At 40.4% G+C, this 57,671-nt stretch carries 46 protein-coding genes (1 of these 46 running past the window's edge); 20 read left to right on the plus strand and 26 right to left on the minus strand.

What is annotated here, in order from left to right:
• Positions 1–44: 44 nt before the first annotated feature.
• Positions 45–1,874 (minus strand): translational GTPase TypA, encoded by a 1,830-nt coding sequence (gene typA / locus A6E04_RS16225; RefSeq protein WP_065611944.1) that lies wholly within the window; start codon positions 1,872–1,874, stop codon positions 45–47.
• Between the two features lie 557 nt (positions 1,875–2,431).
• On the opposite strand from typA, the gene glnA reads away from it, so the two are divergent.
• From glnA to A6E04_RS16260, 7 genes are all read left to right on the plus strand, one after another.
• Complete coding sequence (gene glnA, locus A6E04_RS16230) at positions 2,432–3,841, plus strand: glutamate--ammonia ligase (protein WP_012551354.1); 1,410 nt, start codon at positions 2,432–2,434, stop codon at positions 3,839–3,841.
• A gap of 219 nt (positions 3,842–4,060) precedes the next feature.
• The gene (locus tag A6E04_RS16235) at positions 4,061–4,600 is read left to right on the plus strand and encodes a DUF4124 domain-containing protein (protein WP_065611895.1); all 540 of its coding nucleotides are present in this window, start codon (positions 4,061–4,063) and stop codon (positions 4,598–4,600) included.
• A gap of 122 nt (positions 4,601–4,722) precedes the next feature.
• A complete protein-coding gene (glnL, locus tag A6E04_RS16240) occupies positions 4,723–5,766 on the plus strand; it encodes a nitrogen regulation protein NR(II) (protein WP_065611896.1) in 1,044 nt (347 codons plus the stop codon).
• A 43-nt stretch (positions 5,767–5,809) separates the two neighbouring features.
• Positions 5,810–7,213 carry a nitrogen regulation protein NR(I) gene (glnG, locus tag A6E04_RS16245; protein WP_065611897.1) on the plus strand — a complete coding sequence of 468 codons (1,404 nt, stop codon included), beginning with the start codon at positions 5,810–5,812 and terminating at the stop codon, positions 7,211–7,213.
• 99 nt (positions 7,214–7,312) lie between these two features.
• Positions 7,313–9,856 (plus strand): phosphodiesterase GepA, encoded by a 2,544-nt coding sequence (gepA, locus tag A6E04_RS16250; RefSeq protein ID WP_065611898.1) that lies wholly within the window; start codon positions 7,313–7,315, stop codon positions 9,854–9,856.
• Positions 9,857–9,990: 134 nt separating this feature from the next.
• Positions 9,991–10,992, plus strand: a complete 1,002-nt coding sequence (gene add, locus A6E04_RS16255; RefSeq protein ID WP_065611899.1) for an adenosine deaminase — start codon at positions 9,991–9,993, stop codon at positions 10,990–10,992.
• A 240-nt stretch (positions 10,993–11,232) separates the two neighbouring features.
• Positions 11,233–13,773, plus strand: coding sequence for a bifunctional diguanylate cyclase/phosphodiesterase (locus A6E04_RS16260; RefSeq protein WP_065611900.1), 2,541 nt, complete (start codon positions 11,233–11,235; stop codon positions 13,771–13,773).
• 66 nt (positions 13,774–13,839) lie between these two features.
• Here A6E04_RS16260 and A6E04_RS16265 read toward each other — a convergent pair whose 3' ends face one another.
• On the minus strand, positions 13,840–14,475 hold the full coding sequence (locus A6E04_RS16265; protein WP_012551363.1) for a bifunctional 4-hydroxy-2-oxoglutarate aldolase/2-dehydro-3-deoxy-phosphogluconate aldolase: 636 nt from the start codon (positions 14,473–14,475) through the stop codon (positions 13,840–13,842).
• A gap of 154 nt (positions 14,476–14,629) precedes the next feature.
• Here A6E04_RS16265 and A6E04_RS16270 point away from each other — a divergent pair, with 154 nt between their 5' ends.
• Together A6E04_RS16270 and A6E04_RS16275 are read left to right on the plus strand one after the other, a co-directional pair.
• Positions 14,630–15,649: a COG3650 family protein gene (locus A6E04_RS16270; protein WP_065611901.1), complete on the plus strand. Its 1,020-nt coding sequence runs from the start codon at positions 14,630–14,632 to the stop codon at positions 15,647–15,649.
• On the plus strand, positions 15,649–16,236 hold the full coding sequence (locus A6E04_RS16275; protein WP_065611902.1) for a tRNA-uridine aminocarboxypropyltransferase: 588 nt from the start codon (positions 15,649–15,651) through the stop codon (positions 16,234–16,236). Before A6E04_RS16270 ends, A6E04_RS16275 begins: the two co-directional genes overlap by 1 nt.
• 13 nt (positions 16,237–16,249) lie before the next feature.
• Here the strand turns inward: A6E04_RS16275 and A6E04_RS16280 are convergent, their stop codons facing one another.
• The 4 genes from A6E04_RS16280 to ftnA form a co-directional block, all read right to left on the minus strand.
• On the minus strand, positions 16,250–18,733 hold the full coding sequence (locus A6E04_RS16280; RefSeq protein ID WP_017022175.1) for a bifunctional diguanylate cyclase/phosphodiesterase: 2,484 nt from the start codon (positions 18,731–18,733) through the stop codon (positions 16,250–16,252).
• 117 nt (positions 18,734–18,850) lie between these two features.
• Positions 18,851–20,035: a BaiN/RdsA family NAD(P)/FAD-dependent oxidoreductase gene (locus A6E04_RS16285; protein WP_026025483.1), complete on the minus strand. Its 1,185-nt coding sequence runs from the start codon at positions 20,033–20,035 to the stop codon at positions 18,851–18,853.
• 48 nt (positions 20,036–20,083) lie between these two features.
• The gene (gene uspB, locus A6E04_RS16290) at positions 20,084–20,422 is read right to left on the minus strand and encodes a universal stress protein UspB (RefSeq protein WP_012551359.1); all 339 of its coding nucleotides are present in this window, start codon (positions 20,420–20,422) and stop codon (positions 20,084–20,086) included.
• A 110-nt stretch (positions 20,423–20,532) separates the two neighbouring features.
• The gene (gene ftnA, locus A6E04_RS16295; RefSeq protein ID WP_012551358.1) at positions 20,533–21,060 is read right to left on the minus strand and encodes a non-heme ferritin; all 528 of its coding nucleotides are present in this window, start codon (positions 21,058–21,060) and stop codon (positions 20,533–20,535) included.
• A 206-nt stretch (positions 21,061–21,266) separates the two neighbouring features.
• Between ftnA and A6E04_RS16300 the strand changes: the two genes are divergently transcribed.
• The gene (locus A6E04_RS16300; protein ID WP_012551357.1) at positions 21,267–21,692 is read left to right on the plus strand and encodes a universal stress protein; all 426 of its coding nucleotides are present in this window, start codon (positions 21,267–21,269) and stop codon (positions 21,690–21,692) included.
• Here the strand turns inward: A6E04_RS16300 and A6E04_RS16305 are convergent.
• Positions 21,689–22,471 (minus strand): class I SAM-dependent methyltransferase, encoded by a 783-nt coding sequence (locus tag A6E04_RS16305; RefSeq protein WP_012551356.1) that lies wholly within the window; start codon positions 22,469–22,471, stop codon positions 21,689–21,691. The genes A6E04_RS16300 and A6E04_RS16305 overlap by 4 nt on opposite strands.
• 155 nt (positions 22,472–22,626) lie before the next feature.
• Here A6E04_RS16305 and asnC point away from each other — a divergent pair, with 155 nt between their 5' ends.
• Positions 22,627–23,088, plus strand: a complete 462-nt coding sequence (gene asnC / locus A6E04_RS16310; RefSeq protein ID WP_012551355.1) for a transcriptional regulator AsnC — start codon at positions 22,627–22,629, stop codon at positions 23,086–23,088.
• 282 nt (positions 23,089–23,370) lie between these two features.
• On the opposite strand, the gene hemN is transcribed toward asnC, so the two are convergent.
• The 5 genes from hemN to A6E04_RS16335 all read right to left on the minus strand — a co-directional run bounded on the left by hemN (position 23,371) and on the right by A6E04_RS16335 (position 27,301).
• On the minus strand, positions 23,371–24,744 hold the full coding sequence (gene hemN / locus A6E04_RS16315) for an oxygen-independent coproporphyrinogen III oxidase (protein ID WP_065611903.1): 1,374 nt from the start codon (positions 24,742–24,744) through the stop codon (positions 23,371–23,373).
• A 111-nt stretch (positions 24,745–24,855) separates the two neighbouring features.
• Complete coding sequence (locus tag A6E04_RS16320; protein WP_012549104.1) at positions 24,856–25,347, minus strand: DUF2489 domain-containing protein; 492 nt, start codon at positions 25,345–25,347, stop codon at positions 24,856–24,858.
• A 2-nt stretch (positions 25,348–25,349) separates the two neighbouring features.
• The gene (gene yihI, locus A6E04_RS16325; RefSeq protein WP_012549103.1) at positions 25,350–25,898 is read right to left on the minus strand and encodes a Der GTPase-activating protein YihI; all 549 of its coding nucleotides are present in this window, start codon (positions 25,896–25,898) and stop codon (positions 25,350–25,352) included.
• Complete coding sequence (locus A6E04_RS16330; protein WP_139078852.1) at positions 25,898–26,539, minus strand: class I SAM-dependent methyltransferase; 642 nt, start codon at positions 26,537–26,539, stop codon at positions 25,898–25,900. Before A6E04_RS16330 ends, yihI begins: the two co-directional genes overlap by 1 nt.
• A gap of 144 nt (positions 26,540–26,683) precedes the next feature.
• Positions 26,684–27,301 (minus strand): c-type cytochrome, encoded by a 618-nt coding sequence (locus tag A6E04_RS16335; protein ID WP_017020377.1) that lies wholly within the window; start codon positions 27,299–27,301, stop codon positions 26,684–26,686.
• 287 nt (positions 27,302–27,588) lie between these two features.
• Here A6E04_RS16335 and yihA point away from each other — a divergent pair, with 287 nt between their 5' ends.
• Positions 27,589–28,236, plus strand: coding sequence for a ribosome biogenesis GTP-binding protein YihA/YsxC (gene yihA / locus A6E04_RS16340; protein WP_017020378.1), 648 nt, complete (start codon positions 27,589–27,591; stop codon positions 28,234–28,236).
• Positions 28,237–28,672: 436 nt separating this feature from the next.
• Here the strand turns inward: yihA and spfP are convergent, their stop codons facing one another.
• The 5 genes from spfP to recQ form a co-directional block, all read right to left on the minus strand.
• Positions 28,673–28,720 (minus strand): small protein SpfP, encoded by a 48-nt coding sequence (gene spfP / locus A6E04_RS21655; RefSeq protein WP_438616993.1) that lies wholly within the window; start codon positions 28,718–28,720, stop codon positions 28,673–28,675.
• A 239-nt stretch (positions 28,721–28,959) separates the two neighbouring features.
• Positions 28,960–31,764 (minus strand): DNA polymerase I, encoded by a 2,805-nt coding sequence (polA, locus tag A6E04_RS16345; RefSeq protein ID WP_065611905.1) that lies wholly within the window; start codon positions 31,762–31,764, stop codon positions 28,960–28,962.
• Positions 31,765–32,476: 712 nt separating this feature from the next.
• Positions 32,477–33,142, minus strand: coding sequence for a 7-cyano-7-deazaguanine/7-aminomethyl-7-deazaguanine transporter (locus tag A6E04_RS16350; RefSeq protein ID WP_017020380.1), 666 nt, complete (start codon positions 33,140–33,142; stop codon positions 32,477–32,479).
• Between the two features lie 138 nt (positions 33,143–33,280).
• Entirely contained in the window at positions 33,281–33,571 is a 291-nt protein-coding gene (locus A6E04_RS16355) for a DUF3630 family protein (RefSeq protein WP_017020381.1), read from the minus strand.
• Positions 33,572–33,574: 3 nt separating this feature from the next.
• Positions 33,575–35,410 (minus strand): ATP-dependent DNA helicase RecQ, encoded by a 1,836-nt coding sequence (gene recQ, locus A6E04_RS16360; protein WP_065611906.1) that lies wholly within the window; start codon positions 35,408–35,410, stop codon positions 33,575–33,577.
• 177 nt (positions 35,411–35,587) lie between these two features.
• Between recQ and rarD the strand changes: the two genes are divergently transcribed.
• Complete coding sequence (gene rarD, locus A6E04_RS16365) at positions 35,588–36,505, plus strand: EamA family transporter RarD (RefSeq protein ID WP_065611907.1); 918 nt, start codon at positions 35,588–35,590, stop codon at positions 36,503–36,505.
• Positions 36,506–37,479: 974 nt separating this feature from the next.
• Here rarD and uvrD read toward each other — a convergent pair.
• Positions 37,480–39,684 carry a DNA helicase II gene (gene uvrD / locus A6E04_RS16370; RefSeq protein ID WP_065611908.1) on the minus strand — a complete coding sequence of 735 codons (2,205 nt, stop codon included), beginning with the start codon at positions 39,682–39,684 and terminating at the stop codon, positions 37,480–37,482.
• Positions 39,685–39,785: 101 nt separating this feature from the next.
• Positions 39,786–42,296, minus strand: a complete 2,511-nt coding sequence (locus A6E04_RS16375; protein ID WP_017020385.1) for a class I adenylate cyclase — start codon at positions 42,294–42,296, stop codon at positions 39,786–39,788.
• A gap of 257 nt (positions 42,297–42,553) precedes the next feature.
• Here A6E04_RS16375 and hemC point away from each other — a divergent pair, with 257 nt between their 5' ends.
• From hemC to A6E04_RS16395, 4 genes are read left to right on the plus strand one after another with little or no spacing between them, the layout of a single operon-like run.
• A complete protein-coding gene (gene hemC / locus A6E04_RS16380; RefSeq protein ID WP_012549092.1) occupies positions 42,554–43,489 on the plus strand; it encodes a hydroxymethylbilane synthase in 936 nt (311 codons plus the stop codon).
• A gap of 1 nt (position 43,490) precedes the next feature.
• On the plus strand, positions 43,491–44,237 hold the full coding sequence (locus tag A6E04_RS16385) for a uroporphyrinogen-III synthase (RefSeq protein WP_065611909.1): 747 nt from the start codon (positions 43,491–43,493) through the stop codon (positions 44,235–44,237).
• A 12-nt stretch (positions 44,238–44,249) separates the two neighbouring features.
• The gene (locus A6E04_RS16390; RefSeq protein ID WP_017020387.1) at positions 44,250–45,464 is read left to right on the plus strand and encodes a uroporphyrinogen-III C-methyltransferase; all 1,215 of its coding nucleotides are present in this window, start codon (positions 44,250–44,252) and stop codon (positions 45,462–45,464) included.
• On the plus strand, positions 45,461–46,642 hold the full coding sequence (locus A6E04_RS16395) for a heme biosynthesis HemY N-terminal domain-containing protein (RefSeq protein WP_065611910.1): 1,182 nt from the start codon (positions 45,461–45,463) through the stop codon (positions 46,640–46,642). Before A6E04_RS16390 ends, A6E04_RS16395 begins: the two co-directional genes overlap by 4 nt.
• A 78-nt stretch (positions 46,643–46,720) precedes the next feature.
• On the opposite strand, the gene fre is transcribed toward A6E04_RS16395, so the two are convergent.
• The 6 genes from fre to trxA form a co-directional block, all read right to left on the minus strand.
• A complete protein-coding gene (gene fre, locus A6E04_RS16400; protein WP_012549039.1) occupies positions 46,721–47,431 on the minus strand; it encodes an NAD(P)H-flavin reductase in 711 nt (236 codons plus the stop codon).
• A 98-nt stretch (positions 47,432–47,529) separates the two neighbouring features.
• Positions 47,530–47,793, minus strand: coding sequence for a 2Fe-2S iron-sulfur cluster-binding protein (locus A6E04_RS16405; protein ID WP_065611911.1), 264 nt, complete (start codon positions 47,791–47,793; stop codon positions 47,530–47,532).
• A complete protein-coding gene (gene ubiD / locus A6E04_RS16410) occupies positions 47,790–49,631 on the minus strand; it encodes a 4-hydroxy-3-polyprenylbenzoate decarboxylase (protein WP_065611912.1) in 1,842 nt (613 codons plus the stop codon). Before ubiD ends, A6E04_RS16405 begins: the two co-directional genes overlap by 4 nt.
• A 96-nt stretch (positions 49,632–49,727) precedes the next feature.
• Positions 49,728–50,723, minus strand: a complete 996-nt coding sequence (locus A6E04_RS16415) for a hypothetical protein (protein WP_017020392.1) — start codon at positions 50,721–50,723, stop codon at positions 49,728–49,730.
• Between the two features lie 143 nt (positions 50,724–50,866).
• Entirely contained in the window at positions 50,867–52,126 is a 1,260-nt protein-coding gene (gene rho, locus A6E04_RS16420) for a transcription termination factor Rho (protein ID WP_065611913.1), read from the minus strand.
• A 238-nt stretch (positions 52,127–52,364) separates the two neighbouring features.
• On the minus strand, positions 52,365–52,691 hold the full coding sequence (gene trxA, locus A6E04_RS16425; protein WP_012549034.1) for a thioredoxin TrxA: 327 nt from the start codon (positions 52,689–52,691) through the stop codon (positions 52,365–52,367).
• A gap of 112 nt (positions 52,692–52,803) precedes the next feature.
• On the opposite strand from trxA, the gene rhlB reads away from it, so the two are divergent.
• Complete coding sequence (gene rhlB, locus A6E04_RS16430) at positions 52,804–54,108, plus strand: ATP-dependent RNA helicase RhlB (RefSeq protein ID WP_017020393.1); 1,305 nt, start codon at positions 52,804–52,806, stop codon at positions 54,106–54,108.
• Positions 54,109–54,140: 32 nt separating this feature from the next.
• Complete coding sequence (gppA, locus tag A6E04_RS16435) at positions 54,141–55,634, plus strand: guanosine-5'-triphosphate,3'-diphosphate diphosphatase (protein WP_065611914.1); 1,494 nt, start codon at positions 54,141–54,143, stop codon at positions 55,632–55,634.
• Positions 55,635–55,912: 278 nt separating this feature from the next.
• On the opposite strand, the gene hemB is transcribed toward gppA, so the two are convergent.
• Positions 55,913–56,929, minus strand: coding sequence for a porphobilinogen synthase (gene hemB / locus A6E04_RS16440; protein WP_065611915.1), 1,017 nt, complete (start codon positions 56,927–56,929; stop codon positions 55,913–55,915).
• Positions 56,930–57,097: 168 nt separating this feature from the next.
• Between hemB and A6E04_RS16445 the strand changes: the two genes are divergently transcribed.
• Positions 57,098–57,671, plus strand: the 5' portion of a protein-coding gene (locus A6E04_RS16445) for a TatD family hydrolase (protein ID WP_026025261.1). 188 nt of this gene lie beyond the right edge of the window; only the first 574 of its 762 coding nucleotides appear in the window; its start codon is at positions 57,098–57,100; its stop codon lies off the right edge, out of view.

The following is a 57,671-nucleotide window of genomic DNA, read 5'->3' on the forward strand; positions in this document are numbered from 1 at the left end:
TTCAATTTACAATTTAACTATAACGCTAAATCAAAAATTAATAATTACTTAGGTGTACGACCAGCACGTTTGCGATCGTTCTCTGTAAGTAGTTTCTTACGGATACGAATGCTTACTGGTGTTACTTCTACTAGCTCATCAACGTCGATGAATTCAAGAGCTTGCTCAAGAGTCAAATCGATGAAAGGAGAAAGCGTTTGTGCTTCATCAGTACCAGAAGAACGAACGTTAGTCAGTTGCTTACCACGAATACAGTTAACTGTAAGGTCGTTTGCACGGTTATGAATACCGATGATTTGACCTTCGTATACTTCTGTAGCGTGACCTAAGAATAAACGACCACGATCTTGTAGGAAGAATAGTGAGTAAGTAACAGCTTTACCAGCTTGGTTACAAATTAGTACACCATTTTTACGTTGACCAATTGTGCCGCCTTTGTGAGGACCGTAGTGATCAAATGCGTGGTAGATAAGACCAGAACCAGAAGTCATTGTCATGAATTCAGTTTGGAAACCGATAAGACCACGAGAAGGCATCATAAAGTCCATACGTACACGGCCTTTACCATCTGGAGCCATATCAGTTAGTTCACCCTTACGAGTACCGATACTTTCCATTACCGCGCCTTGGTTCTCTTCAACTACATCGATTGTTACCGTTTCAAACGGTTCCATTAGTTGACCATCTACCATACGTTCGATAACTTCTGGACGAGATACTGCTAGCTCGAAACCTTCACGACGCATGTTTTCGATTAAGATACCTAGGTGAAGTTCACCACGACCAGATACTTTAAATTTATCCGGGTCACCAGTTTCTTCAACTTTAAGTGCAACGTTGTGTACTAGTTCTTTTTGTAAACGCTCAAGGATGTTACGTGAAGTAACGAATTTACCTTCTTTACCACAGAATGGTGAGTTGTTTACTTGGAAAGTCATTGTTACCGTTGGTTCATCAACTGTTAGTGGCGGCAATGCTTCAACATTGTTTTGCGCACAAACTGTATCAGAAATTTTAAGCTCGCCTAAACCACTGATTGCAACGATGTTACCCGCTTCTGCAAGTTCAACATCATGACGCTCAAGACCTAAGTAACCTAGTACTTGACCAATTTTGCCTTTACGTTCTTTACCGTCAGCACCGATAACTGTAACCGCTTGGTTAACTTTAACGCTACCACGTGTAATACGACCAACACCGATAACACCAACGTATGCGTTGTGATCAAGTTGAGAAATTTGCATTTGGAAGTCACCGTCACGGTCAGCAACTGGTGCATCAACACCGTCAACGATCGCTTGGAATAAAGATTCCATGTTTTCAGTTTCTTCTTCTGATTCAGCGTTAGCCCAACCATTTAGTGCAGAAGCGTAAACAACTTTAAAGTCTAGTTGTTCATCAGTTGCGCCTAGGTTATCAAATAAATCAAATACTTGATCCATAACCCACTCAGGACGAGCGCCTGGACGGTCAACCTTGTTGATTACAACGATTGGCTTAAGACCGTGTGCGAATGCTTTTTGCGTTACGAAACGCGTTTGTGGCATTGGACCGTCAACAGCATCTACGATAAGTAGAACTGAATCAACCATAGACATAATACGCTCAACTTCACCACCGAAATCGGCGTGTCCTGGAGTATCTACGATGTTGATGTTGTAATCGTTCCAAGTAATCGCTGTGTTCTTAGCAAGGATCGTGATACCACGTTCTTTTTCAATATCGTTCGAGTCCATGACGCGCTCTTCAGCTTCACCACGAGATTCAAGCGTACCTGATTGCTGGAGCAATTTATCAACCAACGTTGTTTTACCGTGGTCAACGTGCGCAATAATTGCGATATTTCTTAGTTTATCAAGTTGTGGAGTAGACATGGATTCAAATTCACTCAGAACGTGTAGAGCCACCATTGGCGCTACTTTGGTTTAAAAACGGTCAATAATTTAACAGATTTTAGAGCAAAACCCACGAAATATGTGATTGAAGACACAATTTTTTTTCAATTTATTTAATCAAGCCCACAAAAACGACGAAAAAATAACCAAAAATCAAGAAACCCCATCAATTTGCATTCTTACTTTATTTTTTTCAACAAAAAACAAAAAACAATTATTATCAACAAGTTAAAAGATTAATTTACTTTTTCTAATTATTTTAACAAGGGATTATATTGACAAATATGGCATTTCACGGCTGAATAGCAGATAGAAGTAAATTAGTGATGATTTAATTTTTTATTTTTCGATACTCGACTTGCACCAAATAAGTGCAACCAAAGATCAACTTGGTGCAACACCCAAGTAAAAATGAAGATAAAAAAACCTAACTCACTAATATTAAAGGATTATTACTTTTGGCACAGTTTTGGCTATATAGTTAATAACAGCCTAACTGGCCAATATTTATATTATAACACCGGAGGTTATCCTACATGTCAGTAGAAAACGTATTCGCTCTAATTCAAGAAAACGAAGTAAAATTTATTGATTTACGCTTTACCGATACAAAAGGTAAAGAGCAACATATCTCAATTCCTTCTCATCAAGTTGATGCAGACTTCTTCGAAGACGGCAAAATGTTTGATGGTTCTTCAGTTGCTGGCTGGAAAGGCATTAATGAATCTGACATGGTTATGATGCCAGATGCAGCAAGTGCGGTACTTGACCCATTCACTGCTGATGCAACCTTAAATATTCGTTGTGATATTCTTGAACCAACAACAATGCAAGGTTACGATCGTGACCCTCGCTCAATTGCAAAACGCTCTGAAGACTACTTACGCTCGACAGGTCTTGCTGACACGGTTTTAGTCGGTCCAGAACCAGAATTCTTCCTATTTGATGACGTTCGCTTTAGCACTGATATGTCAGGTTCTTTCTTTAAGATTGATGATATCGAAGCCGCGTGGAACTCAGGTACTGAATACGAAGGCGGCAACAAAGGTCACCGTCCTGGCGTTAAAGGCGGTTACTTCCCAGTCGCTCCTGTTGATTCATCTCAAGATATCCGTTCTGCTATGTGTTTAATCATGGAAGAAATGGGCCTTGTTGTTGAGGCGCACCACCACGAAGTAGCAACGGCGGGTCAAAATGAGATCGCAACTCGCTTCAATACGCTAACAAACAAAGCAGATGAAACTCAAATCTATAAGTATGTTGTTCATAACGTAGCTCACGCTTACGGTAAAACAGCGACTTTCATGCCAAAACCACTTGTTGGTGATAACGGTTCAGGCATGCACGTACATATGTCATTGAACAAAGATGGACAAAACTTATTTGCTGGCGATAAGTACGGCGGCCTATCAGAAATGGCTATCTTCTTTATTGGCGGTATCATTAAACACGCTCGTGCTATCAATGCATTTGCTAACCCAACAACCAACTCATACAAGCGTCTTGTCCCTGGTTTTGAAGCTCCGGTAATGCTTGCATATTCTGCTCGTAACCGTTCAGCGTCTATCCGTATCCCAGTGGTACCAAGCCCGAAAGCACGTCGTATCGAAGTTCGTTTTGGTGACCCTGCGGCAAACCCATACTTAAGCTACTCAGCAATGCTAATGGCTGGTCTTGACGGAATTAAGAACAAGATCCACCCAGGCGAAGCAATGGATAAAGATCTGTATGACCTTCCTGCGGAAGAAGCAGCTGAAATTCCAAAAGTAGCTGAATCTCTAGATATCGCACTACAAGCTCTGGATTCTGATCGTGAATTCTTAACGGCGGGTGGCGTATTCTCTAGTGATTTCATTGATTCTTACATCACTCTAAAATCTCAAGACGTTGCCGCTATCAACACAGCTGTTCACCCTCTTGAATTTGAAATGTATTACTCAGTTTAATTCTGACGTAACAAATTGAAATCAATCTGATGTTTTTAGGCTCGCTTCACAAGCGAGCCTTTTTTATATTGGCAAAATCCCATTTACACGCAACACTCCCTACACACACGACAACACTCGCCATTTAACGAGTTGTATTGTTATGCATAAACTAAACGAGATTTCACTTTTGAAGTAGCTTATTGAAATCAAATAATAACCATCATCAATGGTGGAACCATGCCTCATACTTATATCGTACTTTTATTTCTTAGCCTATTCTCCCTACCTTCTACCGCAAATACCGTTTACACATGGGAAGATAAATCGGGCGTCCGACATTTCAGTGACACTCCCCCAGCAAGTAATACAAAATCAACACAACTGTCTTTTTCTTCGAATGAAAATGAAATGGAAAGCATTCCAGCCCCCACGGCCTCAAACTCTTCGGTCCCAAAAAAGAAAAGACCAGAGCAAAAGACCACCTTAGCTAAGTTAAGCATATCAATTAATAACTTATCTCAAGAAGAAACCATCCGTAGCTCTCGCGGGCACATCATGGTGTTAACAGACTTAACTCGTAAGCTTGCTGTTGATGAGAAACTTCAATTAGTGCTCGATGGCTCTCCTTATGGCTTGCCTCAAACATCAAAAGAATGGAAGCTCACCAACATAGAAAGAGGCACTCACATTATTACTGTCGTGGCTCAAAAAAACGGCAAGAGAATTGCATCATCACCAATAATAACTGTGCACTTGCATCGACCATCCAAGCTATAAGTACCTATAGCGAGTAAGAGCGTATAAATTCGCGCTATTTGGGTTGTCACTGCCTTTCATGAAAGGTAACGATGCACTAGAATGGTGCATTAGAATGTGATGACAAGGATGTGGTTCTATTTATGGATTTTTCAACGCAATTACTCGACCATCAAGTAACCGCAATTTTATTACTTGATGACCAACGTAATATTCATTATGCCAACCCTGCCGCTGAACAGCTTTTTTCTCAAAGCGCTCAACGTATGGCTCTACATACTTTTGATGACTTATTTCAACACACTCGATTTGACCTATCTACGTTAATGATCCCTCTTGAAACAGGACAAAGTGTTACCGACAGTGATGTGTGTATGATCGTAGGAAACAGCCCTCTCTACATTGAAGTAACATCCAGTCCAATTGCCATTAAAAAGTCACTGTATCTCTTAATTGAAATTCGTCAGATTGAGCAACAACGTCGTTTATCACAAGAAATTAATCAACATGCCCAACAACAAGCAGCAAAAGTATTAGTTCGAAGCCTTGCTCATGAAATCAAAAATCCATTAGGAGGATTACGTGGTGCGGCCCAACTTTTAGAGCGTATGCTCCCAAACCCTGAACTGCACGAATACACTCAAATAATTATTGAGCAAGCCGATCGTTTACGTAATTTAGTCGACCGACTTTTGGGGCCACAACGTCTTGGCCTAAAGCAACCCGAAAACCTGCACGCCATCATAGAAAAAGTACGTCAAATTATTGAATTAAACCCAAGCTATCAAGTAAAAATACAACGAGATTATGATCCAAGCCTGCCTGATTTTGAAATGGATGCAGAACAGATTGAACAGGCGATTCTAAATATCGTGAGTAACGCCGCCGAAGTATTAAAGAACCAACCGGATGGCCTCATTACCCTAAGAACGCGCACCGATTATCAAACCAACATTTATGGCCAACGCCATCGTCTTGCCGCAAAAATAGAAGTGATTGATAACGGTCCGGGAATACCAAGTCATATCCAAGACACGTTATTTTACCCCATGGTCAGCGCGCGAGAAGGCGGAACCGGCTTAGGTCTTTCTATTTCTCAAAACTTAATAGACCAACATAATGGCAAGATTGATGTCGACAGTTGGCCAGGAAAAACCATATTTACGATTTACCTCCCACTAAAATAACAATGAATAAGACCATGAAATATCATGGCAATGGAGAAAAACAATGAGCAAAGGATTTATTTGGGTTGTTGACGATGATAGCTCTATTCGCTGGGTATTAGAAAAGACACTAACAAGTGCCAACATGTTATGCGAAAGTTTTGGCGATGCAGAGAGCGTACTGCAAGCGCTAGAACGCAATGTGCCAGACGTTATTATCTCAGATATTCGTATGCCTGGGATGGACGGATTAACCCTTCTCAACAACATTCAAGAAAACTACCCCGAGTTACCCGTCATCATCATGACGGCACACTCAGATCTTGATGCAGCGGTAAGTGCTTATCAAAAAGGGGCCTTTGAATATTTACCAAAGCCGTTTGATATTGATGAAGCATTAACCTTAGTTGAACGAGCTCTTGCTCATAGCCAAGAACAAAAAAAACAACACAACCAACAACCAAAACAAGAACACCATGTTCCAGAGATCATTGGTGAAGCTCCTGCCATGCAGGAAGTATTTAGAGCCATTGGTCGACTTTCTCGCTCTTCAATTTCGGTATTAATTAATGGGGAATCCGGCACGGGTAAAGAGCTCGTAGCCCATGCTTTACACCGTCATAGCCCAAGAGTCAATAACGAATTCATCGCACTCAACATGGCTGCCATACCAAAAGATTTAATTGAGTCTGAATTGTTTGGCCATGAAAAAGGGGCATTTACTGGCGCGAATTCAATACGCAAAGGTCGTTTTGAACAAGCCAATAATGGCACCCTATTTCTTGATGAGATTGGAGATATGCCATTAGACATTCAAACCAGATTATTGCGTGTTCTCGCTGACGGGCAATTTTATCGTGTCGGTGGGCACTCACCCGTGCAAGTGGATGTACGTATCATCGCGGCCACTCATCAAAACTTAGAAAAGTTAGTATCCGATGGTGGCTTTCGTGAAGATTTATTTCACCGTTTGAATGTTATTCGAGTGCATATTCCTGCACTACGTGAGCGCCGTGAAGACATAACGAAACTCACCGAACATTTTTTACGTCTTGCCGCAAAAGAGTTGAGTGTCGAATGCAAAACACTGAGTAAAGAAGCCAGTCATAAACTCGGCGAATGTGAGTGGCCTGGTAACGTAAGACAATTAGAAAACACTTGTCGATGGCTGACGGTAATGGCCAGCAGCCAAGAAGTACTTCCTTCGGATCTTCCACCCGAATTATTCACCATTCAATCAAAAGCAAGCAATCTTGAAACATCAGATTGGCAATCCTCACTTCAATTATGGGTTGAAGAACAACTTAACCAAGGTGAGACTGAAATCTTAAATTATGTGATACCTCAAGTTGAAAGAATATTGCTTGAAAAAGCACTCACACACACACATGGTCACAAGCAAGAGGCAGCAAAACTATTAGGTTGGGGACGCAACACCCTAACAAGGAAATTGAAAGAATTAGAATAATCATTGCAGCTTTTACGATTTTGGCCGATTAATTACTAATACCATTTAAATTAATCGGCTACGGCATAGCAAAATGCGGTACCTCATAATGAAGTTACTATGATTGAACAGACACCGAAAAGACAATTCTCATTAAGAACAGCAGTTATGCTGCCTTTTATTACCGTGTTATCACTAACACTCGGTGTTATTTTTTATACTCAAAATAGTAGTTACGAAAAAATGGTTGATGATGTCAGCCAAAAGATATTGTCCTCTTACACCCAAAATACCCATGATGACCTCAACAAGTTTTTAGAAAGCCCATTTTTCGCCGTTCAGAACATGGTCGACCAAATTGAACGTTATAAAATGTACCAACCGAACAACATCACACACATTCAGTCTTATTTAGAAGGTACCTTCTTAGGCTTATATCAAGACCTTGAACAAATGGATGTTCTCTCTTTTGGTGGGGAGAAAAAAGAATACATCGGGTTCCGACGCGAGCCAAACACCGGCCTATCCTTGATGTTGCAAGACAAGAGGACAGGGGACGATCTCATCATTTACCGTGGAAAAAAAGAATCGAAAGACATACGATCCGTCATTAAAAACTACGATCCAAGAGAACGCCCTTGGTATATCCCTGCAGCAAACACATTCAGGCCTTCTTGGTCGGCAATTTACGCCAATGCGGACGAACGTAAAGACATTACCATGTCAGCAATACAGCCTGTTTTTTATAATGATGATTTTATTGGCGTCTTTGCCGCTGACATCAAATTAGACTCTTTTAATCGTTTTTTATTAAAAGAAACAAAACAGACGAAAGGGTCGATTTATCTTATTGATGAGCAACAGCAACTCATTGCACATTCCAGCATAGGAAGTGTTATTTCTTTAGGTACTGATAAAAGCCAAATTGGCTCTCGTTTGTACGCCACCGAAAGCTCAGATATAGCCATTAATCAAAGCGCCCAATACATTAAAGATCACAATTTAATTCATGCGACCACCGCGACACCCTTTAATTTCACTAATAATAAAGAACGCTATTTCAGTCAAATAACACCTTACGTAGATGATTATGGGCTGCATTGGTATATCGTTATTTCTATTTCAGAAAGCGATTTATTAGGTCAATTACAACAAGAGCAACGCAGAGGTTTAGGGTTTGGCTTTCTGCTTGCGATTGCAGGTCTTTTGATCGGTATTTATTTTATTACTCAAGTCACTAAACCGATATTTACCACAGCAAAAGCAGCCCGCAATATTGCCAGTGGTCACTGGAACAACCTTGAAGCCACAGGCAGCATCTATGAAACCACCATGCTGATGAACGCCTTTAACGATATGACCAATAAACTGCAATCTTCGTTCGAAGCCATGCGTCAACAAATTATATTCGACCCTTTAACCCAAGTATTCAGTCGCCAAGGCTTAATTGAACACAGTAAAGAAATGATCCAAGCAGGAAAAAAACAAGGTCTCTTAATCATTGGGGTGAATAACTTCCGAGATATTAACGACAGCTTAGGCATTATCGAAGGCGACAAATTACTTCAAAGCATTACTGATCGCCTTCAGTTAAGTTTTCCAGAAAAAGACATTGCCATCAGCCGAGTGGGTGGAGATGAGTTCGCTGTTTTCTTTTCGCAATTGGACAATGTAAAACAATTAGAACAACACGCCATTGAGATACAAGCGCGATTTATCACACCATTTTGTAGCGCAAACGACAGCGTGTTAGTCAGTATTTCCATAGGCTTAGTGGCAGGAGATCTTAGCTCGGATTCCATGACAATATGGTTACGTAACGCCAGCATTGCACTTGGCCAAGCCAAAAAGAATAATTTCAACATCTCGCTATACACACCTGAAATGGCGGAGGCATCATTAAATAAAGCCATCATGACAAGAGAGCTCGTGTTAGCGATTGAGAACAACGAAATGGTGCCTTTCTATCAACCGATCATTGATATAAAAACAGGTAAAACCATTGGTGCAGAAGCATTAGTACGCTGGTTGCATCCGACCCGAGGGATGATATCGCCATTAGATTTCATTCCCCTTGCTGAAGATAATGGAATGATTATTCCTATTGGCAAACAGATCCTGACCCAAGCCTGTTTAGACACGGTTTCACAGATAGAAAAAGGCTTATGGTCAAAAGACTTCCATATGCACGTTAATTTATCGGTTTGCCAACTCATGCAGGACGATTTCTTAGAAGAGTTAGATTCGGTGTTAACTCAAACGACGATTCCACCACAAAACCTAACCTTAGAGATAACGGAATCTCGCTTAGTCAATCATGATAAAACCACCACAGACACAATGCAGAAAATACGAGATTTGGGTATTCAAATTGCGATAGATGACTTCGGTACTGGCTATTCGTCATTGGCGTACATTCATAAACTTCCTTTTGATGTACTCAAAGTCGATCGTTCATTTATCAAAGATTTAACCACTGAAAATGTAGAATCTTCTATCGCTGCTGCGGTCATTAATATGACCAAAGGATTTAATATCACTTTAGTTGCCGAGGGGATTGAAACTCAAGAGCAAGCCGAATTACTCGTTAAATTAAATTATCAACACGCTCAAGGCTTCTTATACAGTCGCCCGCTTCCTCTGAGTGAATGGCCAACAGAATAAGTTAACATAACAGCGCAATCGGTAAAATTGCGCTGTTTTCCCCCGTTTTGCTGCTGACATCATCATCACTACTCTCTATACTTATTCTTACTATTTATACGCATTCATGTCTTCTTTGTAGGAATAATCCAATAATGATAACTAAAACACTCCCTCTTACGGATCTTCATCGTCACCTTGATGGCAATATCCGCATTGAAACCATTTTAGATTTAGGCCAAAAATTTGGTCTTGCATTACCCGCTTATGACTTAGAAGCATTACGTCCACACGTTCAAATTGTAGAAGCAGAGCCAAGCTTGGTTGCCTTTCTTTCTAAATTGGACTGGGGTGTTGCTGTTCTGGGTGACTTAGACGCATGTCGTCGCGTGGCTTATGAAAATGTTCAAGATGCCATGAATGCACAGATTGATTACGCCGAATTGCGTTTCTCCCCTTACTACATGGCAATGAAACATAACCTATCGATTGCGGGTGTTGTTGAAGCCGTTGTTAATGGCGTTGAGGCCGGTTGTCGTGATTTTGGTATCAAGACAAATCTTATTGGGATCATGAGCCGTACGTTTGGACAAGAAGCCTGTCAGCAAGAATTAGATGGTCTTCTTTCTCAAAAAAATAAGTTAGTTGCTATCGATTTAGCAGGCGATGAACTCGGTCAACCGGGTGATCGTTTTGTAAATCACTTTAAACAAGTACGTGATGCCGATTTACGTGTGACTGTGCATGCTGGTGAAGCGGCGGGTGCAGAAAGCATGTGGCAAGCAATTAATGAATTAGGAGCCATTCGTATTGGGCACGGCGTTAAAGCCGTTGAAGATCCAAAACTGTTGGAATTTCTAGCCAAAAACAACATTGGTATCGAGTCATGCTTAACCTCAAACATTCAAACAAGTACCGTTGCTTCCTTTGAATCTCACCCAATCAAAACCTTCTTGGAATATGGTGTAAAAGTCTGTTTAAACACCGATGATCCTGCGGTTGAAGGCATTGAGCTTCCTCATGAATACAACGTTGCGGCACCAAAAGTCGGCCTGACTCAAGAGCAGATCCGTCAGATTCAAATTAATGGCTTAGAGTTGGCTTTCTTATCTGACGCAGAAAAACAAGCGTTACGAGACATGGCAGCAAAGCGTTAATCATATAAAACGTCCTCATTAATAATAAGAGCCATTGGCTCTTATTATTAAATTCACCTCGTAACACTCACTTACCCTACTCATTCATCTTAACTTTAAGAATTCCACTCATCTTACCGTGCTTATTGATAAATAGCCTCTTGAGTCATTGTTAAGACAGTTTTGTTCTCATCATTACTGATAGCATCAGACCGCTAAAATTTACTCTCTAAATTTTGAACTCTGATAGGCCTTCTCGTCATGTTGTTTAAACAAAAAATCTCATTAAAGCTCGCAATAACACTGCCTTTTTTAGTCATCTTTATTATAACGATGACTATTATGCTCAATGAACAACAAAAAATGTACGACGACATGTTAAGTATAACGAGTAAAAAGCTCCTTCAATCGTCTTCTCGTAGCATTAAAGTCGGCCTACATCATTTTTTAGAAGATCCATTCAATGCCAATTTAACGATGCGTAATACCATAGAGCACTATCAGCTTTATTTACCAAATAAAGCATTCGAATTACAAGATTATTTAAAACAGCATTTTTCAAAAGAACTTAATGTTCTCCAGCAAGTCGATATTATTGGCTTTGGCAGCAATACTGGTGATTACTTTGGTTTTCGTCGAAACAAAAGTGCTCATACTTTATCTTTATTCTTAAAAGATCAATCCACCGATAATGGCCTTAATATTTACACTAACGCATCAACCAATGCACCGCTCCTAAAAACAATTCCAGCGTATGATCCTCGCTTACGCCCATGGTACATAAAATCAAAAGAGAACCCCAAGGCACAATGGAGCGATATTTATACCAATATCGACGAAGATGACGACTCAATTTTATCTGCATTAGCGCCTGTTTATGATAAAAGACATCATCTTGCCGGCGTCTTAACGACCGATGTCATGCTCAGCTCGTTTAATACCTTTTTAAATCAGGAAGCAAAAGAAATATCAGGCAGTATTTCAATTTTAGATGAGAAAGGAAATGTGTGGATTCATTCAAATCACAATGAAAAATACGCAAACCACAAAATAGATCGCTTAAAAGACATTAATGATCCCGTCACTCGAGAAACCATTCGTTATATCTCTGATATTGGGTTTAGCAAAGCAATCACAAAGAAAATCATCACGTTAAAAATTAATGGTAAAAACCATTTTTTAACCATTACCCCGTTTAAAAATAATACCGATATTGGAGCCTACATTGTGGCATCAATACCTGAATCCGTTTTACTCGGGAAGCTCCCAGAACAGCGGGACCGTTCTATTTTATTTATTATACTACTCAGCTTACTGTGTTTTACTTTAACGGCTTATATTGCCCGTCGCTTAATTCAGCCAATCATTGATACCGCAAATTCAGCAAAAGCCTTATCTCAAGGGGAATGGGATACACCGGTACCTTCTCACAGCAGCACAAAGGAAATCTCAACATTAACTGAGTCATTCGAATTAATGGCGAGAAATTTAAAATCCTCCTTTCAAGAACTCCAAGATAAAGTGACCTACGATACGTTAACCACGCTGTATAGCCGATCTGGATTAACCGAAGCGATATCGCCTTATTTATCAAAAGAATCAGGGCTCATCTCTTTTAGTATTAACGAATTTAGAAATATTAATGATGCCATTGGGCACGTAAGCGGTGATCTCCTGCTAGTCGATATCGCGCAACGTTTAAAAACACATTATCAAATAGACAATATTGAACTTGCCAGAATTGGTGGTTCGGAATTCGCGCTCTTTTTCTATTCAGTAAAAAGCGTCGATGAACTAAAGAAGTACGCTCAACAATTGCATTCTATTTTTAACACCCCGATTCAATCAAATTCAGGGGAAATAGCCATTCAAATCTCGATTGGGATTGTTTATGAACTCAATGACAATAACGTGATGCATTGGCTTCGCAGTGCCAGTTTGGCATTGGCCCAAGCACAATCAACGGCTGGGTATATCACCACTTTTACACCTTGCATGGCGATTGCATCTACTCAAAAAACACAATTAACGACAGACCTTGCCTACGCCATAAAAAATAATGAGTTCATTCCGTATTATCAACCATTAATCGATTTTAAAACCGGTAACGTTCAAGGCGCAGAGGCATTAATACGCTGGCAATCTCCCCTTTATGGGTTAATTCCACCGAATCAGTTTATTCCACTCGCTGAAGATAATGGCATGATTATCAACATTGGCCGTTACATTCTTCAGCAAGCCTGTTCCGATACGGCAAAAAAAATAAAATCAGGAGAATGGCCTGCTGACTTTATTATTCACGTTAATGTATCAATAGAGCAATTTCACCACTCCAACAGCTACGAAGGACTTGTTCGTATTTTACAATCATCAGGGTTATCAGCAAAAAATCTAAGCCTTGAGCTCATTGAATCTCGTTTGCTTAATGAAGATGACACCATGATAGAGCTAATGCGAAAAATAAGATCACTAGGGGTTCATTTGGCCATTGATGATTTTGGTACTGGCTATTCATCGCTTTCTTATTTACACACGCTGCCGTTTGATTGCCTCAAAATAGACCGTTCTTTTGTTAAAGGGTTAAACACAGAAAATGCATCGACTTCCATTGCAAACGCGATTGTGAATATTGCGAAAGGGTTTAATGTGTCGATTGTAGCAGAGGGTATTGAAACGGAAGAACAAGCCTTAATTTTAAAAGAAATGGGGTGCGATACCGCACAAGGGTTTTTATACAGCAAGCCACTACCACTTTCTTCATGGCCAAAAGACTTAACCGATTTTTCAATCACCCCCTCGTGATAATAAAAAAGACAACCACTTAAGTAAGTCATTGCCTTTATGTGAAAAGAAAATCGAATATTGTGCTTATTTAATTAGCTCAATCGCTTCTTTTGCAAGCGTGGTTATTTTTGACCAGTCTTTAGCGGCAATGACGTCTTTTGGTAGCATCCAAGAGCCACCGACCGTCGCCACACACTCTAACGCAGTGTAGTCATTTACATTCTGTGGATTAATCCCACCAGTAGGACAAAACTGCACTTGAGGTAATGGAGCCGCCATCGCTTTCAATACAGATGGTCCACCAAACGCACTTGCTGGAAAGAATTTAAGGTGCGTATAACCTAACTCAATGGCACGAATGACTTCTGACGGCGTAGCAACACCTGGGATCAAAGGAACATCTGCCGATTTTGCATGAGCTAATAAACTGGGAGTAAATCCAGGAGAGATAATAAACTTAGCGCCAGCCTCTACCGCTTGATCATATTGTTGAGTGCTGATCACTGTACCTGCACCAACAAGGGCTTGTGGCATTGCTTTTCGAATCGCCGTAATCGCCTCAAGAGCAACCGCCGTTCTCAATGTAACTTCAAATACATTAATACCGCCCGCCGCTAAAGCTTGAGCCATTGGTACAGCATCTTCTAGTTGTTCAATAACCATAACAGGAACAACGGGTGATGCGCTAAATACGTCTGAAGGCGAAAGATTCCAACTCATATTTTTCTTAGCTCTCTTTACTTATTAAAATAACCCTATTATTTTACGCTAATTTATTATCAATAGCTCTGATAAAGGTGAATTCCAATCTATTTTAGGTGTCCTATGGCATACTGGTTTTTATTCAACTTATCATCGATTTCTGGAGTTTATTATGAAGCTTTCACTACTGACTTTCACCGCTCTTCTGTTTTTATCAGGGTGTAGCCAGCAATCAGCAATAGACACATCCACAGATGATTTTGATAACAGTCAATCCGCATCAGGGGCTCATACTTTTATACTGCGTGGTACTGTAGTCATTGGCCACGAATCACAAAGTATTCAACCTTGTGGCAGTGATCAACAATATTGGATAAACCTCACTTCAGAGCAATGGAAAGCAGGAACCGACATTCAATCAACACCTTACCAATCAATGTATGGTGAATTAATCGGTCATTTTGAAGCACCACCAAAGGGCGGATTTGCGAATGATTACCCTGCACGTTTTGTCGTTTCTCATATCAACAAATTAGTTGCCGGTGAAGGCGCACGCTGCCAACAACCCGCTCAACCAACAACCGCATCGGGTAATGAACCTTTTTGGAATGTTCAAGTAAATAAAGGGATATTTAGCGTATCGGAAATGGGTAAAAAGGCCCAACAGCAAGCCATTACGGATCAAGAATTATCCATCGAGCAACGCACCTATCAATCCGATGACATTTCTCTTGTGATGGACAGTGCTATCTGCAAAGACACCATGGTTGATACTGTTTATGGTTGGGCATCAGACGTCACGATAAATGATAAAAACTATCAAGGTTGTGCTTCAATCTCACCAAAAGATACCACGCTAAACTGGGTAAACACATACAAAGGAACCAGTACGGCAGGTAACTCAGGTTTAACCATTGGTCTAACTTTACGTCCTGATCATTCCGCCGTCACTACGTATGATTATCAAAATGGCGAACCTCAATTAATTGAAACTGGCGTGTGGCAAGCCATTAATGAAAACCAAGTTCACGTATTAATGAGCCGTCACCAACGACAATACATGATTGCAGAACGAACCTTTACCCGTAAAGGCAATACCATCAACGCAGAGAAAGAAACGGTGAATGGCGTAGTCTTTCCCATCCAATCAGGGCTAACCTTATTCTCACCAGTACAACCGTTGGATAAATAATGTCTTGTTCAATTTGTGGATTTACCTATAACTGTATTTGCTCTCACCAGCCAAGTTTAACCTCGCACATTGAATTTGCGCTGCTGTACCATGAGAACGAACAAAAAAAATTAACCAACACCGGTAAGTTGATAACAAACAGCTTACCGAACGCTCGGGCTTATTTATGGCAACGTAAAGAGCTGCCAACCGCGCTACTAGAAAAAATAGCGCGAGATGATACTGAGACATGGTTACTTTTTCCAAGTACAGAAAACACACTCAGTACAGAATATGCCAATGCAAAGACGTCATCTAAAAAGCAGTTGTTTATTTTACTTGATGCGACCTGGCAAGAAGCGAAAAAAATGGTCAACAAAAGCCCTTGGTTACAAGAGCTTCCTTGTTTGTATTTAGAGAGTGTCGATACCTCAAGCTATCATTTACGTCGAAATCAAAGCGAAGGCAATCTGTGCACTTGTGAGGCGGGAATGGAAATATTAAAGATGGTAAAAGAGCCTGAAAATGCACAGGCTCTTAATCTGTATTACGAGCGATTTTTAACCGTTTTTCAAGCAGAACGCAGTGGTCACCTTTACGTCGAATGACCCTCGACATCCCTTATTTCAATGCTTTAGGCTCACCCAAAAAGTAGCCTTGTAAATAATCAACGCCCATTTGCTCCACAATCGAGCAGACTTCTTGATTGTGAACAAACTCAGCCACCACTTTCGCATCAAGCGCATGGCACAATTGCACCATTTGCTGAGAGATCAGGCGTTGACGCTTATCTTGATGAACATTTTTAATCAAAGAGCCATCCAGTTTAATCACTTGAGGCTCTAGTTTCATGACCTCATCAATATTCGAATAACCAGACCCAAAGTCATCAATGATGATCCGTGCCCCTAATCGTCTAAAGTGATTACAAACTTCAATCATACGACCGTAATCTTGAATTTGCTCCGTCTCTAACACCTCAAAACCTACTCTAAATGGATTATCTAAACGAATAATAGAGGACTCTAATAAATCAAGAGTTCTGTCACTCATCAAATCTTGAGGCGAAAGATTAATGGAAAAATCCATATGATTCGATTGCATAATATCAAACGTACAAGAAATCATTTCTCGGCTTAATCGAGTATAAAGGTGAGTGCCCTCTACCGCTGGCAAAAATTGCCCAGGAGAAAATACTTGGTCACCTTCACGAATACGCATTAAACACTCTGTAGAGGCTTGCTCGTGGCTATTTGCTTTAAAGATTGGCTGACCATAGACCAACACACTTTTTTTAGAAATGGCGCGATTCACACACGTTAACCAATCCAACTGGCTTTGGCGTAATCGCTCTTCTTTCAATAAATCACGTGCGTTACATAAGTGACGATTTCGACGCATCGCTACGCGACGGGCTTCTACGGTTTTTAAAATAAGTTCTTCGACTGCAATCTGAGGGAAATCACGACGGCTAATTAAACCACCAGAAATAGTCACACTGAGATAATCCACATCATTAAGGCCATAAGGTTCAAAACTTACGTGCTCAATGCCTTCAATAAAGTCCGTAATGTATTTACGTAAAACTTCACTGTTCTTATTACTGTGAAAAACCACTCCCCATTCAGCAATACCGATACTGTAAAGCTCGACTGCCGCCCCAATCGCACTAGAAAGTTGATCTTCTAAGTATTTACTGATGTCTTGAAGTAATTTATCCCCGACTTGATAACCATATTTTTCATTCACTTGGCTTAAATTGGTGAGCTTAAAAGACACTAAGTGATCGGTTTCTGCAATATGTTCAAGACGCTCTTTCAAAACGATCCGATTAAGGAGACCAGTTCGTCGGTCAGTACGATACGTTTGGATAAGGCGCATCGATTGGTCATGGATTTTCTTTTCCATCTCAGAGGTCATTTGATCAACATCTTGAATCGAATTTTTTATTAATGAAAACAAAGGTGTTAAGTTATGCTCTCTTGGTGAGGGAGCAAATCCAGAATCAACCGTTTCTGAGACGGACTCTCTCAGAGCTAAGTAGGTTAAACTATGATGCAAGATGAGTTGCTTATGAGAACGGAAAAATTCGCCCATTCCATAAATACCTTGGCACGAACCAATATCTGAGAAAGTTTGCAGCTCTGTCGATTCCGAACTGCTTTCAATTCGAGATTCACAATTATAAATAAAAATAGATTCAGGTTGTTTCTTTGCCAGTCTCATTGCGCCTTGATTCACTTGCTCTTGAGTCAATGAAGGATGGTAATAACATAATCGAACTTCATCCCCCATTGGGATCGGTGAAGCAAACTGAAGGTACCCTTCTTCTGTAATCGCCTCCACCGCGTTGATGTGGCGCACGGTGTCCTCTTCCAACATTAAAGGAAATGCTTGGATCTGGCTTAATGCCGTCGATTTGTTATCAGCAAGATATTTACAGTAAAAATCATACGCAAGAAGGTGATCTATTGTTTTTACAATATTACCTTCTGAAGAAGTAATTCGAAAACGCTTACCAATTGGGTTCCATTCCACAAACGCTTCTGACCACGCTTGCAGTTGTTCTCCATGCATCGCTACCGCAACAATTTGATCGTAATAAAATCGACCATTTAAAAATACCCATGTTCCTTTTCCGGTATCTGCGGCAACGCCTCCAGACACAGGGATTTGATTTTGGTGTTCTGAGAAGGCATCGAAAAGTTTATAGTTACTCGCTGAACCATAACAACCAAAGGCAATAATCGCTTTTGTTGTTTGTCCAATAGAGAGTCGTCTTAATAGGTGATGACCAACGCGAGTTTCATCTTGAGAATGAAACACGGAAGCAGAAGTAAGTTGAGAAGAATCGAGAATAGAAATACTAATTACGGTTGAATCAGTAAAAATTGACGCATCAATACTGGAATGAATAACGCTAAGGCCAATCACTTCCGAGTTAGGGAAAAAATGCTGTAAAGAAGCATAATAATCATCAACAATCTCTGGTTGTTGAGAAGAAAATATTTGAATTAAACACGCGGTTCCAAGCTCTATAGATAGTGAATCACACTCCTCATGGAGTTGTGTAAGTCTCTGAACACTAAACGAGAGAGTTTGCATCGTTAATTAAGCCCTTATTATTTTAATATATTTAGCTCGTCACATATAAAACAGAGGCACATATGCGCCCCTATTTTTAGAATAAACCAATAATGACTTAATGATTATTAGGTAACCCTATACGTTTATCCCTGCAACATAACCGCTCGACCATGCCCACTGAAAGTTATAGCCGCCAAGCCAACCACTTACATCCATCACTTCCCCGACAAAATACAGACCAGGTACTTTTTTCGATTCCATGGTTTTAGACGACAATTCATTACTATCAACCCCTCCTAGCGTGACTTCTGCGGTACGATACCCTTCAGTGCCATTAGGAAGAATTTGCCATTTATGGAACAACGAACACAGCTGTTCTTGTTCTTTGTTATTGATTTGCTTAAGAGAACGATCATTAAAAATAGTATTCTTTAATAAGGTTTCAACCACTCTTTTAGGCAATAATTTAGCTAATGAATTTTTAACGCTTTGATTGGGATGATCGATACGCATAGTATCTAATTCTTCGGACAAATCGTCATTTGGTAACAAATCTATCATTACTTTTTGACCTGCGTTCCAATATGAAGAAATTTGTAGGATTGAGGGGCCAGATAAACCACGGTGGGTAAACAAGAGATTTTCTTTAAAGCTATCACCACTTTCTGATTCTACAACCACTGGAATCGCAATGCCTGACAGTTCAGAAAACGCTTCTTTATCTTCTTTATGCAACGTGAACGGAACAAGACCCGCCGTCGTTGGAACCATTGATAAACCAAACTGCTCAGCCAATTGATAACCAAACGGGGTTGCACCTAATTTCGGCATTGATAATCCACCCGTCGCGATCACCAAAGATTCGCATTCGATACGATCAGTATCAAGCGTCAGAGAAAAACCGGATTCACTCTTTTTAACATCTTGAATCTCGCAGCGGTAGCGATAATTCACATTAGCCAATTCACATTCTTTTAGCAGCATATCGACAATTTCTTTTGCCGAATCGACACAGAATAATTGGCCATGATCGCGCTCTTCAAATTCAATGCCGTATTTAGACACTAAAGAGATGAAATCCCAGTTAGTGTATTGAGACAATGCCGATTTCACAAAGTGAGCGTTGTTACAAACAAAGTGAGTTGCTGACACATCGTAATTCGTAAAATTACAACGACCACCACCAGAGATTAAAATTTTACGTCCCGGTTTTTTAGCGTGATCGACAACTAAAACACTGCGGCCTCGTTTGCCGGCTTCAGCTGCACACATTAATCCTGCAGCGCCTGCACCGATAACCACTACGTCTACTTTTTTCATGACATTCTCACCCAAATTCAATTGGGAGGGAGTTTACTATTTTCAGCTCTAGATGCCCAAACTAATTACCAAGAAAAACACCGCGACGGTAACGAAAAGCAAAGCACTCGATAACATGAAGAGATAACGCGCTTTCTCACACTTAAATACAAAAAGTGTATCGTGATGATTTAAATACTCTTCTTGCCATAAATAATGAAATAATTTGCTTTGTTTGCCGATATTGCCATGAGTAGTAAAAAAACCACGGCCATCAACTTGTTGGTACAACAGAGGATGCGCTTCACGCATAATAAAGAGAAGAGTTTTGAGTGTACTGAAATAACGGATCACATTCAGACTTGTAACCGAAAACAACGCCAATAAAATAAGATCGCCACTTACCATAATAACCTCCAGACATACTTGTCATAAGAGCTGGATAAGTGACGACCGGTCATCTACCTGTATTTATACAAATCGTCATAAATACATACTACATTGAGGGGTGCTTTTTCTTACCCAGCAGTGCTATCCATAATAGATGACGAACCAGATTTTGCTAATACAGCTAAATCTTTATCGATAAAGAATAACGCTTTACCGTCTTCACCTACTAGGTCAATTTTATCTAAAATGCCTTTGAATAATTTCTCTTCTTCATGCTGCTCTGCCACGTACCACTGAAGGAAATTAAACGTTGAGTAATCTTGAGAAGTAAAAGCAACATGAGCTAATTTATTGATCTCTTGCGTGATCATTTTCTCATGTTCTAATGTCGTACGGAACACATCGCCCAACCCTGAAAATTCAGATTGTGGTGCTTCAATCGCACCTAAGATAGGCATTGAACCAGTTTCACTCACGTAAGTGAATAAGCGTTGCATATGTTCCATTTCTTCCGATGCGTGAGCACGAAAAAACGACGCTGCGCCATCAAATCCTTTGTCTTCACACCAAGCACTCATTTGTAAGTATAGGTTAGATGAGAAAAATTCTAGGTTAATTTGCGCATTAAGATGATCGATCATGGTTTTCGCTAACATAGTTGAATTCCTTTATGACTCATTTTCATTCGAAACTGAGTCTACTATACCATAGGTAATCTGTATTTTAATTAATCAGAAGACATGAGACAGAACGAGACCTAAACGACAAAAAAAGAGAAAGACTGGTGCTAATCTATAGATAATCCATCTTAAATATCGAATTCAAAAGGGATTTAACCTTTGGATTACCTAGGAGATAAATTATGAGCTATAAACATATTCTTGTCGCTGTCGATTTAACAGAAGAGAGTAAGTCACTGGTCACTAAAGCGGTTGGTTTAGCCAAGGCTCTTGATGCGAAAGTCTCTTTTATTCACATTGATGTTAGCTATGCAGAATTATATACCGGATTAATTGATATTAATCTGGCTGAAACACAACACCAAGCAATGGAAGCATCGCACGAAGCCATGAAGCATTTAGTCACCTTTGCAGATTATCCAATTCATAAAACATTGGTCAGTAGTGGGGATCTAAGCAGTGAGTTGTGCGAAGCAATTGAAAACTTAGATGTAAACCTTGTGGTTTGTGGTCATCACCAAGATTTCTGGAGTAAATTATTATCATCAACCAGACAAGTGATCAACACCTGTCCAATTGACGTTCTTGTTGTGCCATTTAAAGATTAAGACTTCATTCCGGCGTTAACATACACATCGAAACGATTCTTCTTCGTTTCAATCGCCATCGAAGGCTTTTGATTATCTAGCCATTCAGCATAATCAGGACGCTTCACAACAACACGTTTCGTGGCCATCAATAATGCCGGTGCTAACAATGCATCGGCATCATTATCTGCACCAACCAACGATTGGAACACTCGCATTTCTTTCTTAACGAGCGCACTTTTCTTTTTATTTTCAGGGTGTGGGTACATAGGATCAAGGTACACAACATCGGGCTGTACAAAATCATCTTGTGCCATTAATTGCTCTAACGCATCATGACTTGATGCATGCAACAGAGACATTCGTTGCGATACCCAGCCACCAATATCGGCATCGTGTTTCGCTCGCGATAAGCCATCATCAAGCAAGGCAGCCACCACTGGATGACGCTCTACCATTTGCACTTTGCATCCTAAAGAAGCCAAAACAAACGCATCTCGCCCTAGCCCTGCAGTTCCATCCAGAACCAATGGGGTTGCGCCTTTATTCAATCCAACCGCTTTCGCTATAGACTGGCCTTTACCACCACCAAACTTACGGCGATGCGCTACGGCACCAGAGACCAAATCAACAAAAATTGCCCCTAGCTTCGGTTCATCTCGTTTACGTAATTCAAGCTGTTGTGTTGTCAGTACCAACGCAAAGACATTATCTTCATCGTGCGTTAATCCCCAACGAGTGGCAATGGCCTCGAGTTCAGATTGACGATTTAGGTCTTCACACAATAACGCTATTTGCACGGGGTACTCCAACACACTTAATAATAAGAACAGTAAGGGGGCTATGGTAATAGATATTCTTCAGAACGACTAGATAAAGTACTCGCTGAAAGCCCTCCCTTAAGGTAGCTTAGTAAGAATATTGATATATAAATAACCCTGCTTAAGGCTGTCTCATGAACAACACCAGTAAAATCGATGATCTTGACCGAGATATTCTGCAAGCCTTGATGAATGATGCTCGAACCCCTTATGCAGAACTTGCTAAACGTTTTAATGTTAGCCCTGCAACTATCCATGTTCGTATTGAAAAAATGAAAGCCGCAAAAATCATTGAAGGCACTGAGGTTATCGTTAACCCTAAAACGCTGGGCTACGATGTCTGCTGCTTTATCGGCATTAATTTATACGCGGCCCGTGACTACCACTCTGCCATCGCGAAACTCGATGCATTAGAAGAAGTCGTGGAAGCTTATTACACCACCGGTGCTTACAATATTTTTGTGAAACTGATGTGTAAAAGCATTCAAGAACTACAGCATGTATTAATTGATAAGCTACAAGCGATTGAGGAAGTTCAATCAACGGAAACGCTGATTTCGTTACAGAATCCGATCAGTAGGAATGTGAAGCCGTAAAGACGCTGCGATACGCTAGTTATGAATGAGTACCCCCTCCTAGCCTCCCCTTATATCTACATTACTACTCTCAATAGTCCGTAACTCAAGGGGAGGAACTGTATTGTGATCGTTGTAATTACAGCACAAAGAAGGTTCTCCCCCTTTATCGCTGAATCATTGAAGTTTACTAAGCCAATACAAGGGGGAGTTAGAGGGGGTTGCTAATAAAAAACAAAAAAACCGCAGGTGCATCAACACCTACGGCTTCAAATTTTCAAAACGAATCACACAACTCTATTCTTAGATAACTCTAGAAAACTGCTGTTGACGCGCACGGTCACGAAGGTATTTATCAAAACACATACAGATATTACGGATCAATAAACGACCACGTAATTCAACATCAATACGGCCTTCATGCAGAGACACAAGCTCATCATCGACAAACGTTTGCAGCAATTTAAAGTCTTCTGCAAAGTACGTAGCAAAATTTAAATTAAACTCGGCTTCAATCGCTTTAGTGTCTAGCGTGAAATTACAGATAAGCTGTTTAATCACTTCACGACGAATTAAATCATCCTGATCAAGTGCAACACCACGCCACAATGCATGACGCTTATCATCCACCTGTGCGTAATATTCTTTTAAATCTTTCTTATTCTGTGCGTAACTGTCGCCAATCATAGAGATAGCTGATACGCCCATACCCAATAAATCACACTCACCTTGAGTGGTGTAACCTTGGAAATTACGGTGAAGAATGCCATCACGTTGCGCGACCGCTAACTCATCGTCAGGCAGTGCAAAGTGATCCATTCCGATAAACTGGTAACCGGCACCAGTTAACGTTTCAATGGTGTCTTGCAGCATCACCAATTTTTCCGCGGGTGCAGGTAAATCGGCGTCTTTAATTTTACGCTGCGCAGCAAATAAAGTTGGCATGTGTGCGTAGTTAAAAACAGACAAACGACCCGGTTCCATTTCAAGTACGCGCTTAATCGTGATAGCTAATGATTCTGCGGACTGTTTTGGTAAACCATAAATCAAATCAAGGTTAGTTGAACGGAAACCTAATTCTTTCGCTCGCTGCACCATAGAGATAATAAAGTCTTCATCTTGATCACGGTTAACCAATAATTGAACTTCTTTATTAAAGTCTTGAACACCAATACTTAAACGGTTGAACCCTTCATCACGTAAGTGATCCAACATATCCAATTCAATTTCACGTGGATCAACTTCGATACTGATCTCAGCACCCGCTTCAAAATGAAATTCACCACGTAATAAATTCATTAAGCGAGTAAATTGGATTTTCGTTAAAAACGTTGGTGTGCCGCCACCAAAATGCAACTGGGTTACTTTACGATCGGTAAATAACGCCGCTCGTTGACGGATCTCTAACTCTAATGAGTCTAAGTAGATGTCCGCTTTATGATGATGACGAGTAATGACTTTATTACAGCCACAGAAATAACACAGCTTGTGACAAAATGGGATATGGATATACAGAGACAGTGGTCGCTCAGGATACTGAGTACACGCCATGTCGAATTCAGCAGGAGTATACGCTTCATGAAACTCTAAAGCGGTTGGGTAAGAGGTGTAGCGAGGACCAGAGTAGTTATACTTCTCTATGATCGCTTGGTCCCATACTATTTGTTGATTTGACATGACTTACTTCCATCTCTTGATATCTAAATAGACGCTTCTTGATGCTTGCATAATAAAGCATCTCACTTCTAAAGCCGATAACTTCAAGGCAACAATCAAAAGAAGTGTCGATCAGATCATTTTAATATCGATTTTTTGATTCAATGGTTTTATTCGATCGTGCAGTTGTTGAATCTCGATTTTCACTGCATCTTGTAAGCGGGCTTCTGCTTTAGTTCGAATCAAATTGTCTTTCATTCGATCTTGCTTAGCGAGCGCTTGTCTTTTATCACCGCGAGGCATGTCTTTCACAACATGGTACAACTCAGATAATGCTGGGTATTCTTTTTCTACATCAATACGATCATCATCTTGTAGATAATCCATAATACAGTACAAACGAATCGACATTTCAGAGTAGTCACATTGCTCTTGAAGACTGGCTTGGCATAATAAAACCACGTTATCAAAAATATTGGCGTTACGTTTCTGTATCGCCAATTTTCTGTGTCGTTCTTGCAGTTCCTTCTGCTTTTTCAACTTCATCAGTAAGCTGCTAGCGTAGCCCGCTAACGCAAGAATAATTGCACCACCAAGCAGTGCTAACAGGGTTACTGTAGTCATAATTATTTAAAATCATCCATGTTGAAATTATCAAATTCAGCTAATAGGTCATCGTCGCTTTTTGTTTTAGGCGCCGCGAACTCAGGGAATTCAGCAATTTCTTCTTCTGTCTCTTCGTCTTCTAATAAGCCTAAACGACCCATTAAGTGCTCAATACGTGCTAATTTTTCATCTACGTATTTTTGCAGACCCATACCTAGGTTTTCACCATTATCGATACGATCAAGAAGAACCATCAATTGCGCATCATTTTCTAATTGAGCCAATTCTTGCTCATTAGTTAGACGACGCTCTTGCTTGCTTGATTTCTTCTTCTCTTCAACAACAAGTTGAATTGGTTTTTTACTGCCAATACGAGGATCTTTATTCTGAGAAAAACGACGTGCTTTCTCTGAATCGCTTTCAACGTTACGAGCACCAGGTTTTAGGCCTTTACGTTTCTTTTTACGCTTAATTTCACGACTGTCTACGTCACGATCGGTACGGTTACGTGTTACAACTACTGGCTCACTCGCCATTCCCGGAGTACGGGCTTTTTTAGTACGGCTCATTACTGGGTTTTCCTCAGTAAAATGACATCCTCTCCAACAAACTCCATATCAAGTTGATAGCGCTTTGCTACAAACTCAAATGTGTCTTTGCTGAAAAAGCTGACATGGGTTAAATCACTCTTGTAATGCCAAGTGGCAAACGCGCTTTCGTCCCTGGCTAGTTTCGTCATGATACCTAACCAACCACCAGGTTTTATCAAGCTCAATAACAATTCCAATTCGTTTTGAGGATGATAAAAATGCTCAATAGCTTCCGTACAACTGACGAAGTCGTACTGCTTATCTAACACGGACTTATCTGGTGTGTAATAAATATCATAGAGTTCGATATGGTGACCCGCTTCTCTCATCATATGAGCAAGCAATGGTCCAGGGCCACATCCAAAGTCTAGACCTTGTTGAGGTGTCTTACCAACACGTTGCAACAAGGGCTCAGAAAATCGTGATAAGAAGGTTTTATACCCTTCATCGTCAAGATTATTTTCATGACAATCGTAGTGAGCTTTTTCAGCTTCAGCGTCGAAACGATCTGCCTCATCCACATAAATAAGATAACATTGCTGACAACGATAATAACGTCGATGCTTATCTTGGTGGAAGTTATCAGCCTGCGAATGCTGACACAAAGGGCAGAATTGCATCATAAACTCACTCTACTCCCTGAAAATTCTAGGGCGGGAAGTATACCCGATACTGGTGCAAAGATAATCGTTTTTCATGTATTTTTCATAAAAAAAGCAGCTACAAGAGCTGCTTCTTTAAATTCGTTACTGCTGCATTAGAAATTAATGCAAGCCACCAACATATTGCGAAAGTGTCGCAATGTCGTCGTCAGTAAGCTTTTTGGCGATATCACGCATCATACCATTCATATCGTTTGCACGATCAGCAGAGCGAAACTTCTCTAACTGCGCTTTCACGTAGTCAGAATGTTGTCCTGATATCTTAGGAAAACCTGATAGTGAGGTTCCGTTACCACGCGGTCCATGACAAGCAACACAAGCCGTAATACCACGTTCCATATCACCCGCTAAGTATAATGCTTTACCGGCAGGAATAGAGTCTTCAGGCGTTGTGTTATCAGCCATTGGTAAAGAGGCGTAATACGCTGCAATGTCTTTTGCGTCTTCTTCACTAACCGCCATCGCCATTGCTCCCATAACAGGGTCGATACGGCCTTGTTTTCCTTGAGTTTGCATCCCTAATTTAAATTCATTTATCTGCTTTTCAAGATAACCTGCGTGTTGACCAGCTAAGTTCGGGTATTGAGTCAGAGTACTGTTGCCCTCTTGACCATGACAAGCCGTACAAGTTACAGATTTTTGCTTCCCAGCTTCGATGTCTCCTTGAGCCCATGTTGAGCAACTAGCTAGGAGAGTTAATATCAGCGCTAATTTTTTCATGACATTCCATTTATTATTATCGTTCCCTCACAATGAGTTACCCTTTTTAACAAGGTTTCTTCGCATTGTGTTGAATATTAAGCTTCCAGTACCGCTCTAAATTGGCTACAGCATGATATAATGAGCGACCTTTACCGTTTTTGTTCTAAGTTTGTCACCAAAAAGTTAACAGTGACAACCTTAATGCGGTTATTTTACACATTTTCACAAAAAAGTAATCAGCTGACTACAATAATCCTACTTGGATCATTATCTACAGCTTGGTTTCACTCGAGACGGAGTTAACAGTGAGCAAAATCATTCACTATCAAAAGACACACTTTATTACCAGTGCACCAGATATTCGCCATCTACCTGAAGATGAAGGTATTGAAGTTGCCTTCGCTGGCCGTTCAAATGCGGGTAAATCAAGCGCATTAAATCGCTTAACAAACCAAAGAAGCTTAGCGAAAACCTCAAAAACGCCTGGTCGTACACAGCTGATTAACTTATTCAAAGTGGATGAGAACTGTCATATTGTCGATTTACCTGGATACGGTTTTGCGCAGGTTCCAATTGAACTGAAAAAGAAATGGCAGAAATCATTAGGTGAATACCTACAAAAACGCGAATGCTTAAAAGGCTTAGTGGTATTGATGGATATCCGTCATCCAATGAAAGACCTTGACCAACAATTAATCTATTGGGCTGTCGATCAAGCGATTCCAGTTCAAGTACTACTGACGAAAGCTGACAAGTTGAAAAGTGGCGCTCGCCAAACTCAAGTGTTAAAAATTCGTGAAGCTTCATTAGAATTTGGCGGTGAAGTGGCGGTTGATGCTTTCTCTTCATTGAAAGGTATTGGTGTTGATTTATTACGCGCAAAATTAGATACCTGGTTTGCACCTGCTTTTGAATTCGATGAAGAGTTCATTGAAAATATTGACGCTGAATAATAAAAAACAACATACCATTCCTGATAAATATTCACGTTGATCGCATTCTGGAATGGTAAAAATAAAAACCCCACCGGCTAAGGTGGGGAAATGGGAGAGATAAGAGGTGTTATTATTCTTTTTCTGCCACGCATCATGCAGCAATCCCTTCTCAGACACAAATCCTTACTTTTTCATGTCCTCACCTTGTATGTCATGCCTTCATCTTTTTCATCTAAAACGATAAAAAACCGACAAAAAGTTAATTAAGCTGATGAAATACAATGCATTAAGTTAATAATTTTGGTGAATTATCAATAGAGTCACATGTAATAAAAATTACATTGTGTTGGAAAGTTACAGAGAGAAAAACGAAAGGAAAAGCGGATATGACTATTTTTGAGGGGCTAGAAAGAAAAAACGCCCCAGTCAAAAAGGTTGACTGAGGCGGCTGAATTTAGCCAAATCCAATAACGTGAAACAAAAGGTCTGAAAGATAGAACATCTTTACCTCTGTACCCTACGCAGATAAATGTACAACAAACGAACAGTTTTGAAAACCTTTTTTTGTAATTTTTTTTCAGTTTTCGTATTAAAAACACATCTAACAATTGGCATAGCTCACTTTATTTGAGATAAAAAAAAGCCAACGCGTGCGCTGGCTCATAGTTTTAAATTCATTTGTAACTGAATTACAATTTAATCACTAACAAAGGCGATTAAATATTCAGTCATAAAAAGAACTTAATGGGCTTCATCCCAGTTATCTCCAAAACCACTTTCAGCAATCAATGGAACATCGAGCGATACCGCTTCTTCCATTAATGCCGTCACTTGTTTTGTGATCGCTTCTAATTCGTCTTCTTTTACTTCAAATACCAATTCATCGTGTACTTGCATTAACAAATTAACTCGACCAATACCTTCTGCTTCAATCCAGTTGTCCACTAGAATCATTGCTTTCTTAATGATATCCGCAGCAGTGCCCTGCATTGGAGCATTAATTGCTGCACGTTCTGCCGCTTTACGACGAATCGCATTACGTGCATTAATTTCTGGTAAGTACAAACGGCGGCCATACAGAGTTTCAACATACCCCTGTTCTGTCGCCAATAAGCGTGTTTCTTCCATGTATTGCATCACGCCTGGGTAACGTTCGAAATACACATTCATGTAATCTTGCGCTTCACCACGAGAAATCCCGATTTGCTTAGCAAGGCCAAACGCACTCATTCCATAAATCAAACCGAAGTTGATGGCTTTAGCACGACGACGATCTTCTGACGTCACCTCTTCAATTGATACGCCTTTTACTTCAGCTGCCGTCGCTGCGTGAATATCTTTACCCGCAGAGAATGCCTCTAATAAGGCTTTATCTTGAGATAAATGCGCCATAATACGAAGTTCAATTTGAGAGTAATCGACCGCTAAGATTTTCCATCCGTGAGGTGCCACAAATGCTTGACGAATACGACGGCCTTCTTTATTACGAATTGGAATGTTTTGTAAGTTAGGATCGGTCGAGGATAAACGCCCAGTCGCCGTTACTGCTTGATGATAAGACGTATGCACACGACCAGTTGATGGATTAATCATCTTAGGAAGCTTGTCGGTGTAGGTTGATTTTAGTTTCGCTAAACCACGATATTCTAAAATCAATTTAGGTAATTCATACTCTAACGCCAATTCTTGCAGTACTTCTTCATTCGTAGAAGCAGCACCTGATGGTGTTTTCTTGATCACTGGTAATTCCATTTTTTCAAACAGAATGGTTTGCAGTTGTTTTGGTGAGTTCATATTGAACTCTTGTCCTGCCACTTCAAATGACGCTGTTTCTAGCTCATCTAAACGCTGGCCGATTTCCAATGACTGCGCAGAAAGCAGCATATCATCGATATATACGCCTTTTCTTTCCATGCGAGAAAGCACTGAAATTAAAGGCAGTTCGATATCAGTAAACACTGAATTCAGTTTTTCATCAGCCATCAGTTTCGCATGTAAAACATTATGTAAGCGCAGCGTGATATCCGCATCTTCAGCCGCATAAGGTGCTGCTTCTTCTAACGCAATTTGGTTAAAGGTCAGTTGTTTCTTACCTTTACCTGCAATCTCTTCAAATGAAATCGTATTATGCTGCAGATAACGCAGTGCAAGGCTGTCCATGTTATGTTTACCAGCCACGCTGTTATAAACATAAGATTCCAACATGGTATCAAACTTAATGCCTTTCATTTCGATATCATAACGAGCAAGCACGCTCGCATCGTATTTCAGGTTTTGACCTACTTTTGCTTTAGTCTCGTCTTCTAAATACGGCGTTAATTGCGCCAGAACCCAATCACGATCTAATTGCTCAGGTGCATCAAGGTAATCATGAGCAAGGGGCACATAAGCGGCTTCTCCCTCTTCTACAGAGAAAGAAAGACCTATCAGGTTCGCAACCATGTAATCTAAGCTGTCTGTTTCAGTATCAAACGCGGTTACTTCTGCACTATTTAATTTCTCTAACCACGCAGAAAACGCCTCTTTCGTGAAGATGGTTTCATATTTTGAACGATCGACCTGAGCAGCAACAATCGTTTCTTCTTCTGCACTATCACCGTCATCTGATGACGAGCTAGTTGCTCGGTGTGCCGATGTTTCATGTGAAACGATCTTACCGTCACTGCCATCCAGCATTTCAGTTAACCAACGCTTGAAGTTCATTTGACCAAACATTTGGATTAATTCATCAACATTCGGTTCTTGTTTCACAAGTTCTTCTGGTTGTTGTTCTAACTCAACATCTAATTTAATCGTTGCAAGTTTGTAAGAAAGATAAGCCCCTTCTTTATTTTCTTCCAACTTCTTAGCCATGCCTTTTGAACCACGGAAACCAAGAGGCGCAATATCATCAAGATTAGCGTAAAGCGTATCTAAACCACCAACACCTTGTAATAAGGCTCTTGCTGTTTTATCACCAATGCCAGGAACACCAGGAATGTTATCTGAGGCATCTCCCATCAAGGCAAGGTAATCAATAATAAGCTCTGGAGGAACACCAAATTTTTCAACCACACCTTCAGGGCCCATGATCACATTCGTCATGGTATTGATCAATATGACGTTCTCATCAACCAACTGCGCCATGTCTTTATCTCCGGTACTAATCAGTACTGGGATACCAGCCTTTGACGCTTGTGATGCAAGCGTACCAATCACGTCATCGGCTTCAACACCTGAAATAGAAATCAACGGTAAACCCATCGCTTTAATCAATTTATGCAATGGTTCGATTTGGCAACGTAATTCATCCGGCATCGGTGGACGATTCGCTTTATACTCTGGGTACATGTCATTACGAAAAGTTTTGCCTTTCGCATCAAAAATAACCGCAATACGATTCGTTTCGAATTGCTTTAGAAGACTACGCAGCATATTGATAACACCGTACACTGCACCTGTTGGCTCACCATTGCCATTAGTGAAGTTCGGAGCAGCATGGTAAGCGCGGAAAAGATATGAGGAACCATCCACTAAAATGAATGGGTTATCAGGAATTCTTGCCATAGTCTGTATTATCCAGAGTTTATGATGATCAATGACTTTCATTCTACCCCATCACCAAGCCACATCAAAACACTCAACTTCGTTCTTTTCTTTTTCTTTCTCAAATAAAAATAAACACGAAAATAAGTTCACGATTCTGTGGATAAGTCTGTTTGTAATTATTTTTCACTAAATTAGTAATGGTTTTATCAACGCTATATTTTAAAAATTAAAACTACACAATCAAACAGTTAGATCTGTATAAATGATCCACAGATGGATCCTTTCTTGATCATGCTTTGTGGACAATAATATTAATATCCTAATATCCTTCTCAAATATCAGGATATTTTAAAGCCTATTTTTAGCTCTTTTGCAGATACCTTTTCAAAAAAAAGACAAAAAAAAGCGGCGACTTCTAAAAGAAGCGCCGCTCAGCAAAAAAGAACAATGGTACCCGTTAACTTAGAAACGTTCACCACTGCTCATGTAGCTGATTTACACTGGAAGCAATGTGAGCAATGTCGTGCCTTCTTGAAATAATGACTCAGATAAATCCTTGTGCTCTATTCCCTGAAGACAAGTTAATAATAACCATTCTCATTTGAAATGCAACACTTAAATGAGACCTAATCTCAACTAGTTTTACTATTCATTAATTATCAATAAGATATAATTATAAAAAAGGCCAGTATAATACTGACCTCTTCCTTATTTATTGCTATCTCATCTTTTATGATGCTTGAGTAGCAAGCTGATGTCCTTCCGAAGTGAGTTTGCGAATTAGGTAATTCAACAGCACACCATACATAGGAACAAATAGCCCTAAACTGATCACAAGCTTAATACTATAATCAACCAAAGCGATTTCAGTCCAATGTTCAGCCATGAAAGCATCTGGACTTTGGTAAAAGGCAATAGCAAAAAATGCCAACGTATCTAATGCATTACCAAACAACGTTGAACACGTTGGTGCAATCCACCACTGCTTTAACTGTCGAAGACGATTAAACACATACACATCTAAGATTTGACCCAGTAAATAAGCCATAAAACTGGCGACCGCAATTCGAGCAACAAATAAATTAAATTCACTCAGATGTAAAAGACCTTGATACTGACCTTCAAAGAACACGACGGATAAGACATACGATACCGCCAGTGCTGGCAACATAACAAAGAAGATAATACTTCTTGCCATTTTGGCACCAAAAATTCGAACCGTTAAGTCTGTCGCTAAGAAAATGAACGGGAAGGTAAATGCACCCCATGTGGTATGAAACCCAAACAAAGTGAATGGGATTTGAACCAAATAGTTACTTGATGCAATTATTACAAGATGGAATAAAACAAGGAAAGATAAAGCGTTGCGCTGTTGCGCGGGCGTAAATGTACTCATATAAGTACCTTTTTGTCATTGGGGGCGAGGGAACCCAAATTAAACACACAGCTGATTAGCACTCAATTAAGAGTATCTACTCTAGCCAATTTTCAGGGCGGTGATTATACATTAACCGCTTTTGATCACAAGAGTTGCTTAAAACAATCCCGCAATAAAAGACAATTCGTCTTGATGCTCCTTACGAGCTAACGCTTCTAACCATACTGAATTAGAATAATGCTCTGCACGCAGCATAAATTGGCAACCTTCAAAATCAATCAACCAAGAATGTAAATCTGCATCCATTTGTTTCTCTACAATACTTGCATCCATAGCAGACACGAGTTGCTGACCAATAACGTCAAACGAATCAAAATCAAACGGCGGGATACCGAAAATAATACGACCTTCATTATTATCAAACTCAATAACAGAAAATAAACTCACGACTTATCCTTGTCCTGTAATGTGCATCTCGATCAAATCTAAAAAAGGATCGGCGTATTTTTCTAGTTTCTTCTGCCCTACACCATTAACAGCAAGCATCTCACCATAAGACGTCGGAGTAATGTCAGCCATATCCATTAACGTTGCATCACTAAAAACGACATAAGGAGGGAGATCATCACGATCAGCAATGGATTTACGTAACTTACGTAATTTGGCAAACAATTGCTTATCGTATTGACGATTATTCAATTTTTCAGATTTCGCTGTTTTAGCCGCAGTATCTAAACGTGGAACCGCTAATTCTAGGGGTTCTTGACCTTTTAAGATCGGACGAGCCTCTTCGGTTAACTGTAATGTCGAGTTTCGGGTAATATTTTGCGTTAATAATCCTTTATGGATCAATTGACGAATAATGCTAACCCAATACTCGTGGCTATTGTCTTTACCAATACCATAAGTAGATAACTTGTCATGACCATGCTCACGAATACGAGCAATCTTTAATCCACGCAGAACTTCCACCACGTAACCAACACCAAAGCTTTGGTTTACGCGATAAACACAAGAGAGTGCTTTTTGGGCGGCTTCAGTGCCATCAAATTGTTTTGGGGGATCTAAACAAACATCACAGTTACCACAAGGTTTTGGACTGTATTCGCCAAAATAATTTAATAGGACTTGGCGACGACACGTCTGCGCTTCAGCAAAAGCCGTCATCGCATTCAGCTTATGGCTTTCAACTAATTTTTGTGGGCCTTCTGGCTTTTCTTCCACTAATTTTCTTAACCAAACAATATCCGCAGGATCATAAAGCATCACCGCTTCTGCAGGTAAACCATCACGCCCTGCTCGACCGGTTTCTTGATAATACGATTCAATGTTCTTTGGGATATCAAAATGAGCAACAAAACGCACGTTGGATTTATTAATCCCCATGCCAAAAGCAACCGTTGCAACCACTATTTGAATATCGTCTCGCTGAAATGCTTCTTGCACATAATTTCGCTCATCAAGACCCAAACCCGCATGATAAGACGCCGCTCGAATGTGGTTATTGCAGAGCTTTTCTGTCAGCATTTCGACTTTCTTACGGCTACCACAATAAATCACACCACATTGGTTTTTCTGCGTTGCAAGATATCGAACAATTTGACTGACTGGTTTGTGTTTTTCTAACACGGTATAGCGAATATTAGGGCGATCAAAGCTGCCCAAATATTCATGAGGATTTGGTAAAGAAAGACGACTTAATATGTCTTTACGTGTTGCTTCATCAGCCGTTGCCGTTAGCGCCATAATCGGAACATTAGGAAAACGTTGTTTGATTTGACCAAGAGATGCATATTCAGGGCGGAAATCATGGCCCCATTGAGAAATACAATGCGCTTCATCGACGGCGATCATACATAGATTTAGGGATGCTAATCGATCCATAAAATCTCGCATCATCACACGCTCAGGTGACACATACAGCATCTTAATTTGACCCAAATTAACTCGGTTCCAAATAGAGACTTGAGCGTCACGATCAATCGTAGAATTTAAACACTCTGCTTGCACTCCATCTGCCTTTAATTGATCCACTTGGTCTTTCATTAAAGAAATCAATGGCGAGATAACTAAAGTTAATCCTTCAAACACTAAAGCCGGAATTTGATAACACAGTGATTTACCGCCCCCCGTCGGCATAATAACTAAGCTGTCTTTACCTTCAAGAACGGCATTAATGACTTCTTCTTGTCCAACACGAAATTCCTGATAACCAAAAACATCTCTTAAAACAGTTTGGCTCTGTGATACCTGTTCCATTGGCTGCTCTACTGTAATGCTGGACATAAAAAACTCATTAATAATGCGGGAGAGCCATTCTACCTATCGTTATTGGTGAGGAAAAGAACAATAGGAAAAAACTAGGCACATTCGACATCCATCCTTATACTCAAATCTATAATTTCGCACTAACGTATCCATGTACGTTCGTCTATTCTCCTTCTCATTTCACTGAAGAATTCTATGCCGACAACTGAACTTGAACAACAGCGCACCCGACAAGGGATTTTGCTCGCGATTGCTGCTTATACCATGTGGGGCATTGCGCCTATTTATTTTAAAACCATTAATAGTGTTTCTCCATTAGAGATATTAAGTCATCGTGCAATTTGGTCTTTCTTCTTTTTAGCGGGTCTACTCTGTGTATCTAAAGGTTGGAAAACAGTATTAAACACATTAAAAGACAAACGAAAAATGACCTATTTAGTCACGACGGGATTATTGGTCGGAACAAATTGGTTAATCTTTATCTGGGCTGTAAATAACAACCATATGCTCGATGCCAGTTTGGGTTACTATATTAATCCCTTATTGAATGTTGTATTAGGCATGATATTTTTGGGTGAGCGTTTACGTAAATTACAATGGGTTGCCGTTGCTTGTGCTGCTATTGGCGTCATTGTTCAATTAATTACTTTCGGTTCTATTCCTATCGTCGCTTTAGCACTTGCGTGTAGTTTTGGGTTTTATGGTTTATTACGAAAAAAAGTCGCTATGGATGCTCAATCCGGACTGTTTATTGAAACCTTAGTAATGCTACCAATGGCCGCTATTTATTTATTATTCATTGCTGATTCTGCAACGTCTAGTTTTACGAATAACGCAATGAACCTCAATCTCCTTCTTATTGCGGCAGGTATCATCACGACCATTCCATTATTATGCTTTACTGGAGCAGCCACACGATTAAAGCTCTCGACGTTAGGGTTCTTCCAATATATTGGTCCTAGTTTAATGTTCCTGCTGGCGGTTGGTTTATATGGTGAAGAATTTAGTACAGATAAAGCCATTACTTTTGCTTTTATCTGGAGTGCATTAATTCTGTTTACGGGCGATGCGCTTTTGTATAAAAAAAGAAACCAAAAAATTAACATAAAATAAACATTTAATTTATTTTGTGAGACATGACTCGAAAATGAGAATAAAGTTATTGAAATTATAAAATAACCCCTGAAGTAAACTTCATAATATGTGATACTGCTTGAATAATTAGAAAAAACAGTATTGACAATATTATAAATAGGTTGACTCCATGGCTAAGTGTAAAAACTGCAGAGCGATATTACCGCTGCTACCGTCTCGACGAAGTTTTGTTGAAAAGCATATAACACAACGAAACACTAAAAAATATAAATGCAAAGAATGTGATGAACTGCAATTTAGAAGTCCTTTTTCATCAAAATCTGATGCACAAAAATAAAAAAAAGAGAGCTTAATTAGCTCTCTTTTTTTATTTAACATAAATAACAACCGAATGAACCTAGCCATAACTATCATTAATGACATTCAATAAGCCAATCTATGGGCTCATATTCATAATTAATATAAATAATTAATCAAAGCCCTTAATTCTAACTATTTAAAAAATATAACCTTATATTTCCAATTTTATTTAATATGAATAAATTTATAAAAATTAAATAGATAATTCAGTTTCAATCGGCAATAGAGACTTGAAAAATTGACGACAACACGATAAGTATCATCCGTTACATTCCTTCTTGCGAGCTACATTTAATATGTAATATGTAAATATTGAAATAGATATCAGCCGAGGTAACCTTACTTACAATACGTGATGCTAGTGCAATAATTATAAAAGACAATATTGTTAATAGGCTTAACTCATGAATAAATGTAAGAACTGCAAAGCAACATTACCAATACGTCCATCTCGACGAAGTTTTATAGAAAGACATCTAACAAAGAGAAATACCGTAAAATACAAATGCCAAGAATGTAAGGTATTACAGTTTTTAAGCCCATTGTTAGAATAAACATCAAAATAATATATAGACATAAAAAAAGAGCCTATATTATATAGGCTCTTTTTATTGGTAAAAATATCAATTAAATTACATCGACTCTAACTTCGCGTATTGCGTTACAAGCCATTTTATCCCTTCACCATTAAAAGCAACCTGAACACGCCCTTGTGGGCCTGCACCTTCAAAATTGATGATCGTTCCTTCACCGAATTTAGGATGCTTCACTCGCTGCCCTAAATTATAGCCCGTTTCATTAAAGCTATTACTCATTGCCGTTTGACCAAAACGCGCTTGGGATGACTCACTTTGAGACCCATAGCTACCATATGAACTGGTTCGGCTGACTTTTGCTTTCATGCGAACTTCTTCAACAAACTTTGCCGAGATTTCTTTAATAAAGCGTGATGGCTTATGAAATTTCTCTTGCCCATACACTCGACGAGTTTCTGCGTAAAGAATATAGAGCTTCTCCATCGCACGAGTCATACCAACATAACAAAGACGACGTTCTTCTTCTAAACGCCCAGCTTCTTCTGCTGACATTTGACTTGGGAACATCCCCTCTTCAACACCCACCATAAAGACCAAAGGAAACTCTAACCCTTTTGCACTGTGCAGCGTCATTAATTGCACCGCATCTTCAAATTCATCCGCCTGACCATCACCCGCTTCTAATGCGGCATGCGTCAAGAATGCGGTTAAATCCGTCATTTCTTCAGCTTCTTCCGGTTTATCAAATTGACGCGTTGCGGTCACTAATTCTTCCAAGTTCTCAATACGCGCTTTCGATTTTTCGCCTTTTTCTTGTTCGTACATAGTAAACAAACCCGAGCTTTTAATCACTTGGTCAGTTTGTTCATGCAGACGGCAATCACGTGTATCATCTTCTAGCGCATTAATTAGATCAACGAAACGACTTAACGCTCCCGCCGCACGCCCAGGTAATACTTGTTCTTCGATTAAGGCAATACTTGCTTGCCACATGGTTGCACCACGTTCACGCGCAGCCAAACGCACGGTTTCCAGAGTTTTGTCACCTAGGCCTCGTGTTGGCGTATTTACGACACGTTCAAACGCAGCATCATCATTACGATTATTCATTAAACGTAAGTAGGACAGTGCATCTTTGATCTCTTGTCGTTCAAAGAATCGCATCCCACCATAAATACGATAAGGTAAACCTGCTTGTATTAAGGCTTCTTCAAGAACTCGAGATTGAGCATTATTACGATATAAGAAAGCGGTATCTTCTAATGCTCCCCCGTTATCGCGCCATTCTTTAATTTTTCCAACCGCAAAACGAGCTTCGTCCATTTCATTGTAAGCTGAATAGATTGAAATCAACTCGCCATCAGCGTCTTCAGTCCACAGCTCTTTGCCCATTCGCTCGGTATTGTTACTGATCAATTCATTGGCAGCATTCAATATATTGGCTGTTGAACGATAATTTTGCTCTAAAAGGATGGTTTTAGCACCAACAAATTCATTTAAGAATCGTTGAATATTTTCAATTTGAGCACCACGCCAACCATAGATTGATTGATCATCATCCCCAACGATCATAACCTTACAATCCGGGCCCGCCATCATACGTAGCCATGCATATTGAATGTTGTTCGTATCTTGGAATTCGTCGACAAGAATGTGCTTAAAGCGAGCTTGGTAGTGTTCGCGGATATGCTGATGATCACGCAACAGTTCATGAGCACGAAGAAGAATCTCAGCAAAATCGACCAAGCCTGAACGATCACAAGCATCTTGATAAGCGCGATACACTTTTAACCATGTTTCAGCGATAGGATCATTAAATGAGTTAATTTGATGCGGGCGTAAACCTTCATCTTTTTTCCCATTAATGAACCATGCAGCTTGACGTGCAGGCCAGTTTTTATCATCCAAGTTCTGCGCTTTAATCAAACGCTTTAATAAGCGTTGTTGATCATCAGAGTCGATGATCTGAAAACCTTCAGGCAATTTCGCATCAAGATAATGAGCACGAAGAATACGGTGACAAATACCATGAAAAGTACCGTTCCACATTCCCCCTGCGCTACCGTGCATTAATTCTTCAATACGACCACGCATTTCAGCGGCGGCTTTATTGGTAAATGTCACCGACATAATAGAGAAAGGAGACGCTTGCTCGATTTGCATTAACCATGCGATACGATGAACAAGTACTCGAGTTTTACCACTACCGGCACCCGCAAGTACAAGCATGTTTTCTAACGGAGCGGCTACGGCTTCGCGCTGTTTGTCATTAAGACCATCAAGAAGAAAAGAAACGTCCATCACATCACACTGGTTATTTATACATGTGAGTGGAGTATATACTGAAATGAAGTGAGACCCAAACGGTGTGTTTTTACAGCACACCCATAATCAGGAAAGTATTAAGCTTGTTTCACTTTTGATTGCTGTTGACCACTACGATACGGAACAATAGAGGCTTCTCTATTTTCACAATACGCAAGATCATAAAATTGAGGTAAATTAAAATTCACTTTGTCTGGCGATTCTAAATCAACGTTATTACGGCTAGAGGTGTAATAATGATTGATGCTATTCACCATATCATCTTTACTGCCATAACAATCATGGTAGATTTCTACGTTGTTTTCCTCATCAAGCACATAGATATTGAAGCCTTTTTCAATGTCATCAAAGAAAAATTGAATCAAACCTTCACTGGCAAACGAATCCACAACATCAGGGATTAAAATGCCACGGCGATCAAGAGGAACACTCGTAGAACCAATCGCTTTATTGGTTGAGATACTGGAATAAAATTGAACGGAATCTTCCAATTTTTGAATCGAAACACCACGGCGCTCAAAGAACAATCCATACATAGTTGAACCAATCTTAATGCCTTTAAAACGACGGCGTTTTTCACTGTTCTCAACGGGTTTCAAACGTAACTCTAAACATTCAGCCAATAATTGGTAAATATTATTACGAATAATACCGCGCATTTGCTTACTGTAACAAAACACATCAACAGATTCTGGGCGCTCTGCATCTTGGTGCATTTTGCACAATACCGTTTTCAAAGCATCTAAAATAGCGGTCTCGCCACTAAAATTTAACGTTCTCACTTCATGCCATGAATTTCGATACACCAAATCCACACTGCCCACTAAGTTGTGCTGTTCTTTGCCACAACTAAAGATATCCGCATCGCTTTGCGTTGCTCGCTCGGCTTTAATCGTTAATTCTTCTGTTGGATCGTTTTCTAAATTAATAAAAATAGATAACTGACGAACTTCACACGGGCTAGCCAGTTCTTCTTTGGTTGGACGTGGAGAATGCACCGAAAATGTGTTTCTTAAATCACTGACCATTTGATAAAACTTATCAATGTTCAAATCTGCATTTCGTACCACGGCATCCAAACGAGTAGATTCTGTAAGCAAGCCATTAAAAAATGCCCACGCAACCAATTTACTTAGATACTTATTGTGTTCTAAATGCTTAGCCCCCATCAACTCTTTGGCAATAAGCGGTTTTTTATAGACATACCAGCCGGGTTTATTTACCCCATTTTCTGGAACTTCAATAAAGCTTAAATCGGATTCATGTAAATCAGGAGAGATCTGTGGATTAAGCAGAGTAACCTTGCCAGGAAGCTCTTCAAATGCAGCATAAAGCTTACGAGCAAGAATACTAATATCTTCAGGACTAATAGAAGACGTAATATCATTATTACGCGCAAAACGAATCAAATTACGATAACTTTGCATTAACGCTTCAAGCAAATCGTTATGTGCTTTTTTAACTTGTTCGACTTTCCAAGTACGACGAGAATCGAGCTCAACAATGGTACTTTGAGACCATCCCCATTGCGTTGTCAGCTCAGTCAGTGCTTTACGACGCCACTCAACAGAATCTTGAACTTGTCTACGCGATAGCTTCTCATGTGTTTTTAGATAAAAACTACGGCGAACCAACTCTAAACGAGATAAATCGTTTGTACGCTCAAGATAACGCGTCACTTTTTCAAGCATTAAATAATACGCATCCATACCATAGAGATCAGGCTCATCGGCAAAAAAACGGCGTTTACTATCAATACTTAATAATTGTGTGTGTGGGTATTCCCAAGAATAAGCTTCTAATAAAATGGCTTTCAACACCGATTTAAAAGGTGAATCAATACTCTTATAGAGCTGCCATAGGCTAGACCCAAAATACTCTTCCGCAGGAATATGATTTAAACGACCGAAATCGACCCATTCGTCACGCTTAATGACACCGCTTTCGCATAATTGAGCGACATATTCATCATAGCTTTCTTCCATTTCAGGAGGAATGATTTGCCATAATAGCTGCTGACCACCAAGGCATACCGCGGTACGATAAAATTCATCCAATAATAGTAGATGCTGTGAAGATCCACAGTTATCACCCGTCATTTCTTCAGAATACGCATCACGAAAACGATTTTGCTCCATCAGAAAGAAGTTTGCTTCAATATAAAATTGCAAAGCCCACTCTGTAATCGCATCACATTTTTGTTGTAATAACGCTTTCTTTTCTGGTGCAAGATGCTCAGGAATACACACCCAGATATCGAGGTCACTGGCAACAGTTTGGCCAATAGAAGACGTACTACCCATGGAATAAAGACCAAGGATATTTTCTTGATTAGAGGTAGATAGAGGGTAACGGAGTGTTAGCTCAGCCATCCACTCACGTTGTTTCTGATTTGCATGAAACTTTTTAATACCACTAGGTGCACCTTCAATAAAACCCGGAAGCTCCGAGTGATTGAAATGCAATAGCAATGGCAATTGATGGAATATCTCTTGCGCTAGTGGTTTCATTAATGCCAATGCACGCTCTACACGTTGTTCCGTGAGACGTTTTTGCCTAGCAATTAAGGTTTCAATATAGGTGTGCAAATAGAAAGCCTAGTTTATTGTCGTCACAATACATGACGGTAAATATTGAACAGCATTCGTTCAATTCCAACCATAAAACGTGATCAAGATAACACTTTTACTTCAGAACGTAAAGATACACGCATGAGCAGAAAGTGTAATACCCATACCGTTTGCGGTGTTGTTTTTAACCTATAATCACACTGTTGTCATCCGGTATTTTCACCTCACCCTCAACTAATGGTAGGATAAGGTAATTATTTTGAACGGATACTACTATGTCACAACAATTACCAGTTCGTATTGCCACTCGTAAAAGTCCTCTGGCTCTATGGCAAGCTCATTTTGTAAAGGATGCACTGCAAGCCGCTCACCCTGGTTTGGAAGTCGAACTCGTTACAATGGTCACTAAAGGAGACATCATTCTTGATACACCTTTAGCTAAAATTGGCGGTAAAGGTTTATTCGTTAAAGAGCTTGAAGTTGCGATGTTAGAAGGTCGTGCCGATCTTGCCGTTCACTCTATGAAAGACGTGCCTGTCGAATTTCCTGAAGGACTAGGGCTTGTCACTATTTGCGAGCGTGGAGACCCGCGTGATGCTTTTGTATCAAATACCTACAACAACATTGATGAATTACCACAAGGTGCTACAGTTGGTACATGTAGCTTACGTCGTCAATGCCAGTTAAAAGAATATCGTCCAGATTTAATCATCAAAGAATTACGCGGTAATGTGGGAACACGTTTACAAAAACTGGATGATGGTAATTACGATGCGATCATTCTTGCGTGTGCCGGACTGATTCGTCTTGGCTTAGAAGATCGCATTAAAAGTTCAATTGAACCAGAGCAATCTCTACCCGCTGTTGGTCAAGGTGCTGTTGGTATTGAAACCCGCTTGAACGATGATCGTATTCGAGCACTACTCGCGCCACTTAATCACCCAGAAACGGCTCACCGTGTATTGTGTGAAAGAGCAATGAATAATCGCCTTGAAGGCGGTTGCCAGGTACCAATTGGCAGCTATTCATTAATCGATGGCGATCAAATTTGGTTACGTGCTTTAGTTGGTGAACCTGACGGATCGATTATGGTTCGCGGTGAAACTACGGGTCCAGTCTCTGATGCTGAAGAACTTGGCACAAAACTGGCCGAACAACTGCTTAATGACGGTGCAAAAGACATTTTAGACCGCCTATACGCTGACGCTTAACATGACCATATTGGTGACTCGCCCAGAGCAAGAGAGCCAAGCACTCTGTGATGCCCTACACCAAGCAGGGCATCTCGCCATTTCTCATCCTTTGTTAACCATACATCCAGGACGAGAACTTTCTCAATTGCCTTCTCTTTTTTCTTCTCTGTCTGATGGTGATTTTATCATCGCCGTAAGCCAACATGCTGTTGAACATGCGCAGAACAGCCTTCAAATGCAGCAAACGGAATGGAAAAAAGGGGTAAATTATATTGCGGTTGGTCAAAAGAGCGCTCAACACCTCAAAAAGTATGTTGTAGATACAGTACACTTTCCAACACACAGCGATAGCGAACATTTATTGGCTCTTCCTGTTTTAAAAAACACACAAGGAAAGAAAGCTCTCATTTTACGAGGCAATGGTGGACGAGACTTAATATTTCAAGCGCTTGACAATTCGGGGGTAGAAGTCTCTTATTGTGAAACATATCAACGAAAAAACACACCCTTTAATGGCGCATTAAAAGCAGCTGAATGGCAAAAAGAGCACGTAGATACAATCATAGTGACCAGCGGAGAACAACTGTCCTTCTTCACTGAACAATTCACACTCATACATTTACACTGGGTACTGCACTGTCGTTTATTAGTACCGAGTGAACGAATTAACCAACTTGCTCAACAACTTGGTTATCAACATATAGAAACGGTTGGCGGAGCCTCTAATTCCGATGTGCTGCACTATCTCAGTGAGCATCATGCATGATGGGACTTTCAAATGACAAAAGACAATAACAAACCACAATCAGCAGAAGAAAAATCATCAAATTCTGCAACGGCACCTTCTTCTCAAATCCCAAAAAAAGAGACGGAGAAACATGTGCAGCCAACAACATCTAAAGCGCCTTCAAATAAAGAAGAGCCTGTCGTAGACAAAAAAAGCCGTCGCCTAGGTACGGTTGCTATCATCATTTCAATTCTGCTAAGTGGTGGTGCATTTTTAGCATCACAGCAACAGGTCACTCAACAACAGCTTAAAATTGCTCAACTTCAACAGCAATTAAAAAATGCCGACAGCACCTTTGATGCAAAACTCGTCACAGCAGAGCAACGTATCACGGACAAAGCTGACGATATTGTACGTAAAGCAACGGTTCTCATCCAACAGCAAGACAAAAGCATAGCAAGTCTTCAATTGGCCATTGCTGACGTTAAAGGTCGCAGACCAAATGACTGGTTACTTGCAGAAGCCGATTATCTTGTAAAAATGGCGGGCCGAAAATTATGGCTAGAGCATGACGTCGTCAGTGCGACCCGTTTAATGGAAAATGCCGATCAACGTATTTCAGCATTGAACGATCCAAGTTTAATGCCACTTCGCAGAGCCATGGCCAGTGATATCTCAACACTGAAAGCCATCCCACTGATTGATCGTGATGGTTTAGTTCTGAAATTAAACAGCTTAGAACAACAAATTAATACCCTTCCATTAGCGAGTGCCATTCTCCCTGAAGCGGGCGTTGTAGAACAAAAAGAAGTGTCTACCAATATCAATGATTGGCAATCAAACCTGATGCAGTCATTGGATGATTTTGCCGGCCACTTTATTACTTATCGTGTTCGTGAGGGTAATGTCATTCCATTACTTAGCCCTGAGCAGCATTTTTATCTAAAAGAAAACATCAAAGGTAAACTACTACTGGCGTCTAAAGCTCTGTATCGCGAACAAAGTGAAGTGTATGTAACGTCATTAGAAAGTGCGAAATTGTGGTCATCTCAATATTTCCAACAAGATGATCCTGCAGTGAAGAGCTTTATGGCACAGTTAGATTCTTTGACTAAATTTAAAGTCGATGTGCGTTATCCACAAAAAATGAAAACTCAAGCACTTCTGTCTGATTTCATTTCAGAACGTCTACGCCGCAATGTCCAAGCGGTTAGTACAACAACGCCTGAGACTAAAACCACAACAATAGAAGGAGGTAAATCATGATTCGATTGCTTCTTCTGGCCATTGTCTTAGTCGGTGGATTAATCGTTGGGACAACATTCGCAGACCAACAAGGCTATGTATTAATTTCAGTCGCTGAGACCACTATTGAAATGAGTTTAACAACACTAGTTCTCTTCATTGGTGCCTTAATTGCGGGTCTTTTCTTATTAGAAATAGTCGTTAAACGCATTCTGTCAGTCAGTAATTTTACGCGTGGTTGGTTCAGTGCTCGCCATCTTAGAAAGGCTCGTTACAACACCTTTAAAGGCATGATTAAACTGCATGAAGGGGAATGGAAAGAAGCCGAACGTTTAATCACAAAGGGCGGACGCCATAACGATTTTCCGTTATTAAACTACCTCGCCGCCGCAGAAGCAGCCCAAGGTCGCCAACATATCGAGCAACGAGATGCCTACTTAAAGCTCGCTTCAGAACAACCAGGCAGTCACTTAGCTGTCGCATTAACCAGCGCAAAATTACAAATGCGTGAAGAACAATATGAATTTGCTCTTGCGACACTTCAGTCGGTTAACGTTGATTACCCTCATAATCCGGTTTTACTCGATCTTCTAAAAGACTGTTATTTAGCCCTTAATGAATGGCAAGCATTGAAAAAAATCATTCATCCGCTTACCAAAGGGAATTTAATTACAGAGCAACAAGCGCTTGAATTAGAAGAAAAAGTGGAATGTGGCATTCTCGCTTTAATTGCGACGAATAAGGGCACAACGGGGCTATTAGACCATTGGCAAAGTTTACCGAAAAAGCTAAAAAAACACATCCCCATTTTAGTGTGTTTAATTCGACAATTACACAATCGCAAAGCCGATTCTGAAGCGTATATCCTATTACGAGATAACCTAAAGAAACGCAGTGATGATCGCTTAATTGAGTTATTGCCAACCTTAAATCTGCCTGATTATCACCCAGCTACGGTACTGCTTGAAGATTTAGCACGCTACGATATTCGTAATCCCATAATTCAAAGCACACTGGCTCAACTTTATATGCGAACTCAAAAATGGCAACCGGCTCGCGAACATTTTGAAGCGGCATTGGCCATCCGCGAAGACATGTCAGATTACGCCTATCTTGCTCGGGTTTTAGATAAGCAAAACAGAAAACAAGCCGCTGCGGACATTTCTCGAAAAGCCTTAACCATGGTTGATGATATCTAATCCTATTTTATGACTCGTATAAAAAATGCCACTCAATTGAGTGGCATTTTATTTTCATTTATTACTCAGGAAAAGCGCTTAGATAAATGCAAATGCATCGCCAAATAAGTGTTCTTTCTTCGCTTGTTTTTCTGTCGTAAATTGCTCACGAGCCGCACCCGCCATTTCAAAACGACCTGCAATGTAAATATCCAATTCCGCTAATGAATTAAAATCTTCCTTCACCGCTTCCAATACATTGCCTGTTTTGCCAGTCCAGCCTTCACCTTGCTCAATAACGGGAACAAATGTGATATGACTGTGTGCTGCCGCAATCGCTTCTAATTCGGCTTTTGCGTACAACTGACGCTCATCACGACCACCCCAATAAAGGTAAATTGGTTTTTCGATATTCTGACTAATGCAATGATCAAGAATAGAACGCACGTAACTGAAACCCGTACCACCCGCAATCAACAACATTGAACGAGTGTTGTCTTCACGGATCCACGCCTCGCCATGCGGTGCATCAATTTGAATGTCTCCGCCATTTTCTAGCGCCGCTTTCATCGACTGTACGACTTCATTAGCATAAGCATTTTGCTCTGCAGCACCGATATGAAGTTCAATTTCTCCTTCATGGCGACACGGGCTACTTGCGATTGAAAATGGGCGTTTGTCTTTTTCTCCCATCACAACCATCAAATATTGACCCGCTTTAAACGCGATTGGTTGTTCAGGATGAAGTAAAATTCGAAAAGTATTACAAGCCAATGGCTCGATAGACTTTACTTTGCAATTGATTGGCATGACTTTCCTTTTCAGCTGATACCTATTTTAAAATGGTATTTATAACGCTGTAATTATTATGAGTATTGAGCATTAGATTCTAATTATACGGGGTGAATTTATTCTAACAACAGCACTAAATCACTTTTTGCTGTTGCCTGACACGCAAATACCCACCCTTCTTGTTGTTCTTTATCAGTCAAAAGAGGATCTAAATCGTATTCGATTTCCCCTTCTAACTTTTTACATAAGCACATAGCACATGCGCCTACTTGGCATCGATTTGGGTAGTTTATTCCGGCCTCTAATGCCGCATCTAAGATAGTTTGCCCTTCTTTGATGCCAAATTCTTTTTTCTGTGGTAATAAGGTTATTTTTTTCAAAAGATACCCAATTCACCCCAAATAGCGTCAATTTTAGCGACTATTTTAGGATCTTTTTTGATTGGTGTTCCCCATTCACGGAGGCATTCGTCTTCCCATTTATTGGTCGCGTCTAAACCAACTTTTGAGTGACTGTCTTCATTTTTCAAGAACAGTGTGTCCCTTGCTGGGTCCATTCGTGTCGTCACAGCCCAAATAATGTCATTCCAATTACTCACATCGACATCACCGTCACACACGATAACAAACTTGTTCTCATCAAACTGAGACCAAACCCCTTCCATGATTCTCTTACCGTTATGCGCAGCCTGTTTATTGATAGATACAATCACCATACTGGCATTGTCATTCTGTAAATAAATATCAATGATTTCAGGGAAGGCCTTTGTTAACTCGGCTAAATTACCTTCAATATGTGCACTCTCTATTGATGACGATTCAATATTTGGTGACAGTGCTAATTCTGCGTCCCATTTTTTAGTGATATCTAAGCCCATTTTTGAACCTAAACCAACGACTGGTGAAGCAAAATCTAGAGAATCGATAGGGGTATTCTCTATCATCAAACTGTCTCGAAACGGATCCATATGCTGAGACATTGCAGCAGTCACTTCTGACCAATCTCGAGCATTCACTTCTTCGTCGCATACCAAAACAAATTTAGTGTACATGAATTGACGCAAGAAAGACCACACCCCCATCATCACGCGTTTAGCATGTCCTGGGTATTGTTTCTTCATTGTTACTACCGCCATGCGATATGAACACCCTTCAGGGGGTAAATAGAAGTCAATAATCTCAGGAAACTGCTTTTGTAATATCGGCACAAAGACTTCGTTTAACGCCACACCCAATACGGCAGGTTCATCTGGCGGACGACCAGTATAGGTGCTGTGATAAATAGGGTCTTTACGCATAGTGATGTGGGTAACAGTGAATACATGATGCTTTTCAATTTCATTATAATAACCAGTATGGTCACCATAAGGGCCTTCATCGGCAAATTCGCTGGGATCAATATAACCTTCCAGCACGATTTCAGCGCTGGCTGGTACTTCTAAATCATTACTAATCGATTTCGTCACTTCCGTTTTACTGCCACGCAGCAGACCGGCAAATGCGTATTCAGACAACGTATCTGGAACCGGAGTTACTGCACCAAGAATTGTCGCAGGATCAGCACCAAACGCAACAGAAACAGGGAAAGGTTCGCCCGGATTCATTTCCATCCAATCACGTAAATCTAATGCACCACCACGATGAGCAAGCCAACGCATAATAACTTTATTTTTACTGAGCTTTTGTTGGCGATAAATGCCTAGGTTTTGACGCTTCTTATGTGGGCCACGAGTAACGGTTAACCCCCATGTAAGCAAGGGAGCAACATCGCCAGCCCAACAACTCATTACCGGAATTTTATCAAGATCAACGTCATCGCCTTTCCAAACAATTTGCTGACATGCAGCTTTACGAATGTTCTTCGTTGGCATATTCAATACTTGTTTGAATACTGGCAGCTTATCCATCGCATCTTTAAACCCTTTTGGTGGCTCGGGCTCTTTTAAATACGCTAATAGCTTACCAACTTCACGTAGCTCAAGAACGTCTTTACGTCCCATACCAATTGCCACACGCTCCGCAGTACCAAACAAATTGGTCAATACAGGAATATCATAACCAATCGGATTTTCAAACAGCAATGCAGGGCCACCCGCTCGTAAAGTACGATCACTGATCTCTGTCATTTCATAATGAGGGTCAATCGGGTGTGAAATGCGTTTTAACTGCCCGATCGCTTCCAAATGATCGAGAAAACCGCGTAAATCCTTATATTGCATCGCTATCTACTGTCATGAAGTTTGAATAGATTATACCCAAACAAGTGCATATCCCCAACCTACTTCAATCGTATTATTGAGTAATGCTTAACAAACTCAACGTTGTGATAACGCAAATCTTACGTGTTGCTTACGAACTTTATTGCGACTATTCGATAAACTTTCTAGCCAAGAACCATGCCCATAATTGGCTAAATGAAGTGCGACAGCGCCACCATCTTGGATATGACTGAGCTTAGCCAATAAGAACTGCTCAACATCTGAAGGCAAAGGATGCAGCTGCGCTAGAGAAGCAAACGCGCTTTGTTTTAGTGAAGGATTACTCGTTGCCGCAATCAGTTGATCGGTTGCAAACTTGTCCGGCGCTAAACGAGATAAACGAGTTAGTTCTGAAATACTGTGTTGATCTGTTCTCATTTTCCATAAAATTTTATATACGGCAGGATCTTGCGATAACTGAGCTAAACGAACGACAATTTCCGTGGTAGGTAACCAGACAGAAATCGGTCCATCGGTAATTTGCCCAGATAAATAGGCAAGCGCTTCAGGGGTTAAGCTGTCTAACTCAGCTAAAACGATGGATTGACGTACGCGCACCTCATGGGGTTCACCCACGAGCCACTCAGACAGTACTAAGCTGTGCTCTTCTGCAGCAAGAATAAAATCTAAGACTTGTTGATCTTTCGACATTTGGTTTAGCACACGAGAAGCAATACTAGAATAATCAAACGCCAATTTAGTCACGACATACCCATCACCTTGCTCTTTAATCATATAGGTTGGGTGTTTCGTTAATTGCGCTCTTAACCAAATCGTTCCTTTTGGATCCAAAATGAGTTTCTGTTGCTCTATCTGTTGGAGCAACATAAAGCGTACGGCTTCTTGCTGAGGCATAGACAAACGATTGAGAGAGAAATTGAGTGTAATAATGTCACCATCAATAAGGTATTGATGTAACTCATCCACTTTCTTTTTTAGTTGTGCATCAACCAATAAGCTCTTCGCAAATGTAGGCTGAATTTCAGAGGCGGATACTACACCGACCATCAAACTAGTAGAAAGGAGGATTGATGCTAACAGTCCTTGTCGCATAGAGGGAGCTCCTTAAAAAATAACTAAACTGAATTATCCTTATCAAGTTTAGTACAAACCATAATGCGATCAAATTAACATTTAATCAACAAAAAAGCGCTACCTAGTAGGCAGCGCTTTTTATTTAATGACTAAACTATCAATTACTGACGACGCATCGCGTCAAAGAACTCATCGTTCGTTTTTGTCATTGATAGTTTATCAATTAGGAATTCCATCGCATCACTTTCACCCATTGGATGAACAATCTTACGTAGGATCCACATTTTCTGTAATTCATCAGTCTTAGTTAGCAACTCTTCACGACGAGTACCAGAACGATTAAAGTCAATCGCTGGGAATATACGTTTTTCCGCAATTTTACGGTTTAAATGCAATTCCATGTTACCAGTACCTTTAAACTCTTCGTAGATAACTTCATCCATTTTAGAGCCGGTATCAACAAGTGCCGTTGCAATGATAGTTAAACTGCCACCTTCTTCAACGTTACGTGCTGCACCAAAAAAGCGTTTAGGGCGGTGTAATGCGTTTGCATCAATACCACCAGTAAGAACTTTACCTGATGATGGAATAACGGTGTTGTATGCACGAGCAAGACGAGTAATTGAATCCAATAGGATAACCACGTCTTTTTTATGCTCTACAAGACGTTTCGCTTTCTCGATAACCATTTCAGCAACCTGTACGTGACGAGACGCTGGCTCATCAAACGTAGACGCAATTACTTCACCTTTAACAAGGCGTTGCATCTCAGTTACTTCTTCTGGACGTTCATCGATAAGTAGAACCATCAACTCACATTCTGGGTAGTTGTGAGCAATACTTTGAGCGATGTTTTGAAGTAGCATTGTTTTACCCGCTTTTGGCGGAGCAACAATCAGACCACGTTGACCACGGCCAATTGGAGAAGCTAAATCAAGAATACGCGCCGTAATATCTTCTGTTGAACCATTACCACGTTCCATACGTAAACGATCGTTTGCGTGTAAAGGGGTAAGATTTTCAAAAAGGATTTTGTTACGAGCATTGTCTGGGCGATCATAATTAACAGCGTTTACTTTAAGAAGAGCGAAATAACGTTCGCCATCTTTTGGTGGACGAATCTTTCCACCAATCGTATCACCAGTACGCAAGTTAAAGCGACGAATTTGGCTTGGAGAGACATAGATGTCATCCGGGCCAGCCAAGTAAGAACAATCTGCTGAACGAAGGAAACCAAAGCCATCTTGAAGAATCTCAAGTACACCATCTCCAAAGATGTCTTCACCGCTTTTCGCATGTTGCTTAAGGATGGAGAAGATGATGTCTTGTTTTCTTAGACGAGCTAGGTTTTCTAGGCCTAATGATTCGCCAAGAGCAACAAGGTCAGACACTGGTCTGTTTTTAAGTTCAGTAAGATTCATAGTGGTAGGTAGTTGTTTAGTCAAAATCAGATTCTATCTTTAGTTGATTTAAGAATGGATGACCTTCGAGCTCGGTCAAGAAATGAAATCGTATGAAATACGCCCGATAAATTATCACTTATTCGCATTTTAGTCTAGGGCTTGGCCCTGATTTCTAAGCTTAGCTTAGCTCAGAAAAACAAAACCGCACATAATTTTTCATTACATGCGGTTCTATCTGACTTAATTGCACCCTATATTATAGGTTTGCATCAAGAAACTCTTTAAGTTGAGTTTTAGAAAGTGCACCCACTTTCGTTGCAGCTACGCCACCATCTTTAAATAAAAGCAGCGTTGGAATGCCACGGATACCGAATTTTGGCGGTGTTCCTGCATTCTGATCGATATTTAATTTACCAATCGTTAATTTGCCTTCGTACTCATCTGCAATCTCATCCAGAATAGGAGCAATCATTTTACAAGGACCACACCATTCTGCCCAGAAATCTACTAGTACTGGGCCTGAAGCATTGATAACACTTTCTTCAAAACCGTCATCTGTAAGCTGCAAAATTTTGTCGCTCATCGTCAACTCCAACGTTAAATTTAAAGGCTGATTTCATGGTAACCAGCAAATTGATGCTCTATTTGAATGGAATCCGTTTCGTATTGCAAGCTTTAACTGATATTCTATAGCAATGAAAAAGACGCACATCACAGAGCAAAAATTTGCCGACCTAGGTTTAGAGCCTCAGGTCCTTGATGGTTTGAATGCAAAAGGGTTCATTAATTGTACCCCAATTCAAGCTAAGGCATTGCCGGTACTGCTCGCCGGCCAAGACATTGCAGGCCAAGCCCAAACGGGCACTGGTAAGACGCTCGCGTTCCTTGCTGCTACTTTTAATCACCTATTAACTACGCCTGCACCTGAAGGCCGTAAAATCACGCAACCACGAGCTATTATTATGGCTCCAACGCGTGAGTTAGCGATTCAAATCTATAACGATGCTGAATCTCTAATCGCAAGTACCGGCTTAAAAGCGGCACTTGCTTACGGTGGCGAACGCTATGAGAAGCAACAAAAAGTTATCGAAGCTGGTGTTGATATCCTAATCGGAACAACTGGCCGCATTATCGATTTCTACAAACAAGGTCAAATTGACTTTAAAGCAATCCAAGTGGTTGTTTTAGATGAAGCCGATCGCATGTTTGATTTGGGTTTCATTAAAGATATTCGTTTTGTATTCCGTCGTATGCCAGCGCCTGCTGATCGTCTGAATATGCTGTTTTCAGCAACATTATCTTACCGCGTACAAGAACTTGCGTTTGAACACATGCAAGAACCTGAGCACGTAGTTGTTGAACCGGATCAAAAAACGGGTCACCTGATTACTGAAGAATTATTCTATCCTTCAAATGATCACAAAATGGCACTTCTTCAAACATTGATCGAAGAAGAATGGCCTGATCGTGCAATTATTTTCGCCAATACTAAACACAAATGTGAATTAGTTTGGGGTCATCTAGCGGCCGATAAACACCGCGTAGGTCTTCTTACTGGTGATGTTCCACAGAAAAAACGTGAACGCATCCTAGAAGAATTTACGAAAGGTGAAGTCGATATCCTTGTTGCTACCGACGTAGCGGCTCGTGGTCTACACATTCCACAAGTAACACACGTATTTAACTTTGATTTACCAAATGAAGCCGAAGATTATGTTCACCGTATTGGTCGTACTGGTCGTGCTGGTGAAAGCGGTAATTCAATTAGTTTCGCTTGTGAAGAATACGCAATCAATCTTCCTGCAATTGAAGAATACATTGAGCATTCAATTCCACAGTCTGATTACGATACATCAGCACTATTGGAAGATTTACCAGCACCAATTAGACTTCAACGCCGTCCACCACAAAATCGTCGTAACGGCAGTAACAATGGTCAACGTCAAAGCGGGAATCGCAAACATTCACGCCCACGTCCACCTCGTAGCCCTCAAGCTTAATCAGAGGTCGATGAAAGAATAATAAGGATGTTATGAAAAGTTCAACAATATCACCTATGTATGCCGTCATTGATTTAGGCTCCAATAGCTTCCATATGCTTGTTGTGCGTCATATAAATGGTAGTGTGCAAACCATGGCCAAAATTAAACGTAAAGTTCGTTTGGCTACGGGATTAGATAAAAACAACACACTCAGCCATGAAGCTATGCAACGTGGGTGGGATTGCTTGAACTTATTTGCAGAACGTTTGCAAGACATCCCTGTAGAAAATATTCGCATTGTCGGTACCGCAACACTTCGTGTAGCGACCAATGTGGATATCTTCTTAAAAAAAGCCAATCAGATCTTAGGTCATGACATTAATGTGATCGAAGGTGAAGAAGAAGCTTGTACAATTTACCAAGGAGTTGCACACACTTCTGGTGGAAGCGGACGTCGATTGGTCGTTGATATCGGTGGCGCAAGTACAGAGCTAATTATTGGTGAAGGTTTTGAAGCACAAGCACTCACAAGCCTAAAAATGGGTTGTGTAACTTGGCTTGAAGGCTATTTCAAAGACCGTGCATTAACCAAAGTGAATTTTGAGGCGGCAATCTCCGCAGCAAAGGAAACTTTAGCGCCGATTTTGCAGCAATACACTGACTTAGGTTGGCAAACCTGTGTTGGCGCAAGTGGTACGGTACAAGCATTGCAAGAAATCATGTTGGCGCAAGGCATGGATGAGGTTATTACCTTAGCCAAGCTTAAGCGCCTTCAAAAACAAGCGATGCAATACGAACATTTAGAAGAATTAGATATTGATGGATTGACCCTTGAGCGCGCTTTAGTGTTCCCTAGTGGTTTATCCATTCTTATTGCTATTTTTGAATTATTATCAATTGATTCAATGACATTGGCCGGTGGCGCTCTTCGTGAAGGGTTATGCTACGGAATGATCCCAGCACTTCAGCATGATGAAGTATGTCAACGTACGATTTCTAGTATTCAACAGCGCTATCAACTTGATGCTGATTACGCACAGCAAGTCACTGACCTCGCTGAACAGTTAAGTGCACAATGTGGCCATGATTGGCTCATTGATCCACAAGCCTTATCTCTATTAAAAACAGCAACACAATTACACGAAATTGGTATGTGTATTGATTATAAAAAAGCAGGAGAACACGCCTCTTATCTTATCAATGCATTAGATCTACCTGGTTATACCCGTGCTCAAAAACATTTATTAGGTGAATTACTGCGTCGTTATCGTGAGCAGTTCTCTGCAATGCCTAGCCAGTATGCGGTGTCTGATTTATCAGCTCAACGTATGTTACGTATCCTCCGTTTAGCACTTATTTTAACCCATCGTCGTGATGTTTCTTTAGCTCCAATGGTAACTCTATTTGAAAAAGATGATGTTTTATCGTTGTCGATTGATGGCAAATGGTTAGCTGAAAATCCGCTGACAAGAGCAGAGTTAGAAATTGAGGCAGATAAGCAGACGAATATTGGATGGGATTTGGTTATAGAGCCAAGAAACTAGAACGCTTCGCTTCTATAAGAGCAAAATCAAGAGCTAGATTGGTACTAGATTCAGGATTCAGGATTCAGGATTCAGGATTCAGGATTCAGGATTCAGGAAAAATAAAAGCATGATGATTAACTAAAATCATCATGCTTTTTTGTTTTTTAGAATTAAAGAACTTACAAGATTCTCGCTCTTATCGTTTCTAGTTAGCGCAGCGTATAGTCTCTAGTTAACACCAAAGCTCACCACACCCACCCCTGAAACCTTTAAGCGAAGCGATCTGAACCCTGATCTTATTTCTTCTCTTCCGCCAACCACTCTGCTACGTCTTTTGCAAAGTAAGTTAGGATGCCATCAGCGCCGGCACGTTTGAAGCACAATAACGACTCCATCACCGTATCACGCTCACTCAACCAACCATTCATAATAGCGGCTTTGTGCATCGCATATTCACCTGATACTTGATAAGCAAAGGTAGGTACTTGAAGCTCTGTCTTAACACGACGAACGATGTCCAGATATGGCATACCCGGTTTCACCATGACCATGTCAGCGCCTTCATTGATGTCCATTGCTACTTCATGAATTGCTTCATCGCTGTTGGCTGGATCCATTTGGTAGTTCTTCTTGTTGCCACCTTTAAGATTCGACGAAGAACCAACGGCATCACGGAACGGCCCGTAATAACAAGAGGCATATTTTGCAGAGTACGCCATGATTTGTGTATGAACATGGCCCGCTTTTTCTAGCGCTTTACGGATTTCACCAATACGACCATCCATCATATCTGATGGTGCAACAACATCCGCACCCGCTTCAGCGTGAGAAAGTGCTTGCTTGATCAAGACTTCCGTTGTGATGTCATTCATTACGTAACCATCTTCATCGATGATCCCGTCTTGCCCATGAGTGGTGAATGGGTCTAATGCCACATCAGTGATCACGCCTAGCTCAGGAATGTGCTCTTTCAATGCTTTAACGGCACGTTGAACAAGACCTTCAGAGTTATGAGCTTCTGCTGCACATAAGCTTTTTACGTCCTGAGACACAACCGGGAACAATGCAATGGCAGGGATCCCTAACTCATATAAACGCTGGGCTTCTTCAAGCAGTAAATCAATCGATAAACGATCAACGCCAGGCATAGAATCTACGCTTTCACGACGATCTTTACCCATCAGCACAAACATTGGATAGATTAAATCATTAACGGTTAGTTGGTTCTCAGCCATTAAACGACGGCTAAATTCATGCTTACGCATACGACGCATACGACGGTTTGGAAACGCACCTTGAATGGATACAGACACACTGAGCTCCTTTTGTATTTATGATGCATTCAATATATACCCATCGTCTTTTGAATCCAACTATCGCCCATAAATGTTCATCATATTTCTCTTTCCTTTTCTTAGAGATCTGATTTTTGCTATGAACTTGGTATGATAGAAAGAGAATTTTATTTTAAGGCTTTTATCATGATAGATACGCACGCTCATATTTATGCAAAAGAATTCGATGACGATCGTGATGCGGTTGTTCAGCGAGCTTTAGAACAAGGTATTAATCAAATATTACTGCCAAATATCGATCTAGAATCCATTGAACCTATGCTTCAAACAGAAGCCGCTTACCCTGACATTTGCCGCTCAATGATGGGCTTACACCCTTGCTATGTGAACGCCGATGTTAAGCAAACTCTCGCAACTATTCACGCATGGTTTGAGAAGCACAACTTCATTGCAGTAGGTGAAATAGGTATTGACCTATACTGGGACAAAACCTTTAAAGCTGAACAAGAGATGGCATTTATCACCCAATTAAACTGGGCAAAAGAAATGACGTTGCCTGTTGTTATTCATACTCGTGATTCTATTGAAGAAACATTAAGCCTTCTAAAAAAAGAACAGGATGGCTCGTTATCAGGCACATTCCACTGTTTTGGCGGCTCGGTTGACGAAGCAAAAGCAATCAATGATCTAGGCTTTCATTTAGGATTAGGCGGTGTTTCTACCTTTAAAAATGGCGGAATGGATAAAATCATTCCTCACT

Origin of the sequence: Aliivibrio logei, assembly GCF_001691055.1 — a bacterium.
Lineage (GTDB): Bacteria > Pseudomonadota > Gammaproteobacteria > Enterobacterales > Vibrionaceae > Aliivibrio > Aliivibrio salmonicida.

Bases quoted from the DNA above. Each gene is read 5' to 3' on its own strand.
- glnL (WP_065611896.1), top strand. From the start codon at position 4,723: ATGGATTTTTCAACGCAATTACTCGACCATCAAGTAACCGCAATTTTA.
- A6E04_RS16270 (WP_065611901.1), top strand. From the start codon at position 14,630: ATGAAGCTTTCACTACTGACTTTCACCGCTCTTCTGTTTTTATCAGGG.
- gepA (WP_065611898.1), top strand. From the start codon at position 7,313: ATGATTGAACAGACACCGAAAAGACAATTCTCATTAAGAACAGCAGTT.
- A6E04_RS16395 (WP_065611910.1), top strand. From the start codon at position 45,461: ATGATTCGATTGCTTCTTCTGGCCATTGTCTTAGTCGGTGGATTAATC.
- ubiD (WP_065611912.1), bottom strand. From the start codon at position 49,631: ATGCAATATAAGGATTTACGCGGTTTTCTCGATCATTTGGAAGCGATC.
- A6E04_RS16275 (WP_065611902.1), top strand. From the start codon at position 15,649: ATGTCTTGTTCAATTTGTGGATTTACCTATAACTGTATTTGCTCTCAC.
- typA (WP_065611944.1), bottom strand. From the start codon at position 1,874: ATGTCTACTCCACAACTTGATAAACTAAGAAATATCGCAATTATTGCG.
- uspB (WP_012551359.1), bottom strand. From the start codon at position 20,422: ATGGTAAGTGGCGATCTTATTTTATTGGCGTTGTTTTCGGTTACAAGT.
- A6E04_RS16390 (WP_017020387.1), top strand. From the start codon at position 44,250: ATGACAAAAGACAATAACAAACCACAATCAGCAGAAGAAAAATCATCA.
- yihI (WP_012549103.1), bottom strand. From the start codon at position 25,898: ATGAGCCGTACTAAAAAAGCCCGTACTCCGGGAATGGCGAGTGAGCCA.
- trxA (WP_012549034.1), bottom strand. From the start codon at position 52,691: ATGAGCGACAAAATTTTGCAGCTTACAGATGACGGTTTTGAAGAAAGT.
- A6E04_RS16235 (WP_065611895.1), top strand. From the start codon at position 4,061: ATGCCTCATACTTATATCGTACTTTTATTTCTTAGCCTATTCTCCCTA.
- hemN (WP_065611903.1), bottom strand. From the start codon at position 24,744: ATGTCAAATCAACAAATAGTATGGGACCAAGCGATCATAGAGAAGTAT.
- gppA (WP_065611914.1), top strand. From the start codon at position 54,141: ATGAAAAGTTCAACAATATCACCTATGTATGCCGTCATTGATTTAGGC.
- A6E04_RS16260 (WP_065611900.1), top strand. From the start codon at position 11,233: ATGTTGTTTAAACAAAAAATCTCATTAAAGCTCGCAATAACACTGCCT.
- polA (WP_065611905.1), bottom strand. From the start codon at position 31,764: ATGGCAAGAATTCCTGATAACCCATTCATTTTAGTGGATGGTTCCTCA.
- rhlB (WP_017020393.1), top strand. From the start codon at position 52,804: ATGAAAAAGACGCACATCACAGAGCAAAAATTTGCCGACCTAGGTTTA.
- recQ (WP_065611906.1), bottom strand. From the start codon at position 35,410: ATGTCCAGCATTACAGTAGAGCAGCCAATGGAACAGGTATCACAGAGC.
- A6E04_RS16385 (WP_065611909.1), top strand. From the start codon at position 43,491: ATGACCATATTGGTGACTCGCCCAGAGCAAGAGAGCCAAGCACTCTGT.
- A6E04_RS16300 (WP_012551357.1), top strand. From the start codon at position 21,267: ATGAGCTATAAACATATTCTTGTCGCTGTCGATTTAACAGAAGAGAGT.
- A6E04_RS16265 (WP_012551363.1), bottom strand. From the start codon at position 14,475: ATGAGTTGGAATCTTTCGCCTTCAGACGTATTTAGCGCATCACCCGTT.
- fre (WP_012549039.1), bottom strand. From the start codon at position 47,431: ATGCCAATCAATTGCAAAGTAAAGTCTATCGAGCCATTGGCTTGTAAT.
- add (WP_065611899.1), top strand. From the start codon at position 9,991: ATGATAACTAAAACACTCCCTCTTACGGATCTTCATCGTCACCTTGAT.
- uvrD (WP_065611908.1), bottom strand. From the start codon at position 39,684: ATGGACGTTTCTTTTCTTCTTGATGGTCTTAATGACAAACAGCGCGAA.
- A6E04_RS16335 (WP_017020377.1), bottom strand. From the start codon at position 27,301: ATGAAAAAATTAGCGCTGATATTAACTCTCCTAGCTAGTTGCTCAACA.
- asnC (WP_012551355.1), top strand. From the start codon at position 22,627: ATGAACAACACCAGTAAAATCGATGATCTTGACCGAGATATTCTGCAA.
- rarD (WP_065611907.1), top strand. From the start codon at position 35,588: ATGCCGACAACTGAACTTGAACAACAGCGCACCCGACAAGGGATTTTG.
- A6E04_RS16280 (WP_017022175.1), bottom strand. From the start codon at position 18,733: ATGCAAACTCTCTCGTTTAGTGTTCAGAGACTTACACAACTCCATGAG.
- ftnA (WP_012551358.1), bottom strand. From the start codon at position 21,060: ATGTTAGCGAAAACCATGATCGATCATCTTAATGCGCAAATTAACCTA.
- hemC (WP_012549092.1), top strand. From the start codon at position 42,554: ATGTCACAACAATTACCAGTTCGTATTGCCACTCGTAAAAGTCCTCTG.
- A6E04_RS16320 (WP_012549104.1), bottom strand. From the start codon at position 25,347: ATGACTACAGTAACCCTGTTAGCACTGCTTGGTGGTGCAATTATTCTT.
- glnG (WP_065611897.1), top strand. From the start codon at position 5,810: ATGAGCAAAGGATTTATTTGGGTTGTTGACGATGATAGCTCTATTCGC.
- A6E04_RS16330 (WP_139078852.1), bottom strand. From the start codon at position 26,539: ATGCAATTCTGCCCTTTGTGTCAGCATTCGCAGGCTGATAACTTCCAC.
- A6E04_RS16285 (WP_026025483.1), bottom strand. From the start codon at position 20,035: ATGAAAAAAGTAGACGTAGTGGTTATCGGTGCAGGCGCTGCAGGATTA.
- A6E04_RS16350 (WP_017020380.1), bottom strand. From the start codon at position 33,142: ATGAGTACATTTACGCCCGCGCAACAGCGCAACGCTTTATCTTTCCTT.
- A6E04_RS16415 (WP_017020392.1), bottom strand. From the start codon at position 50,723: ATGCGACAAGGACTGTTAGCATCAATCCTCCTTTCTACTAGTTTGATG.
- glnA (WP_012551354.1), top strand. From the start codon at position 2,432: ATGTCAGTAGAAAACGTATTCGCTCTAATTCAAGAAAACGAAGTAAAA.
- rho (WP_065611913.1), bottom strand. From the start codon at position 52,126: ATGAATCTTACTGAACTTAAAAACAGACCAGTGTCTGACCTTGTTGCT.